This window comes from Pediococcus damnosus (genome assembly GCF_001611155.1).
In the GTDB taxonomy this organism is placed as follows: Bacteria; Bacillota; Bacilli; order Lactobacillales; family Lactobacillaceae; genus Pediococcus; species Pediococcus damnosus.
Map to the genome: position 1 here is coordinate 1,095,758 of NZ_CP012294.1, position 57,671 is coordinate 1,153,428.

44 protein-coding genes and 2 pseudogenes (2 of these 46 running past the window's edge) are annotated in these 57,671 nt (G+C 40.1%); 36 read left to right on the top strand and 10 right to left on the bottom strand.

The window, feature by feature from the left end; genetic code table 11:
- The 8 genes and pseudogenes from ADU73_RS05290 to ADU73_RS05325 form a co-directional block, all read left to right on the top strand.
- Positions 1–1,125 carry the 3' portion of an ABC transporter permease/substrate-binding protein gene (locus ADU73_RS05290; RefSeq protein WP_062913247.1) on the top strand. It extends 405 nt beyond the left edge of the window, so the window shows 1,125 of its 1,530 coding nt (coding positions 406–1,530); the start codon falls outside the window, past its left edge; the stop codon is at positions 1,123–1,125.
- Entirely contained in the window at positions 1,122–2,093 is a 972-nt protein-coding gene (locus tag ADU73_RS05295) for an ABC transporter ATP-binding protein (RefSeq protein ID WP_046872127.1), read from the top strand. Before ADU73_RS05290 ends, ADU73_RS05295 begins: the two co-directional genes overlap by 4 nt.
- 27 nt (positions 2,094–2,120) lie before the next feature.
- On the top strand, positions 2,121–3,452 hold the full coding sequence (locus tag ADU73_RS05300) for a dihydrolipoyl dehydrogenase family protein (protein WP_046872128.1): 1,332 nt from the start codon (positions 2,121–2,123) through the stop codon (positions 3,450–3,452).
- An 18-nt stretch (positions 3,453–3,470) separates the two neighbouring features.
- Positions 3,471–4,640 carry a cation:proton antiporter gene (locus ADU73_RS05305; RefSeq protein ID WP_046872129.1) on the top strand — a complete coding sequence of 390 codons (1,170 nt, stop codon included), beginning with the start codon at positions 3,471–3,473 and terminating at the stop codon, positions 4,638–4,640.
- Positions 4,641–4,776: 136 nt separating this feature from the next.
- Entirely contained in the window at positions 4,777–6,027 is a 1,251-nt protein-coding gene (locus ADU73_RS05310) for a KxYKxGKxW signal peptide domain-containing protein (RefSeq protein ID WP_062913248.1), read from the top strand.
- 311 nt (positions 6,028–6,338) lie between these two features.
- Positions 6,339–7,764, top strand: a pseudogene (locus ADU73_RS05315) (MFS transporter).
- Positions 7,765–7,846: 82 nt separating this feature from the next.
- The gene (locus ADU73_RS05320; RefSeq protein WP_062913249.1) at positions 7,847–8,614 is read left to right on the top strand and encodes a sulfite exporter TauE/SafE family protein; all 768 of its coding nucleotides are present in this window, start codon (positions 7,847–7,849) and stop codon (positions 8,612–8,614) included.
- A 146-nt stretch (positions 8,615–8,760) separates the two neighbouring features.
- Positions 8,761–9,966: a metal-dependent hydrolase family protein gene (locus ADU73_RS05325; protein WP_046872166.1), complete on the top strand. Its 1,206-nt coding sequence runs from the start codon at positions 8,761–8,763 to the stop codon at positions 9,964–9,966.
- A 110-nt stretch (positions 9,967–10,076) separates the two neighbouring features.
- On the opposite strand, the gene ADU73_RS05330 is transcribed toward ADU73_RS05325, so the two are convergent.
- The 3 genes from ADU73_RS05330 to ADU73_RS05340 all read right to left on the bottom strand — a co-directional run bounded on the left by ADU73_RS05330 (position 10,077) and on the right by ADU73_RS05340 (position 13,009).
- A complete protein-coding gene (locus tag ADU73_RS05330) occupies positions 10,077–10,562 on the bottom strand; it encodes a glutathione peroxidase (RefSeq protein ID WP_046872167.1) in 486 nt (161 codons plus the stop codon).
- Between the two features lie 261 nt (positions 10,563–10,823).
- A complete protein-coding gene (locus ADU73_RS05335; RefSeq protein WP_046872168.1) occupies positions 10,824–11,534 on the bottom strand; it encodes an EAL domain-containing protein in 711 nt (236 codons plus the stop codon).
- A gap of 272 nt (positions 11,535–11,806) precedes the next feature.
- Positions 11,807–13,009 (bottom strand): GGDEF domain-containing protein, encoded by a 1,203-nt coding sequence (locus tag ADU73_RS05340; RefSeq protein WP_052694549.1) that lies wholly within the window; start codon positions 13,007–13,009, stop codon positions 11,807–11,809.
- Positions 13,010–13,770: 761 nt separating this feature from the next.
- Here ADU73_RS05340 and ADU73_RS05345 point away from each other — a divergent pair.
- The 5 genes from ADU73_RS05345 (at position 13,771) to ADU73_RS05365 (ending at position 25,322) form a co-directional block, all read left to right on the top strand.
- Positions 13,771–14,757 carry a choloylglycine hydrolase family protein gene (locus tag ADU73_RS05345; RefSeq protein WP_046872169.1) on the top strand — a complete coding sequence of 329 codons (987 nt, stop codon included), beginning with the start codon at positions 13,771–13,773 and terminating at the stop codon, positions 14,755–14,757.
- A gap of 144 nt (positions 14,758–14,901) precedes the next feature.
- Positions 14,902–15,603, top strand: coding sequence for an ABC transporter ATP-binding protein (locus tag ADU73_RS05350; RefSeq protein WP_046872170.1), 702 nt, complete (start codon positions 14,902–14,904; stop codon positions 15,601–15,603).
- Positions 15,604–15,612: 9 nt separating this feature from the next.
- Positions 15,613–18,177: an ABC transporter permease gene (locus ADU73_RS05355; protein WP_052694550.1), complete on the top strand. Its 2,565-nt coding sequence runs from the start codon at positions 15,613–15,615 to the stop codon at positions 18,175–18,177.
- An 18-nt stretch (positions 18,178–18,195) separates the two neighbouring features.
- Positions 18,196–18,756 (top strand): TetR/AcrR family transcriptional regulator, encoded by a 561-nt coding sequence (locus tag ADU73_RS05360; RefSeq protein ID WP_056985974.1) that lies wholly within the window; start codon positions 18,196–18,198, stop codon positions 18,754–18,756.
- Between the two features lie 215 nt (positions 18,757–18,971).
- The gene (locus ADU73_RS05365; protein ID WP_062913250.1) at positions 18,972–25,322 is read left to right on the top strand and encodes a MucBP domain-containing protein; all 6,351 of its coding nucleotides are present in this window, start codon (positions 18,972–18,974) and stop codon (positions 25,320–25,322) included.
- Between the two features lie 99 nt (positions 25,323–25,421).
- On the opposite strand, the gene ADU73_RS05370 is transcribed toward ADU73_RS05365, so the two are convergent.
- The 4 genes from ADU73_RS05370 to ADU73_RS05385 form a co-directional block, all read right to left on the bottom strand.
- Entirely contained in the window at positions 25,422–26,222 is an 801-nt protein-coding gene (locus tag ADU73_RS05370; RefSeq protein ID WP_062913251.1) for a helix-turn-helix transcriptional regulator, read from the bottom strand.
- A gap of 409 nt (positions 26,223–26,631) precedes the next feature.
- Positions 26,632–27,282, bottom strand: a complete 651-nt coding sequence (locus ADU73_RS05375; protein ID WP_046872174.1) for a TetR/AcrR family transcriptional regulator — start codon at positions 27,280–27,282, stop codon at positions 26,632–26,634.
- A 44-nt stretch (positions 27,283–27,326) separates the two neighbouring features.
- Positions 27,327–28,946: an ABC transporter permease gene (locus tag ADU73_RS05380; protein WP_062913252.1), complete on the bottom strand. Its 1,620-nt coding sequence runs from the start codon at positions 28,944–28,946 to the stop codon at positions 27,327–27,329.
- Complete coding sequence (locus tag ADU73_RS05385; protein ID WP_046872176.1) at positions 28,936–29,862, bottom strand: ABC transporter ATP-binding protein; 927 nt, start codon at positions 29,860–29,862, stop codon at positions 28,936–28,938. Before ADU73_RS05385 ends, ADU73_RS05380 begins: the two co-directional genes overlap by 11 nt.
- A 251-nt stretch (positions 29,863–30,113) precedes the next feature.
- Between ADU73_RS05385 and ADU73_RS05390 the strand changes: the two genes are divergently transcribed.
- Positions 30,114–31,058 carry a DNA/RNA non-specific endonuclease gene (locus ADU73_RS05390; protein ID WP_420892302.1) on the top strand — a complete coding sequence of 315 codons (945 nt, stop codon included), beginning with the start codon at positions 30,114–30,116 and terminating at the stop codon, positions 31,056–31,058.
- Positions 31,059–31,110: 52 nt separating this feature from the next.
- Here ADU73_RS05390 and ADU73_RS05395 read toward each other — a convergent pair whose 3' ends face one another.
- Complete coding sequence (locus ADU73_RS05395) at positions 31,111–32,544, bottom strand: MDR family MFS transporter (protein ID WP_420892286.1); 1,434 nt, start codon at positions 32,542–32,544, stop codon at positions 31,111–31,113.
- A gap of 92 nt (positions 32,545–32,636) precedes the next feature.
- Between ADU73_RS05395 and ADU73_RS05400 the strand changes: the two genes are divergently transcribed.
- The 13 genes and pseudogenes from ADU73_RS05400 (at position 32,637) to guaB (ending at position 43,948) form a co-directional block, all read left to right on the top strand.
- Positions 32,637–33,248: a TetR/AcrR family transcriptional regulator gene (locus ADU73_RS05400; protein ID WP_226996015.1), complete on the top strand. Its 612-nt coding sequence runs from the start codon at positions 32,637–32,639 to the stop codon at positions 33,246–33,248.
- Positions 33,249–33,252: 4 nt separating this feature from the next.
- A complete protein-coding gene (locus ADU73_RS05405; protein ID WP_046870917.1) occupies positions 33,253–33,606 on the top strand; it encodes an iron chaperone in 354 nt (117 codons plus the stop codon).
- Positions 33,607–33,777: 171 nt separating this feature from the next.
- Positions 33,778–34,848, top strand: coding sequence for a MupG family TIM beta-alpha barrel fold protein (locus ADU73_RS05410; RefSeq protein ID WP_046870918.1), 1,071 nt, complete (start codon positions 33,778–33,780; stop codon positions 34,846–34,848).
- The gene (gene murQ, locus ADU73_RS05415; RefSeq protein WP_046870919.1) at positions 34,845–35,762 is read left to right on the top strand and encodes an N-acetylmuramic acid 6-phosphate etherase; all 918 of its coding nucleotides are present in this window, start codon (positions 34,845–34,847) and stop codon (positions 35,760–35,762) included. Before ADU73_RS05410 ends, murQ begins: the two co-directional genes overlap by 4 nt.
- Positions 35,762–37,191: pseudogene (locus ADU73_RS05420) on the top strand (PTS transporter subunit EIIC); the annotation flags it as partial. The gene murQ and the pseudogene ADU73_RS05420, both read left to right, overlap by 1 nt.
- Before the next feature lie 180 nt (positions 37,192–37,371).
- Complete coding sequence (locus ADU73_RS10595; protein WP_236699003.1) at positions 37,372–37,767, top strand: PTS sugar transporter subunit IIA; 396 nt, start codon at positions 37,372–37,374, stop codon at positions 37,765–37,767.
- 17 nt (positions 37,768–37,784) lie between these two features.
- Positions 37,785–38,624 (top strand): MurR/RpiR family transcriptional regulator, encoded by an 840-nt coding sequence (locus ADU73_RS05425; RefSeq protein ID WP_062913253.1) that lies wholly within the window; start codon positions 37,785–37,787, stop codon positions 38,622–38,624.
- A gap of 242 nt (positions 38,625–38,866) precedes the next feature.
- Positions 38,867–39,625, top strand: a complete 759-nt coding sequence (gene rsmG, locus ADU73_RS05430) for a 16S rRNA (guanine(527)-N(7))-methyltransferase RsmG (RefSeq protein WP_046870921.1) — start codon at positions 38,867–38,869, stop codon at positions 39,623–39,625.
- A 13-nt stretch (positions 39,626–39,638) separates the two neighbouring features.
- Complete coding sequence (locus ADU73_RS05435) at positions 39,639–40,478, top strand: ParB/RepB/Spo0J family partition protein (RefSeq protein ID WP_226996057.1); 840 nt, start codon at positions 39,639–39,641, stop codon at positions 40,476–40,478.
- Positions 40,479–40,492: 14 nt separating this feature from the next.
- On the top strand, positions 40,493–40,678 hold the full coding sequence (locus ADU73_RS05440; protein ID WP_046870922.1) for a DUF951 domain-containing protein: 186 nt from the start codon (positions 40,493–40,495) through the stop codon (positions 40,676–40,678).
- Positions 40,679–40,899: 221 nt separating this feature from the next.
- Entirely contained in the window at positions 40,900–42,006 is a 1,107-nt protein-coding gene (gene ychF / locus ADU73_RS05445) for a redox-regulated ATPase YchF (RefSeq protein WP_062913255.1), read from the top strand.
- Between the two features lie 29 nt (positions 42,007–42,035).
- Positions 42,036–42,749, top strand: a complete 714-nt coding sequence (locus ADU73_RS05450; RefSeq protein WP_046870924.1) for a DUF1129 domain-containing protein — start codon at positions 42,036–42,038, stop codon at positions 42,747–42,749.
- A 53-nt stretch (positions 42,750–42,802) separates the two neighbouring features.
- Positions 42,803–43,948, top strand: coding sequence for an IMP dehydrogenase (gene guaB, locus ADU73_RS05455; RefSeq protein WP_046870925.1), 1,146 nt, complete (start codon positions 42,803–42,805; stop codon positions 43,946–43,948).
- A 433-nt stretch (positions 43,949–44,381) separates the two neighbouring features.
- On the opposite strand, the gene ADU73_RS05460 is transcribed toward guaB, so the two are convergent.
- Complete coding sequence (locus ADU73_RS05460) at positions 44,382–44,645, bottom strand: hypothetical protein (protein WP_046870926.1); 264 nt, start codon at positions 44,643–44,645, stop codon at positions 44,382–44,384.
- Positions 44,646–44,794: 149 nt separating this feature from the next.
- Here ADU73_RS05460 and ADU73_RS05465 point away from each other — a divergent pair, with 149 nt between their 5' ends.
- The 6 genes from ADU73_RS05465 to ADU73_RS05490 all read left to right on the top strand — a co-directional run bounded on the left by ADU73_RS05465 (position 44,795) and on the right by ADU73_RS05490 (position 49,864).
- Positions 44,795–44,986, top strand: a complete 192-nt coding sequence (locus ADU73_RS05465; RefSeq protein WP_046870927.1) for a hypothetical protein — start codon at positions 44,795–44,797, stop codon at positions 44,984–44,986.
- A gap of 138 nt (positions 44,987–45,124) precedes the next feature.
- A complete protein-coding gene (gene croR / locus ADU73_RS05470) occupies positions 45,125–45,814 on the top strand; it encodes a response regulator transcription factor CroR (protein WP_062913256.1) in 690 nt (229 codons plus the stop codon).
- A 23-nt stretch (positions 45,815–45,837) separates the two neighbouring features.
- Positions 45,838–46,989 carry a sensor histidine kinase gene (locus tag ADU73_RS05475; protein ID WP_062913457.1) on the top strand — a complete coding sequence of 384 codons (1,152 nt, stop codon included), beginning with the start codon at positions 45,838–45,840 and terminating at the stop codon, positions 46,987–46,989.
- Positions 46,990–47,147: 158 nt separating this feature from the next.
- Positions 47,148–48,425 carry a D-alanyl-D-alanine carboxypeptidase family protein gene (locus tag ADU73_RS05480; protein ID WP_056985970.1) on the top strand — a complete coding sequence of 426 codons (1,278 nt, stop codon included), beginning with the start codon at positions 47,148–47,150 and terminating at the stop codon, positions 48,423–48,425.
- A 14-nt stretch (positions 48,426–48,439) separates the two neighbouring features.
- Positions 48,440–48,940 (top strand): GNAT family N-acetyltransferase, encoded by a 501-nt coding sequence (locus ADU73_RS05485; protein WP_062913257.1) that lies wholly within the window; start codon positions 48,440–48,442, stop codon positions 48,938–48,940.
- Positions 48,941–49,072: 132 nt separating this feature from the next.
- On the top strand, positions 49,073–49,864 hold the full coding sequence (locus ADU73_RS05490; protein WP_062913258.1) for an AzlC family ABC transporter permease: 792 nt from the start codon (positions 49,073–49,075) through the stop codon (positions 49,862–49,864).
- A gap of 6 nt (positions 49,865–49,870) precedes the next feature.
- Here the strand turns inward: ADU73_RS05490 and ADU73_RS10510 are convergent, their stop codons facing one another.
- On the bottom strand, positions 49,871–50,008 hold the full coding sequence (locus ADU73_RS10510; RefSeq protein ID WP_158509298.1) for a hypothetical protein: 138 nt from the start codon (positions 50,006–50,008) through the stop codon (positions 49,871–49,873).
- A gap of 277 nt (positions 50,009–50,285) precedes the next feature.
- Here ADU73_RS10510 and ADU73_RS05495 point away from each other — a divergent pair, with 277 nt between their 5' ends.
- The 3 genes from ADU73_RS05495 to ADU73_RS05505 all read left to right on the top strand — a co-directional run.
- Complete coding sequence (locus ADU73_RS05495; protein ID WP_046870941.1) at positions 50,286–50,618, top strand: AzlD domain-containing protein; 333 nt, start codon at positions 50,286–50,288, stop codon at positions 50,616–50,618.
- Positions 50,619–50,803: 185 nt separating this feature from the next.
- The gene (locus ADU73_RS05500; protein WP_046870932.1) at positions 50,804–53,590 is read left to right on the top strand and encodes a cation-translocating P-type ATPase; all 2,787 of its coding nucleotides are present in this window, start codon (positions 50,804–50,806) and stop codon (positions 53,588–53,590) included.
- 454 nt (positions 53,591–54,044) lie between these two features.
- Positions 54,045–57,671, top strand: the 5' end (the start) of a protein-coding gene (locus ADU73_RS05505; RefSeq protein WP_062913259.1) for an MBG domain-containing protein. Its footprint extends 7,188 nt past the window's final position; only the first 3,627 of its 10,815 coding nucleotides appear in the window; it begins with the start codon at positions 54,045–54,047; its stop codon lies beyond the right edge, outside the window.

The following is a 57,671-nucleotide window of genomic DNA, read 5'->3' on the forward strand; positions in this document are numbered from 1 at the left end:
CCGGTAATTATATCCGGAATTCGAACCGCTTTGGTCCTAATCGTGGGAACCGCAACCCTGGCCGCATTAATTGGAGCTGGCGGGTTAGGTAATTTTATTTTACTTGGAATTGATCAAAATGATACATCATTGATTTTAATCGGAGCAATTACGTCGGCTTTGCTTGCAATTGTTTTGAGCACCTTAATCAAAGTTTTACAAAAGGCGAAACTACGGACTGTCATTGTGACAGTTGCAGTGATTATCATAGGATTCATTGGTGTGAGTGGTTATCAAGCTGCTGCCCAACCTAAAGAGAATATCATCATTGCCGGAAAACTGGGATCTGAACCAGATATTTTGATTCATATGTATAAAGATTTGATTGTGCAAGATGATAAAAACGTAACGGTTACTTTGAAGTCAAATTTTGGAACAACCAGCTTCTTATTTAATGCGCTTAAAAGTAAAAGCATTGATATTTATCCTGAATTTTCTGGAACGGTTCTGGAAAGTTTGGTTAAAAAAACGGGTAACACCACTAATTTGAATGCCCATCAAACTTATGTTAAGGCCAGAGACGACCTTAAATCACAAGACGATATCGCGTACTTAAAACCAATGAAATATCAAAATACCTTTGCAGTGGCTGTAAAAAAATCGTTTGCAGATAAATATAATTTAAAAACAATCGGAGATTTACGCAAAATCGAAGACAAAATTAATGCTGGGATGACGTTAGAGTTTATGAACCGTACGGATGGCCTAAAAGGAATTAAGAAGAAATATGGGTTAGACTTCAAAGTCAATTCCATGCAGGCAAGTCTACGATATGAAGCACTCCAACGAGGGAACATTAACATTGGGGATGCCTATTCAACTGACAGTCAGATTAAACAGCTGAATTTAGTGATGTTAAAAGATACCAAGCATGTTTTTCCTCCTTACCAGGGGGCACCAATCATGACGGAAAAATTTGCGGCTAGTCATCCTGAAGTTGTGAAATCTTTAAACAAATTAGCTGGTAAGATTTCAGATTCTGACATGCAAGAAATGAATTACAAAGTGAATGTGAAAAAGGAGTCCGCTGCAAAAGTTGCCAAGCAGTACTTAATTTCTCATGGATTGTTGAGGGATGACAAATGATAAAACCAAAAGTGCCAGTTATTGAGTTTAAAAATGTTCGTAAGGAATTTGGTGAAAATGTAGCCATCCATGATCTAAATTTAGCAATCCAACCTGGGGAACTATTTGTGCTTGTGGGAACTTCCGGAAGCGGAAAAACAACGACCTTAAAAATGATCAACCAATTAATTACTCAAACAAGCGGGGATATTCTATTTGAGGGCAAAAAGTTAAAAGACATTGACACACAAAGCCTACGACTCGATATTGGGTATGTTTTGCAGCAAATTGCTTTGTTTCCAACCATGACAGTTGCACAAAATGTGAGTGTTATTCCAGATATGAAAAAAATGCCGAAAAAAGAAACGGCAAAAATTGTGGATGATCTGCTGACTCAGGTTGGATTGGATCCTGATGAATATCGGGATCGGATGCCTGATGAACTATCTGGTGGTGAACAACAACGAATTGGAATTATTCGGGCGATTGCTGCTAAACCACCCGTAGTTTTATTTGATGAACCGTTTAGTGCGTTGGACCCCATCGTGCGGACCCAATTACAGGATTTGGTGTTAGATCTCCATCAGAAAATGCATAATACCATTGTTTTTGTCACCCATGATATGGATGAAGCCCTGAAGTTAGGGGATCGAATTGGTGTGATGAGTCATGGCAAATTGCTTCAAACGGATACGCCAGAGAACATTGTGCAACATCCGGCTAATCAGTTTGTCGAGAACTTTTTCGCGAGTTCCGTTGCCAAAAATATGTATGAAACCCCGTTAGCTAAATTGATAAAAACGGGATACGTTTTAAAAACCATTGATAATTCAGAAAAAGCAAAAGAGCTTGAAGATACGGCAACACTGGAGAGTGCTTTTATGACCCTCGCTGAAACTGACGTGATTGCAGTGATGCATGAACATAAAAAAGTTGGTTATCTTAATCGGCAACAAGTTATGAGGTATTTGAGCGAAGTGCAACGGTAAATTAAAAACTAAAGGAGTGGCTCAAAAATGGATAAATTTGATGTTGTAATTATTGGTGCTGGCCCAGGTGGTAGCGCTTTGGCCTATGATTTAAAGGCGCAAAATCTAAACATGGCAATTGTTGAAGAAAATTTATGGGGTGGAACCTGTCCTAATCGGGGCTGTGATCCTAAAAAAGTTTTAATTTCAGCCCTGGATGCAAAACGGCAGGCAGAACACTTAGTTGGCAAAGGGATTCAAAAGGCTCCTAAGATTGAGTGGGCTGATTTAATGAAATTTGAAAAAACGTTTACGGATCCTGTCTCTTCTGGGACGAAAAAGGGACTAGAGGATGCTGATATTTCCGTTATTGACGGTTCAGTGAAATTTAAAGATGCACATACGATTCAAGTTGGTGACAAACAGGTAAAAGCTGATAAGTTTGTGATTGCAACCGGGGCTCGCCCAGGAATTTTAGAAATTGATGGTAAAGAACATTTCAAAACGAGCACGGACTTCTTAAAAATGCCGACGATGCCAAAATCTGTAACCTTTGTGGGTGGTGGCTATATTGCATTTGAATTTGCCGCCATTGCCAGTGCTGCAGGAGCAGAAGTTCATATTGTGCATCACAACGATCGACCTTTAAAAGCATTCCCGGCAGCTGATGTGAAACGTTTAATTTCACAACTTGAAGCCAATGGCGTGCAATTTCATTACGGCGTGGATGTTAGCCGCATTGAAAAAAACGAGCAAGGCTATGAACTTGTGAGTGCCCAAGGATTCAGTTTGCAAACAGATCAAGTATTCTGTACAGCGGGACGGGTACCCAACGATGATACCTTAGCGTTAGATCAAGCCGGTGTGACATTTTCTAAGCGTGGCGTTCAAGTCAATGACCATTTGCAAACAACGACCGAAAATATTTTTGCCCTTGGAGATGTTGTGGACAAAAAGCAACCTAAGTTGACACCTGTATCCGGATTTGAGGCCCAGTATTTGGCTCAAGAATTTGCAGGTGATCAGACAGCAATTGCTTATCCGGCAATCCCAACCGTTGTTTATGGAGAACCCCGTTTGGCCATGGTAGGGTTAAAAGCAGCCGATGTTAAAGAAAAAGCAGATCAATTTGAGATTAAAGATCTCGATTTAACTGGATGGTTTACTTATCGGCGCTTGAACGAACCGCTGGCACATGCTACAGTAATAACATCTAAAAAAACCGGTGCGGTTGTTGGCGCAAGTTTAATGAGTAGCGAAGCGGATGATTTAATTAATTATTTTGCCATGGCGATTAATGGCCAGCTCACACCAGAAAACTTGAAACAAACCATTTTCGCTTATCCAACCGCAGCCAGCGATTTATCTTATCTTATTTAAACTTATGGAGGCTGCAATATGGAATTTATTGGGACACTTTGTTTAATCTTATTTTTAACGTTATTTGTTGGTCATTTTAGCCAACGAATGGGTGTCCCAGGGGTCATTGGGCAGCTTTTAGTCGGGGTCGTTTTGGGCCCGGCTATTTTAAATTGGATTCATTTAAATACGCTGGTGCAAACATTTGCAGATCTTGGCGTAATCATTTTGATGTTTATCGCTGGATTGGAAAGTAATATTGCTTTACTGAAAAAATATCTGCGGCCAGCCTTGGTGGTGGCTGTTATTGGCGTTATCTTCCCTGTGGTGATCATGGGAGGGGCTGGATTGTTGTTTCATTTCAGTCGTCTCGAATGTTTCTTTATTGGGGTTGTGTTCTCAGCAACGTCCGTAAGCATTTCGGTGGAGGTGCTAAAAGAGTTCCGAGTCTTGAACACTAAAGAGGGTGCGACTATTTTAGGAGCAGCCGTTGCCGATGATATTATCGGCGTCATTTTGTTAAGTATTATGGTTAGCATGATGGGTGATTCCGCTGGAAATGAGAATCTCGGCTTAGTTATTTTTAAACAACTTCTGTACTTTGTTGGCGTGTACCTTGTCATTAAATGGATTGCCCCTTATTTAATGCGCACTGCTGATAAACTTTTTATGACCTCTAGTCGGACAATTATGTCGATGATTATCTGCCTTGGGATGGCTTGGTTAGCGGAAATGGTTGGTCTTAGTGGTGCTGTTGGAGCCTTCTTTGCGGGGATTGCTGTTGCGATGACGCCTGCCCACGATGAAATTGATCAAAGTATTGAACCAATTGGGTATGCCGTTTTTATTCCGATGTTCTTTGTCAGTGTCGGCCTAAATATGGATTTTTCCCATTTATTCCAATCATTAGGTTTTGTAGTTTTGATGACAATTCTGGGAATTGCGACAAAACTAGTTGGTTGTGGAATTGGCGGTAAACTATCTGGATTCAATTTAGCAAGTAATTATGTGATTGGTGCCGGAATGATTTCTCGAGGAGAAATGGCGCTAATCACTGCCCAAATTGGCTTTTCTGCTCATTTAATTGATCCAACTCATTACTCAGATGTGATTTTGGTTATCATTCTTGTGACGATGATTGCACCATTCATATTGAAAAATGCAATTAGCCATCAACGGAAAGTACAAGCTGAAGTACAAACTAAATAAGCTAAATTCAAATAAAAAAAGTATGAATTGTAAAAATAATTGCAATTAATCATTTTAGAAGTACCCAATCCTTAAGAAATGTCGTATAATGAACTTAAGAGTTTCTTATACTGTTTAAGGTCTGGAGGTTTATCACATGAAAAATAATGAACAGAATCAAAATGGTAAAGTACATTTTAAGATGTATAAGGTACATAAACAATGGCTATATGCTGGCCTGGTTTTGGTGGGCATTAGTGCTGTAGGGACATTTAATGCACCTCATGTATCGGCGGACACTTCTGCAAATTCAACAGAAGCTAGTTCTAATCAGACAAAATCAAGTAGTTATGCATATTCAAATTCCTATGCAATGAGTTCAGCTACTAGTTCAAAAGCTAACTATAGTAGTGCTGATCAAACAAAGACATCTTCTAGTTATTCAAGTGCCGCTTCTTCAGCTAGCTCAAGCAGTTCTAAAAAATCTGCTTCAAGCGAGGATTCCAAGAAGGCTTCTGATGCAGCATCAAGTGCCGCTTTAAGTTCTGCAATTGCTAGTTCGCAGGCTGCTGCAAATAGTGCAAGTAGTTCAGTTGCTGCCTCATTGGCACCTAGCTTGAGTACTACTACAGCTAGTTCAGCTTCAAGCGTTGTTTATCCTGCATCTTCAAATGCAGCCAGCGTTTCACCAATTAGTAGCGCAGCCAGCAATGTGGTTGCTTCTAATAGTTCAGAGGTTACCAGCGCGGCATCTTCTGCAGCTAGTGAAGCTACCCCAGGATCATCTTCAGATTTGAAGACTGATCAAACAAGTAGTGAAGCTACCTCAGTTTCTGCGGCTAGCTCTGAAGATTCTAGTTCTGCAGTTTCAAGTGCTTCAGTATCTTCGACCGCAAGTTCAGCCGAATCGGCTAGTTCAGATGCTAAGACTAGTTCATCAGCTGCTACCAGTGCAACGACAATGGCTGTTAAAGCAGTAACTACACCGGCTACCACTCAAACGGCGCAAACAGCAGTTTTGAATGCTACAATTTCAAAAGTGATGAGTCAAGCAACTGATGCGGTTCAGATTAGTACAACGCAGCATCAACGAGTAGATCGTACAGCTTATTTAACTGATTTGAGTGCATTTGTAACCACCAAAGCGGCTTCAAAAGTTGAGGTTCCAGATTTAAATGACTCTTATCAACAAGCTGCTATTCCAGTGATTCAATTCCAAGCAACGTCACGAGCCATTAGTAATGCTCAAAGTGAAGCTTCACAAGTAACTGAAAAAGCATCTGCTAACAGTGATAAGGATGATCAGTCATCTTCTGAAATGACTGTTCAGACATCTGATTTTGCAACTGGTGGCAGTTCAGAGTTAGTTGGCGGAACATATGTAATTCAGCACGATAAACGAAAATAAGTTTTAATAAAACCAAGCATAAATAGTCATTCTAATTCACTAACTGTGGGTTGGGAGGCTATTTTTTTATTTGGTTTTACTGGATAATTTTTCACTTATACCGTGCGACCAAAAATATAGGTGTTGATCATTTTTCGGAACAGTTAACTAGTACCAAAGCTTGATGGTTGAAAAAAATAATACCAATTATTCCGCATTGGGTAAATAAGTTGTAATATAAAAGTTAGTGAACTTTTTAAGGGAAGAAGAGAAATCTTTTGTCGAAACGAAATATCTTAATTGTTACTTGTGCGTTATTATTATCGAACGCGATGAGTGGCCTGGATAGTACGATTATTAACACTGCCTTACCAGCCATTATTTCTGATCTCCACGGAATTGAAATGATGGGCTGGATTGTGGCCGTGTTTTTACTTGGAACGGCTGTTAGCACGCCGTTATGGAGCAAATTAGGGGAGCATATTGGAAATAAGCGTAGTTATCAACTAGCAGCGTTAATTTTTGTTGTGGGTTCTTTACTTCAAGGGTTAGCACCCAATATTGTTTTTCTGATTATTGCTAGAACGATTGCAGGAATCGGTAATGGTGGGGTTGTTTCATTACCTTACATTATTTATGCGCGGATGTATGAAAATCCCCGTAAACGTATGCAAGTGCTAGGGCTGGTTTCGGCAAGCTATAGTACCGCAACGATCATCGGTCCTTTAGTGGGTGGTTTCATTGTCGATGCATTCACTTGGCACTGGGTTTTTTATTTGAATATTCCGGTTGGGTTACTTTCCATCTTGTTGGTCCAAATTTATTACAAACTAAAAAAGGAACCGCACAAAACCAAACCGGTCGATTATTCAGGTGCCATTTTTATGAGTGTTGGCTTGATCAGTTTATTGACGGGCATTGAAATGATTGGGAGTGGCAACAATGTTTTAGTGGGTGCTGCCTTTATCGTTGCCATTATTTGTTTAGCAGGGATGGCTCATTTTGAAAAAAGAGCTGCAGATCCAATTATTCCCAGTCGCCTATTTAAAAATCGAGCTTTAGTAGTCGATTTTGCGTTATTTACATTGATTTGGGGTGCTTTTGTTGGATTCCTGATCTATAGTCCAATGTGGGGCTCAAGGCTTGCTGGGAACTAGTGCGCTTGTTGGGGGAGCTACGCAAATTCCAAGTTCATTTACTAATTTTATGGGCTCTGGATCGGTAGCACCATTACGCCGTTATTTTACACCACAAAGAGTTATTGCAATGGGCATTATCATGCTGATTATTTCGTTTGTTTTTCTGGTTATTGGTGGTGTTAAAACGCCATACTGGGTTCTATTGGTGGCCGGAGCATTTGAAGGATTTGGTAATGGAGCGTGTTTCAACGAACTCCAAGTCAAGGTTCAACAGGATGCCGATAAAGAGGATGTTCCCGTTGCGACTTCGTTTAGTTTCTTAATTCGAATGCTTAGTCAAACATTCACCGCATCAATTTTTGGTTTAGTCATGAATGGTGCTCTTCGAAAGGGCGTTAATCGGTCAAATGGCACGATTACGATGAAGATGATGAATAAGCTAAGTGATGCAACTAATATTAGTTCGTTACCAGCCCACCTAATTCCACAAATGCGGGTAATTTTACATAACGGTCTTCATAATATCATGTTGGTTGCTTTGGTATTGATGCTAATTTCTTTGGGAATCAATATCTGGGCTCAGAGAATGGAAAAAAATGCGGGCGTTAAAGTGGAATGATTTATTGATTTTCGGGAAATGTATTGAAACGAATGACTTTCAGTAATTTTGTATAAAGAACCTAAAAAAGAGGGTAGCAATTTTGTCACTATGGCTTACATTTATAATTTTATTGGTTACAGGAATAGCCGCTGGTCTGCTTTCGTCAATTGCCGGATTGGCGTCATTGGTTTCGTATCCGGTATTACTTTTGTTAGGACTACCTCCAGTTAGCGCGAATGTGACGAATACGGCCGCTTTGATTTTTACAGGAGCCGGATCTAGTTTGTCTTCATTAAGAGAATTACACCATAGTCGAAAAACGGCCTGGCAAGTAACCACCTATACCCTAATGGGTGGTGTCGTTGGAAGTGTTTTACTAGTATTTGCGCCAGCGACGACCTTTGAACGGGTGGTTCCATTTTTGGTTTTTGGGGCAGGAGTTTTGATGCTATGGTCACAATTTAGACGGCAACCACCGCAAGCTAAAACTGACCAGAGTAGTTTAAAAACTGTTATTTTAAAAAATATTGCAATCTTTCTAGTTGGTGTTTATATTGGGTATTTTGGAGCGTCAGCGGGGATAATTTTGTTGTCGATTCTCATTGTAACTTTGAACGAATCCTTTGCCGTAACCAATGCAATTAAAAATTTTGCCGCATTTATGACAAATATTTTATCGCTTGTTATCTATGCTTTTACAACCAAAGTTTATTGGTGGATGGTGGTTCCCCTTGGGATTGGGATGTTTATTGGTGGCTACACCGGTCCAGTGGTGGTTCGCCATGTACCGGTTAAACCGTTACGGACGATCATCGCGTTTGCTGCCTTTGGATTAGCGGGTTATCTATTTTATACCGCATACTTTTAAAGATTATTGGAATTCGATTTCTGCTGAGAAATTTCTTAGTGAAAATCGTTTTTTTGTTTACATAAACAATTATGAGTTTCTAAATGGTTCCATCAATGTTAAAATTAAATTAGTAAATATTAAGAAAACATGAGGAAAATGCAAAAATGAAAACAACTTACACGAATGCTAACTTATTTAACGGGATCGATAACAAAATTATACCCAATACATACTTTACAGTTGACAATGAAACTGGAAAATTTACAGAGATGAGGACTGGTACACCTACAAATGATAATCCTCAAGTGGATTTAAACGGCCAGTACGTTATGCCGGGATTGATTAATGCCCATACCCACATCATGTTAAATCCAGTAACAAATAAAATGGATTTCTTAACAGAAACCGAAGTTGCTTTTACGGCGTTGCAGAATTTAAAAGATCTCCTGCATTCTGGCGTGACCTACATTCGTGAATGCGGCTGTGCGTTTAATACAGATATCAAGCTAAATAAAATTGCAAAGCAAACCAAAGTTTTAGGACCTGAAATTGTGCCAAGCGGGCGCCCATTTTCTATATTTGGCGGTCACGGTGACTCACCTGAGAATGAAAATGGCAGTACTAATTTTTCTTATTTAATTAGTTCCCCAGACGAAATGCGCAAAGCAGTACGAATCGCGTTTAAGAATGGAGCAAAAAATATTAAATTAATGGTAACGGGTGGGGTCATGTCAGCAGGTGATCAAGTAGATGATACCGAGTTGAGTATCGGTGAAATGAAAGTGGCAGTTGCGGAAGCTCATTCGAAACATATGATTGTGTCGGCACATGCACAAGGTCATCAAGGGATTCAATTGGCACTGGATGCCGGAGTTGATTCAATTGAACATGGGATTTATATAGATGAAAAACAGGCGACATTTATGAAGGAGCATCATGTTTATTTAGTGCCAACTTTAAATGCGCCAGCATGTATTTCTGAGTACGGCAAAGGTAAAGTCCCAGCATACATGATGGCAAAGAATAAACAAGTCGAAAAAGCCTTTTATGAAAACATCGGAATGGCGCTTAGAAAAGGTGTCAAGCTAGTGACCGGAACGGACGCTGGAACCCCATTTAATAGTTTTAAAACTGGGACCTGGGAAGAATTGGCTTTAATGGTTCATAAAATTGGGGCAACTCCTTATCAAGCACTATTGGGGACGACCAGTTATGCGGCTGATTTATTAAAAATTAGTGATGATTATGGCAGTTTGGAAGCTGGAAAGGTTGCCGACTTCTTAGTGTTGAAGGAAAATCCTTTGGAAAAAATTGAGGCAGTGCAACAAGTGGACAAAGCCATTTATAAAAAAGGCCAACTAGTTGTGTAAAAAGTTTAGGGATGTTTGTAACAGGTTAAAATAACGAGATCAATATTTTGAAAGAATTCAGGAAACTTAAAAACATCCAGAACCTTTTTACAGGTCTGGATGTTTTTAAGTTATTTTACGTTTTTACTGAGGACTTTTTCGATTTCATCTGTCATCTTTAAAGGATTGGTTTTGGGTGCGTAACGTTTTACAACATTGCCTTCAGAATCCACTAAAAACTTAGTGAAGTTCCATTTAATGGCAGAGCCCAAGGCGCCTGGAGCAGATTGGGTTAAATAATTAAATAAAGGTAAGGCGTTTTTGCCGTTGACATCCGCAATGGTGTGCATGGGAAAACTAACTCCATAAGTCGTACGGCAAGCTGCAGCGGCTTCTTCACTGGTAGCAACTTCTTGTTTAAATTGGTTAGATGGGAATCCCAATACGACCAGTCCCTGATCTTTGTATTGCTGATAGAGTTGTTCAAGTTGTTTAAATTGCGGGGCAAAGCCACATTTAGTTGCTGTATTCACGATAATTAAAGGGTGACCACGATATTTTGATAATGAGTAGGTATTGCCGTTTTCTAGCATTACTGTGTAATCATATATTGACATGTCTAGTACCTCCTTGCTTTTATTATAACTATTTACAAGAAAAGCTTGGTGTTTAATGCTCTGGTAAGATTTTAACTTTGTGTGTTTGGAAAATATTTAATGACTTATTAAACTCGTGATAATATTACTAAGTTAAAATATCTGTTCTTGCCGTCATTAAAGCAAATTTGAAGAGTCCAGACCGACAGAAATTTACCAAGTAAGTTGTGAACAATCGAAAAATGGTGTCTGACTTTAATTAAGTCAAACACCATTTTTGAATTAATTAGCCTTATTAAAGGGTAGAACGGTTGTGGCAGTCCGATCATCAGATGTGGGTAAGTAAACAGGATGGCCAAGGGCAAACCCTTGCAGCATGTCAACTTTACAATCACTGAGGAGGAGGAGATCATCCTTTGATTCAATTCCCCCGACTGTAAACAACTTGTGGTTCTTTTGAGCCTGTTCATTCCAGAATATTAGTTGCGGAATCAATTTATCTAGAACTTTATTTGTGCGAAAATTTTGCATGCCAAATTTGTACTCTTGGATAAAAGGGTCTAGAGATTGAATTCTTTTAAGCTGATTGTTCCCAAAACCAACGTCATCGATAATCAGGTCAATGCCGCAAGCAGAGAAGTGTTTGGCAGCTTCGTAGATTTGAGATTCAGTGACTAGCGTGGGGCTGTTATGTTCTGTGAGCTCAACCGTTAAAGTAACTGGCAAAAGCTGCTCTTTAGTGCTTTGCAGTGCATTACAGAAGTCTGAATCGACAAACTGTTCAGGATTTAAGTTAATAGAAATATTTTTAAACTTAGCTGCGAATTGTGATGTTGTTCGAACCAGAAGCTCAGCAATTTGCTGCGCTGGGAAACGTTTAAAATCAGTCGGTAAAACCCAACCATTAGTCACTTTTTCGCGCAAAAAGAGTTCGTAACCAATTGGTTGTAATGGGTATAAAAGGAATTTTGGTTGTCCCCAAAAACGAATCATAATAGTTTCCTCCGACCTAGAGCTCAAAACTTTTTGACACCAAATATTGATTCTTTTTGTAAATTGAATAATACGATAACGACATAATTTTATCACAGATCTTTGAAGGCACAATAGAAAAATACGGGATGGTACGCGTTACTTGGTGTTTAAATATGTTTGCTGGGGCAACAAATTCGATTCTGTAACGGGAACTAATTGTCCATGGTGATAATAACAAACTCAATTTTTTAAAAAATCCTTCATATATAGAAAATATGAAGGGTTTTAATTTAAATTTTATTAGAAAACTTTTCCTGGCCGTAGAGTGACTTGGGATCACTTGTCTCCGGTTTAGATACGGTGACACAATCGCGTCCCTTACCTTTTGAATGGTACAGCATTTGGTCGGTACGTTCGTATAATAGATTTTGTGTAACATCTGATTTTTGAAGTGTCGAAACGCCCATAGAAATGGTTACCTGAATAGCTTTGTTTTCATTGATTTTGAAAGTTGTTTCTCGAATTTCAGACTGGAGCTGATAACTAAATTTTGCAGCCTGTTCTAAAGTAACATCAGGTAAAAGAATATTAAATTCTTCACCACCCACCCGGTAGCACTTTGCTTGAGGAATAGTTTTCGTTTTTTCGGCAACGAGGTGACTAACAGCTTTTAAAACGGCATTACCAGCTAAATGACCATGCTGATCATTTACACGTTTGAAATGATCAATATCAAAGGCAATCATTGTTAATGGCTGATCGACGTTTTTAAAAGCATGGAATTCTTCATTAAAATCTTTTTTGAATACGGAATAATTTTTTAGTTTGGTCAGTGGATCAGTACTTGCTTGATGAGTCAAGCTGGTTAAGTAGTCATTTTCATTGTTTAAGCGCGTCAGTCCGTAGTACAAAGAAAAGTTCATAATGATAAAGGCCATCCAATAATACCAAGATGAAGAGACCGTTACATCATTAAAATAGCGGAAACGAATGAAGTGAAAGACTATCCAAAACACACCGACAACGATATCTAACAGCCCGATCAAGATTAATTGATTTAGATGGAAATATCGAACAATGTATACAATAACACTTACAAACAAATAGATGAGAACCGTGGTAAGAACAAAGTAAAGGGTGCCCATTGTGAGACCCCAGAATGCCGCACGGGCAATGAAGCTTGATAAAATCACAATTAAACTGGTTCGCTGTCCCAAATAAATAATGACATAGAATAATAGCAATAATCGAAAATCTACAAATGCCACATCTTGCTTGGTGTGGGCAGCAGCATATTCAAAGTACACTCCCAATATAGAAAAGTAAACTACACTTAAAATGGATAGCCGACCCACTAAATAATTGATCGGTTTTTCTTCCGTCCTAGAGTGGGTTATCATTGAACGGGTAATTAGCTGGAAAAACAAAATAATTCCAAGGGTGACAAAAATCCCAGTAAATAAGGGTGACAATAGCCATTCGTGTTGTGTCAAAAAATTCATCTCTTAACTAAAATGATATGAAATAAGCCAGATAGTTTTAAATATAAAAAATCCCGTTGTATTTGTTAACGATACAGGGCGCGGATCCTAATTATATCAAAAAAATAGAGGACAAAAAAGTGGATTTAGGCAGAAAAATTAAGCCCATTAATTAACTGCTTTTAAAAATTTGGCTTTAGATGGTTCCTTAAATATTTTGAACGCAGAATACAAAAAAACAACCATCATAGTAGTCGGGATGGTTGCTTGTAAAGCACTATATTAAATAGTGCGGCGTGTTTTAGCACGCATCAGACAATTGTCTGATAAGATTTGGCACCTTATGGGCTAGTTTAACACAAATTAGTTAGGTTTTAAAATGGTTCCAAGCATATGTATGTGTCAAATTTTAGTAGGTAGTACCTCTAATTAGATTTTATTTAAGTTTTTACCTGCTTTTAGTTTCGTTCCGGCGCTGATGTGGGGCCGTGTGGGTCGCTTGCGAGCTAAATTTTTGCCCTTCAGGCCAGAAGCGGACCTCTCCAGTCTCCCTCTCTAAGCGATAAATCGCCAAGTGACATCGACACACTCTTTCATCAACGCCTCCACTGCACCTATTATTCAAGTTTTACGCAATAATCTTCACCAAAATTCCTACTAATTTTGATTGGTGAAAAGATGAGTGATCACGTAATTTCTAATTGAATTGCGTTTTTAATCAGAATATACTGAATCTAAGTTTTAAAAAATGATCGATGGGATGTGACGCACTGATGTGTACGAGTGTAATGTATCAGAATGCAAAAGGGAACTGGTTTTTAGCGCGAACAATGGATTTTTCGTTTGAATTGGGCGGCCGTCCTGTTGTGGTTCCCCGTAATTTTCATTTTAAAAGCGATGCTGATGCAGAAGGTTTTGATACCAAACTAGGTTTTACCGGTGCTGGCCGTGATCTGAATGGCTACATCCTGGTTGATGGCGTTAACGAGGCTGGTGTGGGGGCGGCGACGCTTTACTTTGACGGCTTGGCAAAGTTTGCCGAAGAAACTGAAGCTGATAAAATAAATTTGGCCCCTCACGAGATGATTAATTGGATCCTTGGCAATGTTACTAGTGTAGCTGGTTTAAAAGCTAAAATTAATGACGTCAATATTGTGGCCGTGGCCAATGATCTATTTAAAATGGTTGTGCCACTTCATTGGATTGTGGCTGATAAAACTGGTGCCTGTGTGGTATTAGAGCAAGACGGTGATGGGATGCACGTGATGGATGATCCCGCCAAAGTGATGACCAACAGTCCTGATTTTCAGTGGCATTTGAAGAATCTGAATAATTACGTTCAATTAAAACCAACTTCACATGGTGAAAAAACCTATGGTGAATTTAAATCTGATGCTTATGGTTTAGGCAGTGGTGCGCTGGGACTACCTGGCGATTATACATCGGTGTCCCGATTCGTAAGAGCGGCATTTATCCGTGAGAATACAGAAAAGGCTGACACTACAGCTAGTTCGATTAATGCCCTGTCACACATCTTGAATAGTGTGGAAATTCCTAAGGGTGTTAAAGCTGACGATGAAGGTGGCTGTGATTATTCGCAGTATCGCGGGTATATGAGCTTGGACGAGGGCGCCTATTACATGCAACCTTATGCTGATCAGACAATTACGCGAGTAGCGCTAACACCGGCAGTTTTAAATGCCGACAAACCGACTGAGTATCCATTACAGTCTGAACAACAATTTAATTCGGTAAATTAATTTTGAAAACACCAATATATATGAAGGTTGAGAAATCTGTTTATATAATGGTGTTTTTTAATTTGCTTAGGTTCATTAAAGCCAGATTTTAAATGCTATAATTCAAGTAATAACGAAACAGGATCAGAGAGGACGATTACTAAAATGGCGTTTATTACATTAAAAGACGAAACAAAAAAATATACAATGGAAAATAATACAATCGTTGCGAACGATAAAATTAGTTTTGATATTGATGAAGGTGAGCTGGTCATAATTTTAGGCGAGTCAGGAGCCGGAAAATCAACGGTTTTAAACATGCTGGGCGGTATGGATCATCCAACCGAGGGCAGCATTATCATTGATGGCCAAGATATTGCCACTTATACTGAACGTCAATTAACTGAATATCGCCGAACTATGGTGGGATTTGTTTTCCAGTTTTATAATTTAATTCCTAATTTAACGGCCCACGAAAACGTGGAACTGGCTAGTCAGGTGGCTTCGGACGCTTTAGATGTGGATGAAACGCTTAAGCATGTCGGCCTGGAAAAACGAATGGCAAACTTTCCAGCCCAATTATCAGGTGGCGAGCAGCAGCGAGTCGCTATTGCCCGAGCACTGGCAAAAAATCCCAAGTTGCTCTTATGCGATGAGCCAACCGGGGCTTTAGATTATCACACCGGCAAACAAATTCTGAAATTACTGCAAGACACGGCGCGCAAAACCCACCGAACTGTTTTAATTGTGACGCATAATTCAATGATTGCTCCGATGGCCGACAAGGTAATCCATCTAAAGGATGCCCAGGTTAAAGGAATTGAACGCAACGAGCACCCAACCCCCGTTGAAAACATTGAATGGTAGGTGGAAATAATGAATCGAACTTATTTTAAGGCTACCGTGCGTGAGATTACGCAATCAATGGGTAAATTTGTCTCAATCGTGCTGATTATTTTGTTGGGGTCATTACTCTATGTGGGGATTCGAGGGGTTGGGCCGGATCTGAACCAATCAGCAAATCACTATTTTCAACAACAGCAACTAAGTGATGTTAAAGTTAGCTCAACCATGGGCCTGACAAACAGTGATTTAACTTCAATTAAGCACAATAAAAATGTTAAGCAAACAGCGGCAAGCCATATGGTTACGTTGCAAAAGAGTCGTAACCAAGTTGTCAGTGTGTACAGTTATCAAAAACAGGCTAAGCTTGATAAATTGAAGTTGGTAAGTGGTAAATTACCAACTAAAACTAATCAAATTGTTTTAGATGCCAAGGCCAAAGAAAATGGTTATCATATCGGTGATACCTATCAGCTTCCTAAGAATACCAATTTAAAACGGCGCACGTTTAAAATTGTCGGCTTTGTTAATTCGCCCCAATTTGTCAGCAGTACAGATCGCGGGACGACCAATTTAGGTAGCGGAACCGTCGATTATTTTGCCTGCGTGCCGAACGGGGCATTTAGTCAAAAAGAATATGCTGCGATTGCGGTGCAATTTAAAAATTCGAATCACTATGCAGCCGGAACAGATGCTTATAATGACCAGGTTGATCGGCAAAAAGCTAGTTTGAAAGCAACTTTAAGCAAGCGACCTCGTGACCGGCAAAAACAATTGCAGGCGAGTGCACAAGCTAAATTAGATAAACAGTCTGATAAACTTAAACAACAAGAAAAACAATTGGCCAAGGTCCCAAGTGGTTATCAAACGACCCAAACCAAAGCGGCTAAACAAGAACTCGCAGCTGGGAAAAAGAAGATTGCGGCTTCTGAAGTTCAGATTAAGCAAATTGCGAAACCAACTTATATGTATAACGATCGCAGTACCAACCCTGGGTACCAAGATTACTTTGATGAATCGCACAGTATTGCGGCAATTGCGATTATCTTCCCCGGTTTCTTCTTATTCATTGCCATTCTAATTACATTTTCCACAATTTCGCGAATGGTGGAGAAAAACCGTCGTGAAATTGGTCTGATGCGCGCGTTAGGCTATACCAAACGTGAAATTGCGATGAAGTACATTGTTTATACCTTGTTAGCAGGAATTTTAGGTGCCGGACTTGGTGGTGTGCTGGGAATGCTGACCTTGCCACAGTTTGTCTTTAGTTTGCTCAGCAATAATAATCTAACTGAATTTGTGGGCGTGATTCCGTGGTCGTATCTTGCTCAGACAATGGTAGCAGGCTTAATTGCGACGTTAGGCAGTGCCTTAATTGTTCTAACCATTAATTTGCGCGAGGTACCAACGAACTTGATGCGGGAACGGGCTCCAAAAGCTGGTAAACGTATCTTGTTGGAACGCATCAAACCACTTTGGTCACATCTGAGTTTCAATCAAAAGGTGAGTTATCGAAACCTCTTCCGTTATAAGGGCAGAATGATCATGACCATTGTGGGAATCGCCGGATGTACGGGTTTAATTTTGACGGGATTTGGGATTCAAGATTCCGTGAACGACTTGGTTCCGACTCAGTATGAAGACGTGCAACATTTTCAAGCATTGGTTACCGTTGAAAAAGCAACGCAACAAGTTCATGCGGATAATATTGCGGCGCAAAAACCAGTGATGGTGAAGTCGATTACAGCTAGACCGACACATGGAACGGCCAATGATACGGTCACCTTAATGGTTCCGAAAACAACGACTAACTTTGCCAAGTATGTGACATTGAAATCAGTTGCAACAAGTAAAAGGCTTCATTTAACTAATAAGGGCGTCATTTTATCCGAAAAACTCGCAACCGATATGCATGCGAAGGCTGGTAGTTCAGTTAACCTTCAGATCGGTGGCAAGAAAGTGACGGCTAAGGTGACAGGTGTGACCACCAACTATGCTGGTCACTGGCTTTATACCACTCAGGCTTACTATAAAAAGTTAACGGGTAACTCTGTTCAAACGACAACCCGGTTAGTGAAAACAACCCATACTAAAAAGGCGCAACGGGAAAAGTTAAGTCGGCAGTTACTGAAGGAAAAGGGTGTTTTGAACGTTAGTTTTCCAAGGTATGCGGCTAGTTCGTTAAGTACTGGTGGACTGGGATCGGTTGTCTTGATTATGATCGTGATGTCCGGCGCGCTGGCTTTGGTTGTGCTCTATAATTTAACGAACATTAACATTTCTGAACGGATGCGTGAATTAGCGACGATTAAAGTGTTGGGATTCTACGATCGAGAAGTAACCGCCTATGTGGCGCGTGAAAATGTGATCTTTACAATTGCTGGAATTGTCGTTGGTTGGGGAATCGGATTGTTCTTGCACCAATTTATTATGGTCAAGGCGCAAACTGGGAGTATCTTATTCCCGATGACGATCCATTATCCAGGTTTCATCTGGTCCGCGGTCATTACGGGATGCTTTAGCTTGTTTATCGGAATTTTGACGCATTTTAAACTCAAACATATTGATATGTTGGATGCTTTATCAGCAGGTGAATAGTTGAAAGGAGAACTTCGCGTGCAAGAGAAACAACAAAAAATTTTCAATGCCGCCCAGAAAACTTTTAACGAATTAGGTTTCAAAAAAACTAGTATTGCTGCAATTACGAAGCGTGCGGAAGTTGCGGTCGGAACGTTTTACCGTTTTTATAATTCTAAAGAAGAAATCTTTGTTCAAGTTTATGTTGAAGAAAATAAACGGGTGAAGCAAGCGGTATTGGCAACAAGTGATCTTAGTGAAAATCCACGAACTTTATTGCCTAAAGTGATGAGTCAATTGCGAAATCAAGCGAACAATAATCTGATTTTACGGGCTTGGTATACAAATCCAAAACTGAAACAGCTAATCAAAAATAAGACCTCAGTGGAAGAAAATTTTATGTATTACACGGTTTTACAGCTGATTAAGCAGTGGAAAGATCATGATTTGATTCAACCGGGGATGACGGTATCACGTGTACAGCAACTGTTCGGGGCATTAATTGTAGTGGACAGTCACCACGATGAATTGCCAGCGGGAGATTATGAACAGTTAGTAGCTGATTTAATTCAAGGGATTTTGGATCGCATTTTAAAATAATGAAGAAACAAGGCTGGAGTAATTTCAGTCTTGTTTTTTTGCATTGTAAGGCTGTAATTTATACTAATGTCTTCTCTGAAAAATTGTATGCTTATGAGTTGAAGACCTAAAAAGACAGAGGTTGATCTCCTATAAAGTGGTATAATTATACCTATATACATATAAACTGATGATTTGTTGCATAAAACGTAAACGGAAAGAAAGGGCGATTAGTTATGCAAGTTAAAAATAAAAAATATTCAAAATTAATTCATGATAGTGGAGAAAATAAAGAACATTATAAGATGTATAAAACCACTAAGGGATGGCTTTTTGCGGGGATTACCCTGTTTACTTTTGGAGCAGGGTTTACTTTTGGACCATATGCGGTTCAGGCGAATGACAATACTTCGAATGCAGAAAACGAAAGTTCGGTTGTAACAAGTAGTACGAGTTCTTCATCCGCAGCAGCTAGTTCAGAAAATTCCAGTGTAGCTTCTACAAGTTCCTTGAACGCACCCTCTAATACTTCTGCAAATAACTCCTCATCTACAAGCAGTAGTACTGTTTCCAAAACACAGAATTCTAATAGTTCTAAAAACTCATCAACAAGTTCCTCTAGTTTATCGGCACAGTCAAGTTCAAGCAGTTCCAGTTCATCATCTGTAATTAGTGATGCGAGTTCAGCAACGAATTCAACAACTTATAATAGTTCTTCGCCTAGTTCCGAATCAGCAACAGCATCTGGCATGAAGAGCTTATCTACAAGTACAGTTTCTAGTAGTGCTGTTTCTAGTGGTTCAATAAGTTCAGTTGCTAATGGATCTACATCTTTGGCCTCGACGGCAGAATCTTCTAACGCAACTCCTAGTATTGGTGCGTCAAACAGTGATACTAGTGACTTGAGCTTGTCAGCTGCTACTTCAGTGGCTGTTTCGGATGAAAATATCAGTATCTCAAGTACAGAACTTACGGCGACAGATGCAGTTGGTAATGTGGTGGTAATTCCGGATGACACCAAACAAACTGCAGCGCCATTAATGAATGTAAGAGCTAGAAGGACAATGGTTGCGGCCGTATCGGCAGCTAGTGCAGGTGTTAAATTATCAGAAAACTCGATGGGATATGGCACCAGTGCAGATGGTATGACAATTACATTTAGCTTTACTGGTTCTGCGAATGATGTGTTTACAATTACGATTCCTGCCAACAGCAGTGTGTATCAACTAAATAAAAATTTTGACACGATGTCCACCGGCGGAACTACAACATTTGTTAAAAATGCAGATGGTTCGACAACGATTACGGATACGCTCAGTTCAACCTTGACTGGAACACAGAGTTTCAGTCAGACAATTACTTTAGATCAAAACAGTAATTATCTTGGACAGCCGGCCCCAATGACAGATATTGGCACAACAACTAATACTATTAATTACACGATTAATGGTACAACACAAACCCCAGTGCTGTTTACCCAAACGATTAGTCCAACGGCGTCCTTATCAACGCCAAGCCGCACGTATCCAACAACAGCAGTTGGATCGGTATTACCAAACACAGATTACGTTTATAACATCAGTGCAAATGAGGCCGATGGAGTTTTGGACAATGGGTCTAAATCAAATCAAGTTAATTCTGCGGCCAACTTTGGTGGAACCACGATTACGATTCCAGTCCCCAGCAGTTTTACTTTTGATAGCAGTCTCACTAATTCTTTAAATGGTTTTACAGATGGCACCACAATTACGCAACCGGATGGAAAAGGCGGTAACGTGATTATCACTGTACCAGCCGGTTCAGGCAAACAAAATTATCAAACTGGTACCGATTTTTCCTATAAAATTGCTGGAGCATACGATGTGGCGCAAACTGCCAGTGAACAAACGTTAACGGCTTCAGACCCAGCAACATTGACCCAAGTCATTAATGCTGCCGGAGATACAATCACTTCAACAGCTGCAGACAGCTGGACAGAAACTGTTCTCGCATCTCGTGATTCGGGAGAACAAAGTGCTGACATGACAGCAGTTGGAAACAGTAGCTCGTCTAGTACAAAGCTTTTACTCGATAACGATCTAACTAATGACTCGACTTCACTTAACACATTTGTATTTAGCACGGAAAGTGCCAATTCACTGACGGATGCGATAATTACCCTAAATATTGCGAATGGGCTTGATGCAACAAGCATTCAAGTGCCAAGTGAAGGTGCCACGACAACTTCTTATCTGCCTGGGGCAACCAGCTATGCGTATACTATGACATTGGCAGATGGAACGGTCGAAAAGGGGACCGTCCTGGCAGGGGGAACGCTTACGCCGAATGATAGTTCGGCCATTTGTACGGTTACATTTACACCTAATTTTTTAGCCGCCGGGGCAACAAGTGGTAGTATTCATGGAACAAGTCTACTTACTTTATCTGGAACCGGATTCATTGTATACGGTACCCTTTCTTCGACTTATGATGATGGTTCTTCAGTCAATGATGGTGATCAGCTTGCATCATCTATTGAAGTCGACATTAACGGAACCACAACCGATACGTCATCTACGCAAACGGTAATTTATCCAAAAGATACAGTTGCTACGGTTACGGGCTATAAACATCAAACAAGTGAGGTTGTTGGGGCAACAAACGCAGGATCTCTTTCGCTTGCAATGTCTGGTAATACTGGGCAAACAGCAAATGAGATCTATGAACCTGTTTACTACTTTGTTATCCCATCTGCCACGACTGTTACAGGCGTCACAAATTTTCCCGATGGTGGTGTAGTTTACGAATTTCTAGCAGATGATGGTCGAGAGGTAGTTAAAATTGATTACACGGGTACAGGCGTTTCTGTGACAACTCAAGACACCTATCTCATACAAATTGATTTGGCCAATAATAGTGATGCAATGCCAGGAAGTTATGAATATCTAATGTATGTGACATCTCCGGAAACCCAGCTGACAAATAAAACGGCCGTCACTGACACTTCCTTTACTGATGGTGATGCAAATGCAGTTTTGATGGGCGATGGAAAAGGAACGTGGACGATTGCAGCTGTAGCAACACTTGCGAATGCCAGCTTAGCACAAGGAAATCAGGACTTGACTGCGGTACAAGATGGCACTTCCTATATTGGTGGAGATCAGACACTGACTTTCTATGACACAGTTCTTAACATTGTGTCTTCAAAAACAACAAATGCAGTTTCCTTGATTAATCTGCCAATGGTTGGTGATAGTCAAGGTTCGGGATATACATTTGATTTAACAGGTCCGATTGCCTTACCAAGTACTTATACAACTGGGGATGCCTTAACAGCTACAGTTCTCTATTCGACCTCACAACAAGCACCTGGTGATACTGTATCCACAGCGGGATATATGACGGCTGAGCAGGTATCAGGAAATTGGTCATCTGTTCGTTCAATTATCATTGAATTTAATGCTATTCCAAGTAATGCTTCCACCGGAAGAATTGCAATTACGGGAACCACTACTGATTTTAATAATCAGGCCGGGAAGACAGGCTATTTGCAGACAGCATTTTACGCGGACGGTTATGTTCCTGCTATCTCGGGGACGGATTCTGCAGCTAAGATCACAATTCTAAATGCTCCTACTGTAGCTTTAAATAAACAGAGCTTTACTTATGATGGTACAACTAATGCTAGCTATGCTAGTGGTTTGGTTGCTACGATCACTTTAACAGATGGTACTACCCAAACATTGAGTTTAGGTAGCAAAGATATTACGGTAACTAATGATGGAAAGACAGTTAATACGTATACGTATGGTTTATCAGCAATTGGACTATCCGCAGTTCAAGCCATTATTGGAACCACAACGAGCTTGGGCGATCCGGATACTACAGGGATGATCAACATTACTCCGTATGAGACTAAAGCTTTATTAAATAATGTGAAAATTTCTTATGACGGGACCACGAAGGCTAGTGAAGCTGTTGGCTTAACGGCAACAATGACAATTGCAACCGCGGATGGAGCTACAAAGGTCGTAGATTTAAACAGTGATGATATTAACGTGATCTCAGATGGTGTTAGTGTAAATGATTATGTCTATACTTTAACAACGACTGGGTTGGCAAAGGTACAAGAAGTTGTAGGTAATAATTATACGGTTAATGACAATAATGTGACTGGGAAAATTTCGATCACAGCAGGATCGGCTGCTGCAGATTTAACTGGTAACGAATTTACGTATGATGGTACGAAAAAGGCTAGTGACGCAACTGGCTTGGTCGCAACAGTGACATTGACAAGCGGTAAAAAGACAACGGTTGATTTAGACAGTTCAGATATTACTATTTCCAGTGGTAGTGACAGTGCAAATGCAGGAAGTTATACATTTACTTTAAATGATAATGGTTTAGCTAAAGTACAGGCCAAAATTGGTAACGGCTATACAGTTAGTCAAGGAAGCACAGGTACAATTATCATTGACAAAGCGCCAGTTACTATCACTGCACCAACTGTTTCTAAATCGTATGATGGTAAACCATATAGTGATGATTTAACAGCTAGTGTGGAGGGCAAGCCAACTGATGGCGCAGATTTAGTTTATAGCTTAACGGATGTGAGTCAGGATGTCGATCAAGGGACATATCCAATTGATGTAACCGCCGTTGCCACTGATAATCCAAATTATACTGTTTCAGTGGTGGCTGGTAGTCTAACAATTAAGGCTGCCAATGCATCTGTTGTTTTGAATCCTGGAGGCTTTGCATACGACGGAACCACTAAGGCTAGTGAAGCGGACAATTTAACGGCGACCGTCAATGGACAAACTGTTAATTTAACAAGTTCAGATATTACTGTCACAAATGATGGTACTGCTAGCGGTGATTATACGTACTCCTTATTTCCAGCTGGTTTGGCCAAAGTACAAACAGCAGTTGGTAATAATTACACGGTTAGTGACAAGGATGTAACTGGAACGATTACAATTACACCGGTACCAGCCAATGTAACTTTTAAATTTGTAGATGAGCAAGGAAATACAATTAAAGCGGATCAAACGTTGAACGGTAATGTGGGCGATGCATATGATTTCGCAGCACCAACGATTGCAGGATATGCGTTTGCTTCATCTGATCAGCCATTAAGCGGAACTATTACTAGTGACAACACGATTACACTTGTCTATAAGAGCGGAACTGTAGCCCAAGAAACCTCAGCAAAAGTTACCTTTAAGTTCATAGATGAGCAAGGCAAAACAATTAAATCCGATGAGATTCTTAATAGTTATGTTGGTAACGCTTATGATTTAACAGCCCCAACGATTACAGGCTATGCATTTGTCTCATCCGATCAACCACTGAACGGTAAGATTACCGGTGATAATACAATCACATTGGTTTATAAACATGGCCAAGTGGCCCAAGAAACACCCGCAAAAGTTATGTTTAAGTTTGTGGATGAACAGGGTAATATGATTAAAGCTGGTCAGACTTTGAACGGTTACGTTGGTAACGCCTATGACCTAACAGCACCAACGATTGCGGGATATGCGTTTGTCTCCTCAGATCAACCATTGAGTGGCACGATTACTGGTGATGATACAATCACATTGGTTTATAAACACGGCCAGGTTGCCGAAGAGACACCGGCAAAAGTCACGTTTAAGTTTGTGGATGAGCAAGGTAATACGATTAAATCCGATGAGGTGCTCAATGGTTATGTTGGCAATGCTTACGATTTAACGGCGCCAATGATTGCAGGATATGCATTTGTTTCGTCTGATCAACCACTGAGCGGTAAAATTACTGGTGATGATACGATTACGCTTGTCTATAAGAGCGGAACCGTAGCCGAAGAAACACCGGCAAAAGTCACGTTTAAGTTTGTGGATGAACAAGGCAACACGATTAAATCCGATGAGGTTCTTAATGGCTATGTTGGTAACGCGTATGATTTAACGGCACCAACGATTGCAGGCTATGCATTTGCCTCATCCGACCAACCATTGAATGGCAAGATTACCGGTGACAACACAATCACATTGGTTTACAAACATGGTCAAGTAGCTGAAGAAACACCGGCAAAAGTAACGTTTAAGTTTGTGGATGAGCAGGGCAACACAATTAAAACCGATCAGATTTTGAATGGTTATGTTGGCAATGCGTACAACTTAATGGCCCCTACGATTTCAGGATACACATTCCTAAATGCTGATGGTTCACTTTCTGGGACAATTACTGGTAACGAGACGATTACGCTTGTTTATAAAGCTAAAACTTCATCACCTAATCCTGGAGGCAACGGCGGCGATGATACCGAAACAATACCTGGTAAGACGCCTACTGACTCAGGTAAACATGAGGGTACTAACACTGTTCCGAGCCAGAAGTCTAACGGTTCTGTTGAAAAAGCTAGTTTTAGTACCAGTTCACAGACCAATTTAAGTGCTAACACGCAAACGAGAAAAACTCGTTATCATGCTAAAGCTCAAGCCAAACAATTGCCGCAAACTGGTGAAAGTCAAAGAAATCCTTTGGCGGTAATTGGGATGAGTTTGATGGCCATGATCTTTGGATTATTTGGAATCAAACGGAAGAAACACGAACAAGAGTAAAAGAAAAATATTAATTCAATATAAAAAGACCGATAAATCACTTAATAGTGTTTTATCGGTCTTTCTTTGCGTTTAGCATGTTTAAATATATTGAATGGATTAGTATTGCTGATTTGCTTTTTCTAACGCTTCTTGTTTCAAGCGGAAACACTCGCGCTTGTTCTGCAAACGATATTGTTTAGGGGTTGTTTCTGAGAACTTTTTAAAATGCTTGATGTAGTTACTGGAATCGTAATAATTTAGCATCCGGGCAATTTCACTTAATGGTAAGTCAGTATGGAGAAGCAATTTTTTGGACTCGTCAACGCGCTGTTTATCGATGTAACTTTGAATCGACAATCCCATCGTGTGGGTGAACAAACGAGAAACGTATTGGTAAGAAAGATTCAAATAATCAGCAATGCGAATTGGCTGCATTTTGTCATACAAATGCATATTTACATAATAGGTAATTTGATAAACTTGCTTAGGAACAGTATCCGTAGCGGTAATTTCATCTTCAGGCGTCTGTAAATTGTAGAAATCTTTACAAATTAATTCCAATGTTTTCTGGAAATCTTCAGGATTCTCAGGCTTTTCTGGTGTTAGCCAATCAAAGTAAGTTTCACGTAATTGAACGAAGTTTGTTGCATTGAAATGGTTTGCCAATCCAGTCATTGTAAAATCACTCACAACATTGATTAAGCTGCGGTGTAGTTCCTCATGAGACGCTTCTTTAATAAGATCGGCATGGTTCTCAAAGAAAGATGCCAGTTCACGTTTGGCACGTGACGACTCACGTTTTTCAAAATTAAAAATTAAGCTGTATTCCAAAAAAGAAAACCGAAGTAAATAGTTAGCTTTTTTTGAGTCTAGTTTATGGTGTGCAAAATTCAATTGATCATAATCATAGTAAAACATAGTTTTTTTCCTCCAAGTTACTAATTCTTTTTAAATATGTACTATTAATATTCGTAAGGACGCACCTAAAATAATACCACAAAAAAAGATAAAAAACGCAATTTTTGACGCCTATTAGTATTTTTGTAACGCTTTTAGTTACAATCCTGGGCATAATGATATCACCAGATAACAACTATTATTAAAAAAGTTCAATATCGATAATTTAAGCTTCAAACAAACTACTGTAAAGTAAGCAAGCTTTTATTTTCACTACATAAATTATACTATTTTTTTAGTATAAATAAAGGGTTTTGCTTAAAATTTTGAAGTTTCGAAACGGCAGATTCTAATATAATTTGAAAATATAAGTATACAAAAAGAGCAGATCCTTATTCCAATAAAATAGGATCTGTTCTTTCATATTGGCTTATGATTTTTTTAAAAAGCCGTGTTCCAAGATATCGATATATTGACGCACGTGAGTGATGATTTTATCAAAATCTGTGAGATCGGCTTCTGGATTGTCCTGCATAAATGTTTTCGTCTCAGCAGCAACCTGATCCATCATGCCGACCATGAGCCGTTGAATCGTGGCTTTATCAACATCATCACGAATCGCTAACCGATCTAAAATTGGATCAATCAGATTGCCAATGTTGTCATTCGTTTGATTTGCGTAAAACTCGGTCACTTTGTGTTTTAGTTTGGCTGGTGCATCACCCAACCCAGCATAGGCATCCAAAAGAAGTTTAAACTCATTCGGAAATTGTAACTGTAATTGGATTTTATACTTGGTGGCATTCACAATCATTTCATCCAAACTGCGGGCATCTTGCCAAACACTGTAATCCACGACCTGGGTCAGATTATCGGTCGCAAATTTTAAGGTTGCAATGTATAAATGAGCTTTATCACCGTAGTAACGGAAAATGATCCCCTTTGAAACTTCTGCCTGTTCGGCGATTTCGTCCGTTTTGGCACCTCGGTAACTGTGAGCACTAAAAACGGCTAGGGAAGCATGTAAAATTCGTTTCACTTTAGCAGGATCCATCGGAATTCGATTCTTTTTTTCGGTCACGTTGGCTAGACCTCCTCTATTTTAGTCAATTATAAATCTGTTGATTAGTTTTCAATCAAGTCGCGCCGCTGATAACCGAGAAACCCAATGACAATAAGTATAATACTCAAGGCCATCAAGAGTCCAAATTGCGTCCAATTGACGTTGCTAACGGGGACTTGGTTGATCCATCCGTAAGGCGTTAATTTTTCGGCCCAGTTTGGGAGATTGAGTAAGTTACCAAAATAAAGACTGATTAAGCCATAAACGGGAATTGCCCAAATGATGGTTTGCAGGCGTGGTAGCCATCCAATGATCAAAGCACTAATGCCGAGAGTCACATAAATAGCGGGAAGGTAGCCAATAAATTCGCGAAACAGGCGCTCAAACGAAAGCGGATTGGTCATCACGGAATTATTGGCAAGCCAAAGTCCGAAGACCGCCGCAAACATGGAAAGGGTGCCGATAAGTAACGAAACCGCGACATAACTGCCAAAAATATGACCGCGAGAAATGGCTTTGGCGTGAATTTGTTCCAGCCAGCCTTTACGTTCATCCCCGTTAATTCGAAGGAGGGTTTGCACACTGGGCACGGTGACCAACACAGCAAAGACGACCATTAGTAACGCTGCAAACTTCAAAACAACAAGCCGATTGGCTGCATCAACGGCGGTGGCGCCCATTAGTTTGCCCATTAGCGGATTAGTTTTCATAATATCACCAACCGTGCCAAAAATTGAGCCATAAGAAATTCCGAGAACCACTAAGCCAATGACCCAAACAATTAAGCTTAAGCGATCGAGCCGCATAACCAAGCTGAAAGGTCCAGTTAGAAAGACGGAGGCACGTTTTCGGCCACCACGGGTCGCAAGTAACCCAGCTCCCACATCACGATGACGGCTGGCATAAAAGGTTAAGAGAAGTAAAACAATAGTTAGCCCCAGCATGAGAAAAACTGGTAACCAATTATTTTTATGGTAAATCGATAATTTTTCTATCCAACCAAATGGTGACCACCAAGTGAAATCAGGATTTTGGACATCGGTCAGCATTCGCACAAGGTAGGTAACGCCTAAAAATAAATAACTTAACATGGTGGCGCCCCGCGGGTTATCGCTAACCTGGGCCATCAAGAGGGCAGCACTTCCAAACATGAACCCAATTGCGGCCAGCCCGATGCCAATCAGAAGGTTTCCCATGGTCGACATTCCGTGCATGCCAGAAACTTGTAGACCGCCGAAATAGCACAGTCCCATTAAAACGTTAATTAAAAAGAGTTCCAAGGTCGCGGCCAACAGGGGACTTTGTTTACCAACCGCATGCGAACGAATTAATTCTAACATCCCGTTGCTTTCTTCACCGCGAGTATTGCGGACGGCGAAGTAGATGTTCATAACGGCCATAAAGAGGGCCATGAAGACCATCATTTCACTCGCAAAAATGTCTGCGGTTGTGTAAGGAGCTCGGGCCACAAACGTCCCGAACATTGAGACCATCGCTGGCATTTTGAGAGTGGTGACGATGGCGGCAATTGAGCTTCTGGAACCATAAAGATCATTAAATTTAAACGCCACGGCTGCCATTAGCCCACCCAGGATGAGGGCCCAGATTAAAATGACCAACCAATCTCGGCGCAAGTTGAAACGGGTCAAAAACCCACTTTGTTGATACGCGTCATGCTTCATTTTCGCCATCTCCTTGTTTACCTTTTTGATAGTAGCGCAAGAAGAGATCTTCCAAGGTTGGTGGGGTACTTTGTAAACCGATGATTTCTAGGGATGCAAGAGTTTGCATGACCTTGTCCATTTTATCGGAGTCAACGCTGAAACTAGCCTTATTTGGTGTATTGTCGGAGCGCTTGAAGTTGTGCACATCTTGGGTTGCCGAGAGATCAGGCAAAGCTTGCCGAGTTTGAACGGTGATGAGTGTGCGAGTTAAATGCCGCATCTCAGTGAGCGTTCCAGTTTCAATGATCTGGCCCTCGCGAATGATGCCAATGCGATCACACATGCGTTCTACTTCCGATAAAATGTGGCTGGACAAAAGAATACTCTTTCCTTGCAATTTAAGTGCCAGGACATTTTTTTGAAAGATTTCTTCATTTAAAGGATCTAACCCAGAAGTGGGTTCATCAAAAATATACAGATCAGCATCGGTTGAAAAGGCCGCAATTAAGGCGACTTTTTGCCGATTCCCTTTTGAATAGGTGCGCGCTTTTTTGCCAGGATCTAATTCAAACTGTTTGATCAAGTCATTCGTACGACTGGTGTGCCTTTGATGATTTAATTTAAGGAAAAGATCAATGATTTCACCACCAGTTAAATTGGGCCATAAATAAACATCGCCGGGAACGTAGGCTAAATGTTCGTGAATGCGGACAGAGTCTTTCCAAACGTCTTTGCCAAAGATGGTTGCGGAACCTCCTGATGCTCGCAAAATGCCCAGAAGAGTGCGAATGGTCGTGGATTTACCCGCCCCGTTTGGTCCAATAAATCCAAAAACTTCACCGGAATGCACATCAAACGTCACATCTTTAAGTGCGGCAAATTTACCGAATTTTTTTTGTAAGTGTTTAACTGAAAGAATTGTATCAGCCATCATGCTGACCTCCCTTATTTTTAAGCAATTAGTTGCTGTTATCGACTTGAACAAACAGCTTTGGTTAATTGATAAACAGAGTATATCCTCTAATGACTAGGTAGTCAATATAACAACGTTTTGTTTTTTGCAAAATAGCGGTACCATGAAAAGGGTTATTACTACGCAAAAAGTAGCCAAATATTTTTTTATTTACCATTCACGGTGGTAGAAAGTAGGGGAGTAGCGTGAAAAAAGTTTCAAGATTAGTTATTTTGGTGATTGCGACGTTTACGTTAGCGTTTAACGTTCAGCAATTACCTAGCAGGAGCCAAACGGCCCAGGCAGCAAGTTACGTTTATGTGACGAAAACGGGTAAGCATTATTTTTACAAACGGCATGACCGAGGCTTAAACCGAGCCAAAAAAGTTTATCGAGTTAGTTTAACAACCGCTAAAAGACGGGGCTTAACGTTGTCGGCAACGGAAAAGGCGCCAAAGAAAAAAGCTAAGAAGCGCGTTGTTAAGAAACGGGTTGTCCATAAGAGGAAAGGCGTTGCGAAAAAGAAAAAGGTAACTAAGAAAAAAGCTGTTCACAAAGTCATTAAAAAAGTGCCGGCGAAAAAAGCAAAAGCGGCTAGCACTTCTAAATTGAGTACCCTCAAGTATCATGGGACACAAACGGTTATTGTAAATAAAGATCGGCCTAGTTTTTCAAAGGCAACTTTGTCCACCAGAAAGGGTGCTTGGCAAAAATACAGTAATCTGGATGGTGAGAATCGCGCAACCGATGCTAATGCCATGTTGAATAAACGATTAATGCCTAAAGGTAAACGCCAAGCGCTGTACGTGGATCCAACTGGTTGGCATAATAAAAAAATCAGGTCGGGATGGTTATATAATCGGTGCCACTTAATTGGTTATCAATTGACAGGCCAAAATAATAATTGGCAGAATTTGATTACTGGAACACGATCCTTAAATGATCCACAAATGACAAAGTATGAAAATGAGACGGCCAAGTATCTACGTGGTAGTTCACACCGCTACGTGCGTTATGAAGTCAAACCGATTTATAAGAGCTCGGATTTGTTGGCAAACGGTGTAGAAATGCGGGCACAGTCCATTGGTTTCAACAGAATTCATTACAATGTTTATATTTTTAATGTTCAAAAAGGTGTTAAATTGAATTATGTGAATGGGACTAGTAAGGCTGCTTAAAAAATAGTCGCTTAAACCTTTCGAAGAAATTCGATGGTTTAAGCGACTATTTTTATGATTTTTGTGGATGTTTGACACTCAAGAACCAAGCTGGAATCAAGGCCACTAAAGTAATGATAATGGACCACAGAAACGCGACGTTGTAACTGGCTGATATATTACTAATGGTTGGCGTGTTACCAGTCATGGCGTGGGTCATCACAGTTGCTAGAATGGCCGTTCCAAACGCACTACCGATATTTTGAAACATGCGGGTGGCGCTGGTAGCTTCGGGAATCTGGTTGGGTTTCAAGCCAGTGTATGAGTCCGACATGATGGGGATTGTAAAGGCACCAACGCCGGTACCGCGAATCAGCAAACAACCCAAAAGTAACCATTTGTTGGTGTTGGCATCCGCAAATACAAACGGTAAGGTGCTCAAAGTGGCGATTAAAATGCCAACAATCACTACCCAACGAGCGCCAATTTGATCCGTAATTTTGCCCACTTGAGTTCGGGTCAGCAACATGCCAATCCCTTGGGGAATCAAGTAAATACCGGCCCAGATAACACTTAATCCTCTGATGTTCTGAAAATAGAGTGGTAATAAGAACATGGCGCCGTTTAGCGTGATCCCAGACATCAAAAGAAGAATTGAGGCAGCCGAAAAGCTCTGTGATTTAAATAAGGTTAAACTCACGAGCGCCCGTTTTGGAAAAATCAGCGCATAAATGACGTAACTGATTAAGCAGGCGAGACCAATCCCTAGCGGCCAAAGAACGGCATTTTGCCACAGATTAGTAGTATGACTAAATTTTGTGATGCCCAGAATGAAACCAGTGAAGAGACCAGTAAACAAAAAGATGCTCGGGATGTCTAAACGTTTGCCTTGCCGATTAGGGGTGAATTTGGGTAGCCAAAGTGCTAGGACAACCAGTGAGATAAGCACGATGGGGATGTTAATGTAAAAAATCCAGTGCCAACTTAGTTTATCAATAATGAAGCCACCAATTGTGGGGCCAAGAATGGGCATCAAAACCATGGGTAGCCCGACGACTGACATGAGATAGCCTAAATTTTTACCATTGGCGGCACGGACAACTAAGGTGGAAATGGTAGGGATGATAATGCCCGCTGCCGCACCTTGAATAATTCTACCAATGATTAACATCGTAATGTTGGTTGCCATTCCGGAAAAGATGGAACCAGCAAGAAAACCAACTAGTGCCCATATATAAAGTTGCTTACCTGTGATCCAATCGATGGCCCAGCCTGCAATTGGCACAACAATGCCTATGGCCAGAACGTAAATCGTCACAACCCACTGAACGTTATCTACGTTGGTGTTCAAACTTTGCGTGATCGAATTAACGGCGATATTGGCCATTGTTGAATCTAACATGGGGGCAAGTGCACCGATAACTAGTAGCGCACAAGTGACGATAATGGAACTCTTTTTGGAAGTTGTGATTTGAGACTGCATAATGATTCCTTCTTTATTTTTCAAGTTTAGTAATAGCGAAAATTTTATAATAAGATACGCGCGTATCTACAATTAAGAATGATATAATAGAACTAAAATAAAAGCAAGCAAATCAGGTGAAAAAATTGACAGAAGCAAAAAAATCTGCCCGTCGCCGTGGAAAAGAACTGGAAGATGCTTTATTAACCGCGGCTTGGGAAGAGTTTCAAGAAAAAGGGTACGACAAATTAACGATGGAAGGCATCGCGGCACGGGCGCAAACAACGAAAACGGTGTTGTACCGGCGCTGGCCTAAAAAAGCAATTATCCTTCTCATGGCGTTTAGAAAGTTTGGTCCGGACATCCATTTTGAGGTTACGGATACGGGATCATTGCGGGATGATCTTTTTAATTTATTAAGTGCTCCAATCGCTGGCTTTAAAGTTTTGGGAGAAGAGGCGATCCGCGGAATAGTCGCTGATCAGGTTGGCGGTAATATTGGAAACTTATTTGATACGTTACTTACTTCTGATGGTGGTTTTAGAAAACGAATCTTAACCATTTTAAAGCATGCCGAACAGCGTGGTGAAGTTGATCTATCGAAGTTAAGTGACCGAGTTATTAACCTCCCTATTCTGATGTATCTGGATGAGATTTTGTCAACCGGTTTTTTAACAGAAGCAGGCGTAAGAGAAATTATTGATGAGATTTTGATGCCGACCTTCACAGCTAGTCAGCGAAAGGAATAGTGGAATGAAAAAATATGCAACTGTAAGTGAGTACATGGCAGATTTACCCCAAATGCAAAAAAACGTCGTCAAAATCATGCAGGAATTGTTGGCAGATGCAGCTCCAGAAGCCGAAGAAACAATATCTTATAATATGCCGGCCATTAAACAGAATGGTAAAGTGTTGGTCTACTTTGATGCTGGAAAAAATCAGTTGGGTTTTTATCCTACGGCGGATCCAATTGTAGCATTTGCGGACCAATTAAAAGAGTTTCACACCTCTAAGGGTGCGATTCAAATCCCTTACGACCGACCGTTACCAGTTAAGCTTATTCGCGAGATTGTGGCGTTTCGAGTGGAGCAAGTGACTGGAAAATAAATTCATGAGACTAGATTATAGCTAACCATATAATTTAGTCTTTTTTATTGTCGTAAAAGAAATAATATTTCATAAATACAAGCGAAATATAATTAAACATTGAAATTCATATTCATAAAATGTATACTGTATTTGTAAATGAAAACGGTAACAAAAGATGGGAGGAATATTATGTTAGGTTTCTCAATTTATCTAGACACTGAAATTGATGGCCGAACTGAGAATTATATCAAGAATATGAGTCAAAACGGTTTTACTGGAGTTTTTACTTCGGTGCACATTCCTGAGGATGATGATTCTAAATACGTTGAACGGCTGAAATCACTTGGAGAAATCTGTGCAAATCAAAACTTAGAGCTGACCGTTGATATTGATTATCAAGGATTAAAAAATTTAGGATGCTCAGTGAATGATGCGGGGAAGTTAACTCAATTTGGAATTTCGGCTCTGCGATTAGATGATGGATTTACAAATTCAGAAATTGCTATTTTAAGTCATCAATTAGCCATAGCCTTAAATGCAAGCACCATAAGTGAATCTGATGTGCATGAGTTAACTGTTCAAAATGCTAATTTTGATCACATGGAGGCATGGCATAACTATTATCCCCGTCCGGAAACAGGATTGGATGCTGCTTGGTTTGCTAAAAAGAATGCTTGGTTAAAAGAACAACATTTTTCTGTTATGGCGTTTGTTTCTGGAGATACTAATTTTCGAGGACCAGTTTATAGAGGCTTGCCAACTTTAGAAGTACAACGAAATATGAACCCGTTAGTAGCAACTAATGAATTGGATAAAAATTTTGAGGTTGACAAGGTTTTTGTAGGTGATCCACAGATATCTAATCAACTTATGAAACAATTTGAGTCTTTTTACCAACATAACGAAATTCGACTTCGAATTAAAACAACTTATCCCCAAATTTTTGATCAAGTTTGGCATAATCGTCCAGAAGTGGCACGAGATGTTGTGCGTTTAGTTGAGTCGCGGCAACAAAATCAAAAAACCAGCGTAAATATACGACCAGAACAAATGAATGTAAGGAAAATTGGGACAATTACAATTGATAATTTAAATTATGGTAGGTATGAAGGCGAGATTCAAATTTGTAAAAGGGCACTTGAAGCTAGCAAAAAGGTAAATGTGATTGGACAAGTTAATCAAACTGACATTGTCTTGTTACCCTTAATAGGAGAAAATACCGCAATTAAATTCATACCATATGAGGAGGATTCACAATGATGGACTTAAGTAAGTTAACTACAGAAACGCGAAATGAAAAGACAATGAATCTGGATGAACTATCAACTAGTAAAGTTTTAGAATTAATGAACGCCGAGGATCAAACAGTACCAGTCAGTATAAAAAAGGCCTTGCCAGAAGTTGCATTAGCCGTAAAAAAAATCGTGGACAGTTTTCAAGCTGGTGGGAGATTATTTTATATTGGTGCAGGGACCAGTGGCCGTTTGGGTGTCTTAGATGCTGCGGAATGTGTACCAACATTTGGAACAGATCCTGAAATGGTTCAGGGCTTGATTGCTGGTGGTGAACAAGCAATGACAGTAGCTGTAGAAGGTGCTGAAGATTCTGTGGAATTAGGGGAAAATGATTTAAAAGCCCATCATTTATCCGATAAGGACACAGTAGTTGGAATTGCTGCTAGTGGCAGAACGCCTTATGTTATTGGTGGATTGGATTATGCAAAAAAAATTGGTGCATCTCGGATTAGCTTGGCTTGTAATAATCATGCTGAAATTAGTAATCATGCCGAAATTGCCATCGAAGTTCCAGTTGGTCCAGAAGTTTTAACAGGTTCAACACGTTTAAAGTCTGGAACGGCTCAAAAAATGGTTTTAAACATGCTTTCCACAGTTTCAATGGTGGGAATTGGTAAAGTTTATAAAAATTTGATGGTTGATGTGAAACCGACAAATGCAAAGCTAGTTGAACGTTCTAAACGGATTATTATGCAAGCAACGGAGTGTGATTATGAAGCCGCTGGTGATGCCTTTGTAGCTGCTGATAAGAATGTAAAATTAGCAATCGTCATGATTTTAACAAATCTAGATAAAAATGAAGCTGAAATTCGTTTGAAAAATGCAAACGGATTTGTACGAGGCACAATACGAGGCACAATTAAAGGAGGTAAAGACTAATGGCAGACGAAAAAGTTACACGGATTGCAAATGAAATATACAAAAATGTTGGCGGACCAAGTAATGTTGCAAAACTAATTCATTGTATGACACGGGTCAGAATGACCATTATTGATATGGATAAGGTCGATATGGAAGGCTTGAAGAATATTGATGGTGTGCTTGGTGTGGTAGATGATGATACACTGCAAGTCGTTGTAGGACCTGGGACAGTGAACAAAGTGGCTCAAGTTATGGTTGATCAAGTTGGCGTTAAATTGGGTGATCCATTTCCTAATGATGCTGCTGGTGAAAACGGTCATTTAACGGATAAAGAAATGGTTGAAGCCAAAGCTGCTAAAGTTAAAGCAGAACAAAAATCTAAACAAAAGCAGACACCGATTAAAAAAATCTTGAAGTCAATTTCAAATATTTTTATTCCATTAATTCCAGCATTCGTTGGTGCAGGATTAATCGGTGGTGTGGCCGCTGTTCTTTCTAATATGATGGTTGCTGGTGATATTGGCAAGAACTGGAATGACTTTATCATGATTATGAAGGTCATTCAAAATGGGATGTTCAGCTATTTGGCCATTTATGTAGGTATTAATAGTGCCACGGAGTTTGGTGCAACACCCGGTCTAGGTGGAATTATTGGAGCTGCAACATTACTACCAGGTGTACTACCGACTGCTCCTTTGCACAATATTTTTAATGGACAACCTTTAACAGCTGGTCAAGGTGGTATTATTGGTGTTATCTTTGCAGTTTGGGTATTATCAATTGTTGAAAAGAAATTGCATCAGTGGGTTCCGGATTCAATTGATATTATTGTGACTCCAACAGTTTCACTATTTATAGTCGGAATATTCACGATCTTCCTTGTTATGCCAGTAGCTGGTGTAGTTTCATCTGGCTTGGTTGGTGCGATCGAATGGATATTGCATGTTGGTGGTGCGTTCTCAGGGTTTGTATTGGGTGCAATGTTTTTACCAATGGTTATGTTTGGATTGCATCAGATTTTGACACCGATTCATATTGAAATGATTGACAAAACTGGAATGACACCACTGCTACCAATTTTAGCAATGGCCGGTGGCGGTCAGGTTGGTGCAGCAATTGCACTTTGGGTTCGTTGTCGTCGTAATCATAAACTAACCAATATGATCAAGGTGCTTTACCAGTTGGAATTCTTGGAATTGGTGAGCCCTTAATTTATGGTGTAACTTTGCCACTTGGGAAGCCTTTTATTACCGCTTGTATTGGTGGCGGAATTGGCGGTGCTGTGATTGGTGGATTAGGAAATATTGGTGCAATTGCAATTGGACCTTCAGGAGTTGCGCTAATTCCATTAATTAATAATGGTCATTGGTTAGGGTATGTTGCTGGTTTATTGTCGGCGTATGTTGGTGGTTTCGTTGCTACATTCTTCTTTGGAGTTCCAAAAGAAGCAATGAATCCAGATGCAGCCACTGATGACGGTGCAACTGTACCAGAAACTAGTTCTGACACAAATGAAACAGAAACAACAGAAGCAGTTGAAAAACAAGTTGTAACAAAAGCAGCAGATACAGTAACAGCACCAGTTGATGGACAACAGATCCCCGTAAATGAAGTGAGTGATCCAATTATGGCTCAAGAAACAATGGGAAAAAGTATTGCTATTAAACCAAATAATGATTCACCTGTTTTTTCACCAGTAAACGGTAAGGTAATGTTTGTTGCAGATACTAGTCATGCCATTGGATACACAAGTGACGCTGGTGAAGAAGTCTTAGTTCATATTGGAATTGATACAGTCAATTTGAAGGGAAAATACTTTGATTTGACTGTTAAACCGGGAGATGTGGTTACGCGTGGACAAATTGTTGGAAAAGTAGACTGGACAGCAGTTGCAAAAGCTGGGTATGATACAGTTACTTTAGCAATTATTACAAATAGTCAGGAGTTTACAATTGATAAACATTCTGATGAAACAAGTGTTGAAAAAGCAACAGTTGTTATGAATACCAATCCAGTCAGCTAGTAAGGTAGGCAAATCGTATGAAAAGTATCCTATTCTCTATTCACAAACAAATTGCATCATTTTCTAAGTCAGAGCGCAAAGTGGCTCAGTTTATTCTGGACAATCCTCAACAAGTGATTAGTATGAATGCAGATACTTTAGCCGACAAGGTGGGTGTTAGTGCAGCGACCGTTGTTAGATTAGCAAAGCTATTGAGTGCTGATGGGTTTCCTGGGGTAAAGATTCAACTTTCAGCTGAAACTAAAGTTGATGACAGCTTATATATGGAAGTAGATCCCAAGGACCCTTTGGATGTTGTTAAACAAAAAATGGAATTTAGAATTGGACATATGATTGAACAAACCAATATTACTTTAGATGATGATGCTGTTCATAGGGCGGCAAAACTAATTGATCAGGCCGATGATGTGTATACGTATGGGCTGGGTGCCTCTAGTATTGTAGCTGCAGATCTTCAGCAAAAGTTTATCCGGGTTGGCAAACCGGTTGTGCAAACAATGGACACGCATTTGATTGCGACAGGGATTGCAAAACCTGAAACGGTGTTGATTCTTATTTCAAATACTGGAGAGACTGTTGAAAGCCAGAAGTTAGCAGATATTGCTCATGAGCATGGAATACCAGTTATTACCATTACGCATAGCCGAAAGAGCTCATTGGCAAAAAAAAGTGACATTGTTTTGGTTCATGATGATAGTGAAGAAAATGAGAAACTCAGAACGGCTGCCACTACCTCCCTGATGGCGCAACTGTATGTAGTTGATCTGCTCTATTATTCATATCTTACAATGAATTTTAATGAAAACGCGGCAAAGATTAAGGAATCAAGCCATGTGATTCGTAAATATTTTAAATAAGCGAAATTTAAGAAACAGGCGTTACCGGCTAGTAGTGTAGTCGATAACGCCTGCTTTTAATTAATAGAATGGATAAAATTAAGTTAATAAATGATTGAACAAACCAAAAGTAGTCGATATAATTTTTGTGTGTCAAAAAATTGTCTTAACCTGATTTAAATAGTGAATTCTCGCCTTGTTCCATCTCCTTTTTTTGTTTATAATGGTGTGGAACACTTAATGTTTCACAATGGAGGAGCAAGATGAACCCAGAAGAGTTTCAACAGACACTTGCGACGAAGGGTATTAATTTATCTGAGACGCAAATGCAGCAATTTCATACATATTATAAATATTTGGTAGAAGTTAATGAACATGTGAATTTGACGGCAATTACGAGTCTTGAGGACGTTTATTTGAAGCATTTTTATGATTCGCTACTACCAGGAGTTCAAAATTCTGAATTATTTAAGCAACCAATCACGATTTGTGATATTGGTGCGGGAGCGGGATTTCCCTCAATTCCATTAAAAATTGTTTTTCCAGAATTACATGTGACCATCGTGGATTCTTTGAACAAGCGAATTACTTTTCTAAAGGAGTTAGTGGAAAAGTTACACTTAACAAATGTCACGCTCTGTCACGATCGGGCAGAAACTTTTGCCGCTCCTAAACTAGGACACCGGGAGTCCTTTGATCTTGTGACGGCCCGCGCAGTTGCCCGTTTGTCCGTTTTATCCGAGCTTTGTTTACCAGTGGTCAAAATTGGTGGCCAGATGTTGGCCTTGAAGGCGAGTCATACGGAAGACGAGCTTGCAGATGCCGGGAAAGCTATCCAAATTTTGGGTGGAAAACTAACTAAAGATGAGCACTTAGAATTACCCGTTTCAGGTGATGAGCGACATTTGGTTTGGATTGAAAAGATTCGAAAAACCCCAAACAAGTATCCACGTAAGCCTGGGACACCAAATCGCGAACCCATTGCCAGCCAGAAGAAAGAAGTTACCAAGCATGACAAGTAAAGCTAAGTCCACAATGGGCGCTGAAAAACTTTTGCGAGATGAGGATAGTAAACAGGTTGTGGAAATCAACCTCGACGATATTCGTCCCAATCCTTATCAACCGCGCCATAACTTTGATTCTAAAGCATTGCGGGAGCTCGCAAATTCTATTCAAGCGTCCGGAGTTTTTCAACCAATCATTGTGCGGCAACCAGTTTCAAAAGCTAATCAGTATGAACTGATCGCTGGAGAACGCCGTTATCGCGCGGCTAAAATGGCCGGTTTACATACAATTCCAGCCTTAATTAGTCAGTTGAATGATGCCGAAACGATGGAAGCAGCTGTGATTGAAAATTTACAGCGTGAGGATCTTACACCATTAGAAGAGGCCCAAGCTTATGATTCTTTGATGGCCAAGTTGAATTTTACGCAGGCTCAGGTTTCAGAAAAATTGGGTAAAAGTCGTCCGTACATTGCAAACTATTTACGCTTGTTACGATTACCGAAAACTATCAAGGATATGTTGCAGGCCGGTGATTTGTCAATGGGTCAGGCACGAACCTTGCTTGCTTTGAAGGATCGGCATAAACTAATCCCACTGGCCAAACAGGTTGTTTCTGAACATTTGACCGTTCGCCAATTGGAAAACTTGGTTAATCGACTGAATGAACAACAAGTATCAAAGAAAAAAGCGTTGACTAATACGCACAAGGAATCGCCGTATGTGCGTGAGATCGAAGAACAACTACAAGAAAAGTTTGGAACCAAGGCAGTTATTGATCAAAAGAATAAAGGTGGAAAGATCGAAATTAATTATGTTTCGAATGACGACCTAAATCGAATTTTAAATCTGTTGAACATTTCATTGGATTAAGAGGAGTTAAGAAAATGTATGATCTAAACGATATCGTCGAAATGAAAAAACCGCATGCTTGTCAGGCTAATGAATGGAAAGTTATCCGGATGGGAATGGATATTAAAATCAAGTGCATGAATTGTGGCCATATTGTCATGCTTTCTCGTCGGGACTTTGAACGAAAGTTAAAAAAGGTTTTGAAAAAAGCAGAAGATTAGGTTTCTAAGCTAAAGAAGTTTTGCAATCACAGCAAGTGTGTGATGTGAAACTTTTTTAATTTACTTTTTTTCAAATTAACGAAAAAAGGCTTAATAATCCGAAAATAGGTCCCAATTTTTACTAATCTAAAGGAGTTGCCTCTGTCCTTGAACGCGCTTTTTTGTTACTATATTACTATATACACTTAAATAAAAATTATTAAAAAGAAAGCGTGTGAAAAATGTCATTAACAGCAGGAATTGTTGGTTTACCAAACGTTGGAAAGTCAACTTTGTTTAATGCAATTACCAAAGCAGGAGCCGAAATGGCCAACTATCCATTTGCGACCATTGATTCAAACGTCGGAATGGTTGAAGTTCCCGATGCCCGCTTGGATCGGATTCAAGAAGTTGTGCCAGCTAAAAAGATTGTGCCAACCACCTTTGAATTTACTGATATTGCCGGAATTGTTAAAGGTGCCAGCAAGGGTGAGGGCTTAGGAAATAAATTTTTGGAAAATATTCGTCAGGTCGATGCGATTGTGCACGTTGTGCGGGCATTTGATGATGACGAAATCACAACGGTTTCTGGAAAAGTGGATCCAATTGAAGACATTCAAACAATTAACCTTGAGTTAAGTATTGCTGATTTGGATGCTGTTAACAAGCGACTTGGAAAAGTGCAACGGGCTGCTAAGGGCCGCGATAAGGATGCCTTGGCTGAGTTGGCTGTTCTTGAAAAAATCCAACCTGTTTTGGAAAGCGGTAAAGCGGTTCGTTCAATTGATTTCGATAAAGATGAATTAAAGATTGTGCGTAGTTTATTCTTATTAACTTCAAAGCCGGTTTTATATGTTGCAAACATTGCTGAAGATGATATGGCCGATCCTGAAAATTCAAAGTATTACAAGACAATTAAGGACTTTATTGCTAAAGACGATCCCAACGCTGAGGTTTTAGGAATTTCTGCTGAAACTGAAGAAGAAATTGCCGAACTTGAAGATGCTGATAAGAAAGACTTCTTAGAGGCTGAAGGAATCGAAGAACCTGGTTTAAACCGTCTAATTCGTTCTTCATACAAATTGTTAGGCTTGGAAACATTCTTCACAGCTGGTGGTCCTGAAACCCGCGCATGGACGTTTAAAAAGGGTATGACGGCCCCTCAATGTGCTGGAATTATTCATTCTGACTTTGAGCGCGGATTTATCCGAGCAGAAACAGTTTCGTTCGCTGATTTGGATGAAAAAGGTAGTATGCAGGCAGTTCGTGAGGCCGGCAAACTACGTTCAGAAGGTAAAGAATACGTTGTTCAAGATGGAGATATTATCGAATTCCGGTTCAACGTATAACTATTGTAGACAGAGGAGAGAAATCGCATATGAGTGAAGACAAGACAACGGAACGCAATGCCGGTAAGCAACAAGAACCTACTAAGAAACCTGCTGGCAAATCAAAACAAACATTCACCAAACGAAACGAAGATTTTATGTTCCGACTTAAAAGGGAACTTAAAACAAGTAAACTTTCAGATGAAAAGAAAAATGAGGCTCTCTTAGAAACCGAATCACGTTTACTAGAGGGTCAACTGAAGGGTGAAACTGCTAAACAAATTTATGGTACCCCCACTGACCGAGTTAAAGGGATCATTGCGGGGCCAAAAAAGGCACCAGTAGAAACAAAGTATTGGATGAAAGTTCTGGATAACAGCATGGTCTTTCTCATGATCTTCTCGTTGATGTTTGGAATTATGATGATTGCACAGCCAAAATCGATTGCTGAGCAACCTGGACCAGCAGGAATTACGGCTATGGTGGCAATTTCACTCATTGGTGGTGCATGTGCACCATTCTTAACGGATCGATTGCAACCAACTAGTAAGACAAAAGAACGCAGCTCGATTTGGAAAACAATCGCAATGGCAACAGGGATGATTTTGGTTTGGATGGTAGCCTACATGGCCTTCTCATCATTACCAGCAGCAGTAAATCCTGTGTTACCATATGAAGTTTACTTAGCAATGGCAGTAGCCCTTTTCTTTGTTCGCATGTGGTTCAAGCGTCGTTACCATCTTACCGGTGGGTTTTTAGGATAAAAACAAATTTTATATAAGCAAAATAGTCAGTCAGAAAGGTTAGGGATTTAATTATGTCCAATTGGGATACAAAGTTTGTGAAAAAAGGTTTAACTTTTGATGATGTGTTATTGATACCGGCAGAAAGTCATGTTTTACCAAATGAAACTGATTTATCGGTTCAACTAGCAGATAACATTAAGCTAAATATCCCGATTATTAGTGCCGGGATGGACACAGTGACCGAATCAGCGATGGCCATTTCAATGTCACGACAAGGTGGCATGGGTGTTATTCATAAGAATATGTCCATCGAAGATCAAGCAACGCAGATCTTGGAAGTTAAGGCAGCTGGTAAAGCAGATCCTAAAAAGAATCCGCATGCTTCAAGTGATGAAGACGGCCGGCCTTTGGTTGCTGCTGCAGTTGGTGTTACTAGTGATACTTTTGATCGGGCAAAAGCTTTATTGGATGCAGGCGCTGATGCGATTGTGATTGATACGGCTCATGGCCATTCAGCTGGTGTTTTGCGAAAGATTTCAGAGATTCGGACTCATTTCCCAGAAGCAACCCTGATTGCAGGAAATGTTGCAACTGGCGAAGGCACGAAAGCGTTGTTTGATGCAGGAGTTGATGTCGTTAAAGTGGGCATTGGTCCTGGATCAATTTGTACGACGCGGGTTGTGGCCGGAGTTGGCGTTCCTCAAATTACAGCGATTTATGATGCCGCTACGGTTGCCCGTGTGTACGGTAAACATATTATCGCAGATGGTGGAATCAAGTATTCCGGTGACATTGTAAAGGCATTAGCTGCCGGTGGAAACGCCGTAATGCTAGGAAGTATGTTATCAGGAACAGATGAAACACCTGGTAAAGTTATTGAAGATAATGGTAAAAAGTATAAGAGTTATCGCGGCATGGGCAGTGTGAGTGCAATGTCGAATGGTTCTGCAGATCGCTATTTTCAAGGTGGCGTGAATGAAGCTAACAAGTTGGTTCCTGAAGGGATTGAAGCCCGTGTGGAATATAAAGGTTCGGTTGAGGACATTATTTTCCAGATGATTGGTGGATTACGTTCTGGAATGGGCTATGTGGGTGCACCAACGATTGAGGCCTTGACGGAAAATGCCCAATTTGTCCAGATTACGAATGCGGGCTTGATAGAGTCCCATCCGCATGATGTACAAACGACAAAAGAGGCACCGAATTACAAAAAGTAGTGAGTGAGACAAGTTGGAAAAAAGAGAATCGTAAGCGTGACGGATGCGGGATCGCAATCCCGCGGGAGTCATGCTTACGATTCTCTTTTTGACTTGTCGAGCTGTCCTAAAAAGTAGTGAGTGGATTGAAACGATTAGACTTAGGGATATAAGGGCGTCGGTAGCGGGATTGTATCCCGCGGTTAGACGTGCTTATATCCCTAAGTCTGTTTCAAGGAGCTGTCCTAAAGTAGTGAGTGGATTGAAGCGTTAAGTCTCGGAAATATAAAAATGCTGTTAGTAGGATCGTAATCTCACGGTTAGGTATCTTTATATTCCTGAGGCTGCTTCAAGAAGTCGTCCTAAGAAAACAAAAAGGCCGTTATCCCAATCGATAGCGGTTTTTATATAATAAAAAAGAAGTCCATCAGCTTAACCAGAGACTTCGACAAAATTATTTTCTGTAATCAAATTTAGTTAACCGATTATTCAGTGCCAGAGAAAACCAAATGACTAGTGTTAGTAAAAGCCAGCAACCAGCGATGGTGATTAAAACAACACCGAAGAAAGCAAATCGGTTTGGAGCTTCGAAAAAACTAGTTACTAAGCCGTTTAGAATCGGCCGATGGGTCAATAAATCGATTGGAATTCCTAATATACTTAGGATAAGCATGGCTCCGATGAACAACATGCTCGCAAACATAGATCTTTTTACCATAAATAACTCCTCCCAATGATTATTATAGCATAAGTGCTTTGACATTAGAGCTGGCCAAATATGATATACTTTTTCTTGAAGCCTTATAGCGTGCAGCAAAATATTTTTGAGTAACAGAACTAAATTGTTTAGTAAAAGGAGAATCCAGCATGCAAATAACCCTTTATATTGTTTTCATGACTTTGGTTACTCTTTATGTCCTTATCAGCCTGATTCGAGCAATTAGGCGAAGAGGTTTCTTTAGCCTAGTGGTCTTGATTTGGTTTCTTGTTTTGGTGGCATTAGGAATTTCAGTTATAGGTGTGTACACCATTATTCAAGGTGTTACGATGCCAACTTAGTTTTCAAATCTTGGATTACAAAGACAAAACTTATAGGCGTATTCTTAACATTACTTAAAACATTGACGGATATAATTCCTTGTTGATGTTTTTTTTGCTACACTAAAGAAAATTGAGTTTATAAGGAGATTTCAAATAATGAAAATTTTAGTCGTTGATGATGATAAAGAAATCGTTGAACTCCTCGATATTTATATTAAAAATGAAGGTTATGAACCAGTTTCTGCATTTAATGGAAAAGAGGCACTCACAAAGTTACATACGGATTCAGACATTGGGCTGATGATTCTGGATGTGATGATGCCCGAAATGAGTGGGATTGAGGTTGTGCGTGAAGTTCGACGTGACTCCCAGATTCCAATTTTAATTCTTTCTGCTAAAACAGAAGATATGGATAAAATCAAAGGCCTGCTAACGGGTGCAGATGATTATGTAACCAAACCATTTAATCCGTTGGAGGTTATGGCCCGCGTCAAGTCACTACTTCGTCGGAGTCAAAATAAGATGAAGCAAGACGAGCCTGAAGTTTTAGACATTGGCCCTTTAACCATTAATAGTGATTCCCATGAGGTAAAAACTGTAACGGGTAAGTCTGTTCAGCTAACCGCTTTGGAATTTGGAATTTTATATTTATTGGCGAGTCATCCTAATCGGGTATTTTCAGCTGATGATATTTTTGAGCGGGTTTGGCAACAAGAAAGTATTATTTCGGCCAAAACCGTGATGGTCCATGTGAGCCATTTACGTGATAAAATTGAAGAAGCTACAGGCGGTGAAAAGGTAATCGAAACCGTTTGGGGCGTGGGTTACAAGATTGAGTCCCACTAAACGAGAGGTACAGAAAGTAAATGTTGAAATTAACTGTACGGGAAAAAAGTGAATTACTTGGTGAAGGATTTGTAACAGTTATTTTGTTACTCCTTTTGAACTTGTCGCTTTTAATTTTGCTAAATGAATTTATCCGTTCAAATCCTGGATTGGAACGGGGAATTTTTCAAATCAAAGAATCAATCACGATTGGCCCTAATAACTATCGGGTGTGGAGCTATCAAAATTTTTTCATCATCTTTATGATGTTTGTGGATATTTGGGTGGTCTACTGGCGATTGATGCGTCGGTTTAAACAAATGCAGTTGCGGCATATCATTAGTGAATTGCATTATATTGCGAACGGTCATTTTGATCATCGCATTCCGTTTACCTTGAAGGGTGATCATCAGCGAGTCGTTGATAGTGTGAATGCGTTGGTAGATTCGGTTATTGAATCGATGGATGAGGAACGCAAAATTGAGCAGTCGAAAGATGAATTGATCACGAATGTAAGTCATGATTTGCGGACGCCGCTGACTTCGATTATTGGATATTTAGGATTGATTGAAAACAAACAGTATAAAACTAAAGATGATGTGCTCAAATATACACATACGGCATTTTTAAAAGCCGAACAAATGAAATCTATGGTAGACGATTTGTTTGAATATATAAAGGTCCGTCAATCTACAACTAAAATGACGTTTAATGAGATTTCCGTGGAATCAATGTTGGAACAGCTGTCAGCTAGTTTTGAGTTGGAAGCCAAGAAAAAACAAATTGAAATTTCAGTTAAATCAACACCTAAATCCTTAAAAATTGAAGCGGATGCTGAAAAACTGGGCCGATTATTCAATAATTTGATAACCAATGCGTTGAAGTACGCAAATGGTGGCCGCCACATTTATTTGGAAGCCGAAAAAAAAGGCGACCAGGTTATTTTCAAAGTATCTAATGACGGGGAACAAATTCCAGAAAAATCAATCAGTCATTTGTTTGAGCGCTTTTATCGGGTAGAATCTTCAAGGTCCAAAGCAACCGGTGGAACCGGATTGGGATTGGCAATTGCTCAAAGTATTGTGGAATTACATCATGGAAAAATTCATGCGGAATCGAGCAAAAAGTTAACAAGTTTTATTATTGAATTACCTTTAAAACAAACTAAATCAAATAAACAACAAAACGGAAAGTAGTTCGCGATTGGATTTCTGTTGTAGGCGTAACTAGTGTTTTAAGTTGACCTAAACAGGCCGAAACGACTGGTTTGCGTTTTTTTGTTTGCAGAAATTAAAAAAAGTTTTGCGCAACTCACGTAGTTTGTTATATTCTTGTTATGAAAGGCGGCGTTTTGATGTTTAATAAGTGGAAACAAAAGCTCGCAATTATTTTTAGTATGATTTTAATGTTAAGCGCAATGGCACTAGCACCAGTTCAGGCTCAAGCAGCAAACGTCAATATTTCAGCCAAAGCAGGCATCGCTGTAGATGCACAAACGGGACAGATTTTATATTCAAAAAATAGTTCAAAAGTGCTGCCGATTGCTTCGATGTCAAAAATGCTTTCAATTTATATTATTTTAAAAAGTATTCATGAAGGAAAACTTAAGTGGGATCAGCGAGTTCATATCAGTGATAATGTGGCCAAGATTAGTCGGAACAAGGAGTTAACGAATGTTGTTTTAAATGCAAAGCGGACCTACACAGTTCGTGATTTGTATAAAGCATCGTTAATTTATTCTGCTAATGCGGCGGTGATTGCCTTAGGGGTTACCCAAGCGGGATCCTCCGAAAAATTTGTTAATGAAATGCGCTCACAAGTGAAAGCATGGGGGATCACAGACGCCAAAATTTATAATGCGGCAGGGTTAACAGAAGGCGAGGTTGGGACGGAAGCCTATCCTAATACCGCTAAATCGGCAGAAAATGAGATGTCAGCGAAAGATGTCGCCGTGGTGGCATCTAAACTGGTGAACGACTATCCTGAAGTTTTAAAGACAACTAAGGAAACCAATGCTTGGTTTGCGAAGGGAACCGATGATGCGATTGATATGACGACGCATAATGAAATGCTGTCGGGCAAAGATTATTATATGAAAGATTATAATGTGGATGGTTTGAAAACTGGAACCTCGAACAAGGCTGGCAACTGTTTTACGGGAACGGTTAATAAAAATGGAAGCCGAATTATCACGGTTGTAATGCATGCCAATGGGCGTAACAAAGCTGATGATCGGTTTGCCAATACTCAGACGATTATGAAAGAAGTCTATACTAACTTTAAACCGATCCGTTATAAAAAGGGTGCTCAGCTAAAGAAGGCCACATCGTTCAAGGTGCCAGAAGGAAAGACGACAACGGTAAAAGCAGGAATTAGTCAGCCAACAACGATTTGGGTGGCTAACAAGCAGTCAAAACAATCAATTAGGTTTACAAGCAAACAATCGAAAAAAGGACTCACAGCACCAGTAACGAAGAACCAGAAAATAGGAATTGCCACCGCTAAAGTTGACGGGAAAAGGATCACTTATTTACAGTCTGAGGATGCTAAGTTACAGGTACTCGCAAAGAAATCTGTCGAGAAGGCAAACATATTTGTGCGGATGTGGCGCTCAGTTGTAAGTGTATTTTAATATAGAGGAAACCAATGAAAAAAATCGAGTTTAAAATTGCTACGCAAGAAGATCTGCCATTTATTGTAAATGTATATAATCAAACGATTGCTGGACATACGGTGACTGCCACGTTAACGCCTGTGACGGTTGCTGAACGGCAGCCATGGTTTGATGCCCATAAACCTGATGAGCATCCAATTTGGTTGGCCTTTGTGGATGGTAAGCGAGCAGGCTGGGTAAGCTTGTCACCTTATCATCCTCGCGAGGCTTATCGAATTACAGCTGAAATCAGTATTTATATTGACCAGAGATTTAGACATTTAGGATTGGGTACGAAAATGGTCCAGTACGCTGAGCAGGCGGCTCCAAAATTAGGCCTCAAAAATATTGTGTGTTTAATTTTTGGCGCCAATTTACCCAGTTTAGGACTGTTTGAAAAGTTAGGGTATAAAACTTGGGGAACATTACCTAACGTGGCCTTACTTGCGGGAAAAATGATGGACTTGAAGATTTTAGGGAAAGCCATTCACTAATTTTGGCTGGTTATTCATGATTTATGCGAAAAACAGAAAAATGTTACTATTCAATATTGGTTGAAAATGTTAGAATTACTTCGCAGTGCTTTCTTGTATTTTCAGTAATTATGATCCAGTTTTGAAGATGTAATGGAGGAACAAATTGTGAAACAGATTGAAAATGGACCACAATGGCGGGTGACGCTCAAAGAAGTCTGGCCGCTGTGCTTGAGTTACATACCAATTGGACTAGCTTGTGGCATTCTTTTACATACTTCTGGTTTTAATACGATCTTGACCGGGTTAGTATCCATTTTCGTATTTTCGGGTGGTGCGCAATTTATGATTGCTCAGATGTTAACCACAACCGCACCGATCCTGACCATTGTGTTAATGCTATTTTTCCTTGAGTTACGGTATGCTTTGTTGGGTTCCAGTTTGGCAGGCTATTTAAAGGGCCAAAATAATCGCTTTTTATTTTTCTTTGCAATTTCAATGAATGATGAAAACTACGCAATAAATTATTTGAAATTTGTAACGGATCGTAATTGGACACCAAAAGATGCGCTGCAAGTTGAGCACTGGTCATTGTTAGTGTGGACCATTGCAAATGTCGTTGGTAGTTTAATTGGAAGTGCGGTTTCAATTGACCTAACGGTAGTTAACTTTGCATTAACAGCATTGTTCTTGTATATGATTGTGATGCAACTTAAAACCCGGCTTATTTTATTGATTTCAGTAGTTGCTGGAGTATTGTCGGCTGTCTTTATGATGCTGACCAAGAGTACATTAGGTTTAGTTATCTCAACTTTGATTGCATCTTTCTTAGGTTTCATGATCGAAGGCTATGTAAAAAAACGCTGGCCAAACAGTCATTTGTTGTATAAGATCCATGATCCATCGGGGCAACCAGAGGTGGATAAGGAAGATATCGATATTTAGAGTGTTTCAAAGAGCGTTTAGCTTTTGAACATAGCCTAGTTTAACAAATGATCCACGGTTCTTAGTGGGTCGTTTGTTAAACGTAGCTAAGCGGAGAAAGCTGCGACTTGTACTTGCCGATTTTTGGCTTAGTGCAATCGACATCGACACGGAGGTTAGTGCTCTTTTAAACACGTTTCGGATAGATTTATGACTTCACAGTAAAGGAAAATTCTTAGCCAAGAGCGCTAAGAATCTTGCATGTTTCGGACGATGACCATTCTTGTGGCCCACAGTTCGGGCCGCAAGAACTGGCACTACTTCACAGTAAAGGAAAATTCTTAGCCAAGGGCGCTAAGAATCTTGCATGTTTCGGACGATGACCATTCTTGTGGCCACAGTTCGGGCCGCAAGAACTGGCACTACTTCAGGAGATTGTGATATGAATTATAGTACAACTGACCATTTGTTAATTGTTATTTTAGGTTTCTTTGTCGCACTTGGTCCGCGATACATACCGATTCTTTTCTTTTCAAATCGGAAAATCCCAGATTGGTTTAATAACTGGATGAAATATGTTCCGGTCTCTTTGTTTACTGCAATTGTGGTCAAAGATCTCTTTATTTCAAATTCCTATAAGTTTGTGATTTCTGGAAAACTTGATTTGATTTTAGCCTCATTAATTGTCATTGTTATTTCCTACTGGACACGGTCGATGGCACTCTCTGTGGTGTTTGGACTTGTGTCGGTCATTTTGCTATCGATGGTTATGTAAATGTAAATAAGAACTTTAAAATGTGCAGAACCAGATTGACATCCATTAAGGATGTCAATCTGGTTCTTTTTAAATTTGTGGGCCAGCGTTTAAGTTGACGGTTAGTTCTCTTCTCTGTGATAATTCTAAATATGATAATTTTTTATTTATGATTGTACGTAGCCATTCTTAAGGAGGACTCCGCAATGTATTCACAGCATCGTCATGACATACTTGAACAACTAGAAACTTCGCGCCACGATGGTTTAACAACTGAGGTGGCTAATGCTAGGCTCAAAAAATATGGGCTAAATGAAATGCAACATGAGCAACAAGAACCGGGCTGGAAAGTTTTTTTAAAGTCTTTGACAGAACCGATTATTATTATTTTATGGATTGCAATTGCTTTAACATTAATTAGTGCAAGTTATGATTTTCTTGTCAGAAATGATTTCGATCATGGCATGTCGGCGATCTACGAAGGGCTCGTTATTTTAATTGTAATTTTGGTTAATTCCAGCCTGACTTACTGGCAAAAATCGACGGCTAAAAAATCGCTAGATGCCTTGAGTTCGGACTCACGTCATCAATCAAATGTTTTACGTGATGAAACATGGCAAAAAATCGATGCTGATCAACTAGTTCCCGGTGATATTGTGGATGTTAAAATGGGCGATTTCATCGAAGCTGATTTACGCTGGCTTTCGGTAAATGAACTCCAAGTGAATGAATCTCATTTAACTGGTGAAGCCGAGGCTGTTGAGAAAACACGTGATTCCTTACCTGAGGACACCGAGCTGGGCGATCGAACCAACATGGGATTTTCTGGGTCAACAGTAGTTAATGGAAGTGGTATCGGAGTGGTGACTGCCACTGGGATGCAGACTGAATTAGGTAAAATTGCTGACTTATTACAGCAAACTAAACAAGAAAAAACACCAATTGAACGAACAGTGAGTCAATTAACAAAACGATTGATGGTGGCAGCCGCAGGGGTGGTCGTTGTGGCAATCACGTTTGATTTGGTTAAAGAGTATCTTAATACAAATACAATTTCGGTCACTGGATTAATGAATAGTATTTCTGGTGCCATTGCGTTGGCAGTCGCTGCGATTCCTGATTCAATGCCAGTAGTGCTTTCAATTGTTTTAACGATTGGGGCACGTTCGTTAGCCCGCAATAATGGACTAATTAAGTCACTGAGTAGTGTGGAGACCCTTGGAGCGACGACTTTTATTGCATCTGATAAAACGGGAACGTTGACTAAAAATGAGATGACAGTTACTCGTTTCTTTTCCAATGGGGTTAACTTTGCGGTCGATGGCAATGGGTATGATCCAGTTGGGGAAATTCATTCAGTTAAAGATGGTAAAAATGTACAAGAATCTGATTTTACGCCATTCTTACAAAGCGCTGTTTTGAATAATGAGGCTCAGATTCAGCGTAATGATGCAGACAATTACGAACCGTTGGGTAATCCGACTGATGTGGCTTTGATTGTGTTAGGTCGTAAAGCAAAAATATCACGAGATAAACTGTTGAGTGAGACTGGTGAAAAAGATTGTGATATTCTTCGCGTATTTCCGTTTGAGAGTACGCGTAAAATGATGAGTACCATTATCAAAATTGGTGATGAATATCAAATTCTTACTAAAGGCGCTCCGGATGTTATCATGCAACATACTAAGGACGCTATGTTTAATAATAAGTTGGTTTCAATTAGTGAAGCAAAAGAAACACTGGAAAAACAAGTTTCGGATTATGCCAATGATGCACTGCGAACTATTGCAGTTGCCAAAAGAGATTTAACTAAGGATGAGGCGCTTAACGGCACGCAAACAGATTTAGAGAAAAAGCTTACTGTATTGGGGATTGTGGGGATTATTGATCCACCAAGACCAGAAGTGAAAAAATCGATCGCTGTTTTGCATAAAGCATCAGTTGAAGTAGTTATGATTACGGGTGATCATGCGGCCACGGCCCGTGCCATTGCTTATCGACTTGGACTTGTAAAAGATAAAGAAGGCCGCGTGGTTGAAGGTTATGAAATCGAAAAAATGTCTGATGATGAGCTGTTTGAATTGGTACCCGATATTCGAGTTTACGCGCGGGTGTCACCAGAACATAAACAGCGCATTATTAAAGCACTGCAAAAGCATAACGAAATTGTTGCCATGACAGGGGATGGTGTGAATGATGCACCTGCTTTGCGCGCTGCTGACATTGGTATTGCCATGGGCATTAATGGGACTGAGGTAACAAAGGATTCAGCCGATCTTATTTTGATGGATGATAAATTTACAACGATTGAAAAGTCAGTTTCGGCTGGACGGACAATTTTTGCAAACATCAAAAATTTTATGCGTCAAGAACTGACCACCAACGTCGCAGAAGTGCTATCCATTTTGCTGGGAACCTTTTTAATTACACAACCGATTGGCCATGTTTCCGAACTAACGCCAACTTTAACTACAATCATGGTTCTGTGGGTTAATATGATCAGCGATTCCTTGCCTTCGTTTGCAATGGGGTATGATGAACCGGAACATGATATCATGGCGGAGAAACCTCGCGATGTGAACCAATCTTTACTAGCTAATCATCTTTTGTCACGCGTTTTAATTCGTGGTTTTGTGATGGGACTTGCCGTGTTTGTGGCTTTTTACTGGGCTGCTAGTGCTGGTTTGCAAACGAACGAGGCTCAAACAATTGCTTTCCTTACGTTAGTATTTGGGCAGTTATGGCATGCGTTTGATGCGCGAAGTGCGCACACGTTATTTAGACGGAATCCATTTAGTAACATGTATTTAATTGCCGCAGTTTTATTTGCGGGAATTTCATCGCTTTCAATTACGATGTTGCCATTCTTTAATATGTTGATGGGAACGAGTCCCCTTACTTGGGAATTGTATCTTGCCGTTATTTTCTTACCTGCCATTCCGACGTTTGTATTGTCAGGATTGAAGGAAATATTTGGGATTAAGATTTGGTGATATACGGGAAGCTAGTAAGTAAACAATTTAATTTAAATAAGAACAACTTGGGACAGGATTAGTAGTTAAACGACGGCTAATTCTGTTTTTTGTGGTGTAATTGGCGATTGTAGAAAGAAATGATATTTTTCGGATTTAAAAAAACAGAGTCTTGTCCCAGCTACCCGGTTTTGCCAGTACTATCTGCAGATTTTTATATATGAGATGATCAAAGACATAAAAACAATCATTTTAATGAATTTATCATTTTCTTAGTGCATCGGCAAAAAAATATTTTTGGCCTTCAAAAGTTTGAAAGCTTGACATAAGGCACTTTTTTGTTTCAATTGGTATAAATGATAAATTCACTTCTAAAAAATGAACATACTTTATATACGTATTGTGATAAATCATGTTATAATAAAGCGCTTACAAGATAACTTTTGCGGTTTTTATGGGAAACGGAGGGGCTGTTATGTTAAATGGAAATAAGAAGTATAAGAAAAAGATGAAATTATTGCGGGATTCTGCTCAACGGACGGAACATTATAAAATGTATAAAATTGGAAGAAATTGGTTATTTGCCGGAATTACCATTCTGTTTTTTGGAGCAGGAATTTCCTTTGGACTGCCAACTGCGAATGCAGATACTGATTTGAATTCTTCAAGTGAAGTGATATCAGCTAGCAGTGCAGTGAATTCCTCATCTGGTTCAAGTACCGAAGTCACGGATGTAGTAGCTGCTAGTGCGAGCACAGCAACTGATAGTGGCAGTCAAAAAAGTAGTTCAGGCGGTGCAACAAGTACGGTTGCCAGCACATCAGCAATTACCAAAGAAAGTTCAACTGACTCTAGTCAACTGACCAGTGCAGTGGCAAGCTCTACAACTAATGAAACTATTTCTTCAGCTAGCAGTTTAAGTGGATCTTCAGTAACAGCTCAGGCCAGCTCTGGGAAAACTTTAAATTCGGTGGCTAGTGCTGGGCCTTCAGCAGTTAATTCTAAAAATGCTGTGTCTGGTGATTTAAACAGTGAAGTATATACGGAAGCATCTGTTGCAAACAATTCCACAAGTGTATCTGCTGTATCTACAAGTTCTAGCGTTGCCAAAATAAGCAAGGCAGCAGCACCTATCTCCAGTGCATTGACAACGTTACAAACCAAATTGCCGGCGGGTTCAGTTGTTACGACCCAAACTGATGGTACCGTGGTGATCGCGCTTGCCGTTGGTGCAGACGAAACGGCTGTTAAAGCACTGGTTGATAAAGCCAACTTAAATACGCAGGTGGTAATTGAGGCTAAAGATGCAAATGTCGTTGTTCCTAATTTAAATGATGTGGCAAATATTAATAAGGCTGGTGATAAATATACTGGGACTTCCAGTACAGTTGCTCAAGATTTTACGGCAGCTGGAACAGCTACTTTACCAAGCGGAAATGGTTATTCAAGCTTAACTACGAAAACACAGAATCAATCTGGCTATTTGGTATTAGATAATCAACTTAATTTTAGTTCTGATTTTAGTATGTCAGGGACTATCTATCTTGGGGACAATGTCAGCAAAGCAGCTGATGGCCTGACCTTTGTCTTTAGTCCAGGTAACCCTTCCTCACTTGGAACTGCCAGCACTGGTGGTAACTTAGGCTTAGGAGGTCTAGCTAATTCATTTGGATTGGCACTTGACGAACATTATAATAGTGGCGCGTATGGCGATTTCGATAACGCAGATGCTATATTAGGGAACCCCTTTTTGACAGCTGCTACTATTTCATGGCGAACAACGGATAGTACTGGAAAGTTGAACCCTAACACAAGACAAGGACAAGGAAATCTTCTTACTGGATATGGAAACGTTAGTGCAATTGATAAGACGTCTCAAGTAGTGGCTATGAATAATAACATGATAGATGGTAAAGCACATGCATTTTCCATCTCATACAATGCTACCACTGGAGTATTGACAATCACCATTCCAGATAACGATAATCAGAATCAAATTTATAAACCCACCGGCGCAACTAGTGCGACAGTGTGGACGCGTACATTGACGGCTGCTCAAAAAGTCGGGATGTCATTGTCGATCGCAGCGTCCACCGGGGATGACTTTAATGCTTTTGGCGTTCAGATTAATAATTATAGCTATACTAAGGCAACCTCAACAGTAACTTATAAAGAAATAGATAGCGCAGGTACAACACTACCTGGAACTATTACTCATACAATTATTGGTAATATCGGGGATACCATTCGAGTGTTCGCGGATCAAGCGAGTGCCAATGCAGCAATTACTGCTGGGACGGCAACTGCTGCGTTATCTGTAGTAGCGCCGAAGGTTCCTGGATATGTCTTACAAAATACAGTATCTTCAGATTTTGTAGTCGGCAGCTCCAATGTGAGCTTGATCTACAACAAGCAAACGGCGCCAGTTACGGTACACTATCAAGATTATGCTGGCAATATGATTTCAAAAGATGCAACTTTGACGGGCTCATATGGAGACACAAAGATTAACGGCACGACAACTACTAATCCGATGGTTCCGACAATTACTGGGTATACGTTTAGTGCAACCGATGCCAAAAATGCTGCTGCAACAGTGATTAATTTCACTGCATTAGATGCTAATGGAAATATGTATGTAACGGATGCAAATGGCAAGGCAATTACAGCAATAACACTCTACTACAAAGTCAATGCTACAGTAACCCTCAGCGGTACCGAAACTGAGCAGTATACTGGTATGCAGCAAACACCGAAAGCCAGCAACTATAAAATTACCTTACCAACCGGTGTCTCATATCCGTTAAAAGATAGTGATATCCAGTTGGTAAGTGGCGGTAAGGATGTCGGCACGTACGCTCTCGAACTAAGTACAGTTGGCGTCAGCAATATTACAGCAGCAATTGGCAATAGCTATGCAATTAGTTTTAATACAGCAACTGGTTCATTTGTTATTACAGCAGCGGATACCAAGGTAACATTGAGTGGTGCTGAAACTGAGCAATATACTGGTGCGCAGCAAACGCCGAAAGCCAGCAACTATAAAATTACCTTACCAACCGGTGTCTCATATTCGTTAAGAGATAGTGATATTCAGTTAGTTAGTGGTGGTATTAATACAGGCACCTATAGTGTTGTTTTGAGTGAAACTGGAAAAACGGCCGCGCAGGCAGCAATTACAGCAGCGACTGGGACAAATTATAATCCGGCGACTTTTGAAGTAGCAAGTGGCACAACTTTTGTAATTACAAAAGCGCCAATTACAGCAACGATTAGTTCAGCTACAAAAGTTTATGATGGTGCAGCAACAGGCACAACGGCAACGGTAGTCTATACAGTTATCTCTGGTAGTATGATTCCGCCAACGATTTCATGGGCTTCTAGCGATTTTGAGTATCTAGCGGCTGACGGGCAAACAGTTGTAACAATTCCTACAACTGTTGGGGCTTATACGGTTCAATTTAGTGCAGCTGGAAAAACCAAATTAGCAGCATCCCAAGTTGAAGGTGGTACCGCGCAAAACTATACCGTTACACCTGCTAACGGTACTTATATCATTACGGCAGCTACTGCTACAGTTAACTTAACGGGTAGTCAAACCGTACCTTTTACTGGCGTGATACAGAGCCCAACTGCTGGTTACTACAACGTTACTTTGTCAAACGGGACAACATATACGTTGAAGGCTGGAGATATTGCATTAACTAGTGGTAGTGACGGTAAAAATGTCGGGTCATATACGGTTCAGTTAACGAAGACTGGTTTAACAAATATTACGACGGCCCTTACATCCGCAACTGGTGGTAACTATACTGCAGTGACATTGGGCAAGACGACTGGTACGTTCATCATCACACCAGTGTCTACCACAGTGACTTTAAGTAGCACTGAAACTGAGCAATATACTGGTGTGCAGCAGTCACCATCCGCCGGTAACTATAAAATTACGTTGCTAAGTGGCGTTACGTATGCATTGAAAGATAGTGATATTCAGCTAGTCAGTGGTGGAACTAACAGCGGCACTTATGAAGTCACATTAAGTAACACCGGTAAGATGGCTATTCAAAATGCGATTACATCGGTAACTGGATCTAACTATACG

What these genes read in the sequence shown, in the direction of transcription:
- ADU73_RS10510 (WP_158509298.1), bottom strand. Translation starts at nt 50,008, where the DNA reads ATGTCGATTGCACTAAGCCAAAAATCGGCAAGTACAAGTCGCAGCTTT.
- ADU73_RS05485 (WP_062913257.1), top strand. Translation starts at nt 48,440, where the DNA reads ATGAAAAAAATCGAGTTTAAAATTGCTACGCAAGAAGATCTGCCATTT.
- ADU73_RS05345 (WP_046872169.1), top strand. Translation starts at nt 13,771, where the DNA reads ATGTGTACGAGTGTAATGTATCAGAATGCAAAAGGGAACTGGTTTTTA.
- ADU73_RS05330 (WP_046872167.1), bottom strand. Translation starts at nt 10,562, where the DNA reads ATGTCAATATATGATTACACAGTAATGCTAGAAAACGGCAATACCTAC.
- ADU73_RS05350 (WP_046872170.1), top strand. Translation starts at nt 14,902, where the DNA reads ATGGCGTTTATTACATTAAAAGACGAAACAAAAAAATATACAATGGAA.
- ADU73_RS05365 (WP_062913250.1), top strand. Translation starts at nt 18,972, where the DNA reads ATGCAAGTTAAAAATAAAAAATATTCAAAATTAATTCATGATAGTGGA.
- ADU73_RS05310 (WP_062913248.1), top strand. Translation starts at nt 4,777, where the DNA reads ATGAAAAATAATGAACAGAATCAAAATGGTAAAGTACATTTTAAGATG.
- ADU73_RS05405 (WP_046870917.1), top strand. Translation starts at nt 33,253, where the DNA reads ATGAAAAAATATGCAACTGTAAGTGAGTACATGGCAGATTTACCCCAA.
- ADU73_RS05355 (WP_052694550.1), top strand. Translation starts at nt 15,613, where the DNA reads ATGAATCGAACTTATTTTAAGGCTACCGTGCGTGAGATTACGCAATCA.
- ADU73_RS05460 (WP_046870926.1), bottom strand. Translation starts at nt 44,645, where the DNA reads ATGGTAAAAAGATCTATGTTTGCGAGCATGTTGTTCATCGGAGCCATG.
- ADU73_RS05305 (WP_046872129.1), top strand. Translation starts at nt 3,471, where the DNA reads ATGGAATTTATTGGGACACTTTGTTTAATCTTATTTTTAACGTTATTT.
- ADU73_RS05335 (WP_046872168.1), bottom strand. Translation starts at nt 11,534, where the DNA reads ATGATTCGTTTTTGGGGACAACCAAAATTCCTTTTATACCCATTACAA.
- ADU73_RS05370 (WP_062913251.1), bottom strand. Translation starts at nt 26,222, where the DNA reads ATGTTTTACTATGATTATGATCAATTGAATTTTGCACACCATAAACTA.
- guaB (WP_046870925.1), top strand. Translation starts at nt 42,803, where the DNA reads ATGTCCAATTGGGATACAAAGTTTGTGAAAAAAGGTTTAACTTTTGAT.
- ADU73_RS05435 (WP_226996057.1), top strand. Translation starts at nt 39,639, where the DNA reads ATGGGCGCTGAAAAACTTTTGCGAGATGAGGATAGTAAACAGGTTGTG.
- ADU73_RS05450 (WP_046870924.1), top strand. Translation starts at nt 42,036, where the DNA reads ATGAGTGAAGACAAGACAACGGAACGCAATGCCGGTAAGCAACAAGAA.
- ADU73_RS05385 (WP_046872176.1), bottom strand. Translation starts at nt 29,862, where the DNA reads ATGATGGCTGATACAATTCTTTCAGTTAAACACTTACAAAAAAAATTC.
- ADU73_RS05440 (WP_046870922.1), top strand. Translation starts at nt 40,493, where the DNA reads ATGTATGATCTAAACGATATCGTCGAAATGAAAAAACCGCATGCTTGT.
- ADU73_RS05325 (WP_046872166.1), top strand. Translation starts at nt 8,761, where the DNA reads ATGAAAACAACTTACACGAATGCTAACTTATTTAACGGGATCGATAAC.
- murQ (WP_046870919.1), top strand. Translation starts at nt 34,845, where the DNA reads ATGATGGACTTAAGTAAGTTAACTACAGAAACGCGAAATGAAAAGACA.
- ADU73_RS05380 (WP_062913252.1), bottom strand. Translation starts at nt 28,946, where the DNA reads ATGAAGCATGACGCGTATCAACAAAGTGGGTTTTTGACCCGTTTCAAC.
- ADU73_RS05495 (WP_046870941.1), top strand. Translation starts at nt 50,286, where the DNA reads ATGAATTATAGTACAACTGACCATTTGTTAATTGTTATTTTAGGTTTC.
- ADU73_RS05410 (WP_046870918.1), top strand. Translation starts at nt 33,778, where the DNA reads ATGTTAGGTTTCTCAATTTATCTAGACACTGAAATTGATGGCCGAACT.
- ADU73_RS05295 (WP_046872127.1), top strand. Translation starts at nt 1,122, where the DNA reads ATGATAAAACCAAAAGTGCCAGTTATTGAGTTTAAAAATGTTCGTAAG.
- ADU73_RS05480 (WP_056985970.1), top strand. Translation starts at nt 47,148, where the DNA reads ATGTTTAATAAGTGGAAACAAAAGCTCGCAATTATTTTTAGTATGATT.
- ADU73_RS05500 (WP_046870932.1), top strand. Translation starts at nt 50,804, where the DNA reads ATGTATTCACAGCATCGTCATGACATACTTGAACAACTAGAAACTTCG.
- ychF (WP_062913255.1), top strand. Translation starts at nt 40,900, where the DNA reads ATGTCATTAACAGCAGGAATTGTTGGTTTACCAAACGTTGGAAAGTCA.
- croR (WP_062913256.1), top strand. Translation starts at nt 45,125, where the DNA reads ATGAAAATTTTAGTCGTTGATGATGATAAAGAAATCGTTGAACTCCTC.
- rsmG (WP_046870921.1), top strand. Translation starts at nt 38,867, where the DNA reads ATGAACCCAGAAGAGTTTCAACAGACACTTGCGACGAAGGGTATTAAT.
- ADU73_RS10595 (WP_236699003.1), top strand. Translation starts at nt 37,372, where the DNA reads ATGGCTCAAGAAACAATGGGAAAAAGTATTGCTATTAAACCAAATAAT.
- ADU73_RS05490 (WP_062913258.1), top strand. Translation starts at nt 49,073, where the DNA reads ATGGAGGAACAAATTGTGAAACAGATTGAAAATGGACCACAATGGCGG.
- ADU73_RS05425 (WP_062913253.1), top strand. Translation starts at nt 37,785, where the DNA reads ATGAAAAGTATCCTATTCTCTATTCACAAACAAATTGCATCATTTTCT.
- ADU73_RS05300 (WP_046872128.1), top strand. Translation starts at nt 2,121, where the DNA reads ATGGATAAATTTGATGTTGTAATTATTGGTGCTGGCCCAGGTGGTAGC.
- ADU73_RS05465 (WP_046870927.1), top strand. Translation starts at nt 44,795, where the DNA reads ATGCAAATAACCCTTTATATTGTTTTCATGACTTTGGTTACTCTTTAT.